The following is a 56,772-nucleotide window of genomic DNA, read 5'->3' on the forward strand; positions in this document are numbered from 1 at the left end:
GGCGTTGCTCGCAGGCCATGCCGAAGATGATCTCGGGGTCGAACGGGCAGTTGAGCCAGGCGTTGTCGGCCAGTTCCGCTTCCAGCTGCCCGGCTTCCCAGCCGGCGTAGCCCAGGGTGATCAGGCTCTGCGCCGGGCCCACGCCGTCGGCGATGGCGAACAGCACGTCCTGCGAGGTCGACAGGGCCAGCCCGTCGAGCTGGACGGTGGCCTGGAAGGTCTTGTCGTTGGTGTGCAGCACAAAACCGCGGTCGGTCTGTACCGGGCCGCCGATATGGATAGGCACGTGGATGCAGCGTGCCGGCGGCTCGGTGTCCGGGCGCAGCTGCTCGAGGATATCGGCCAGGTTCAGCTCCTGCGGGCGATTGACCACCAGCCCCATGGCACCGTTGGCATTGTGCTCGACGATGTAGGTCAGGGTGTGGGCAAAGTTCGGGTCGGCCATGTGCGGCATGGCAATCAGGAACTGATGCTTGAGGTAACTCGGGCTGAGGTTTTTCATGGGGGTTAGTGTGGCGGCGAGCGGCCACGCTGACAAGGTGCGTGTCGAGCCTGCGGGCCGATTATGCCTGTTTCTTGGCGGTGCTAATCGGCACGGGCTGCTGTGTGAGGCGCTAGTTATGTGACCCTGCGGTTGCTGATGTCGCGGCACTGCGCTGCTTTTTGAAGCGGGTACATTTTTTTCGCGGCGACCTACAACTGGTAACTGTGTCAGGTGACAGGTGGTCTGGATCAACTCATAGTCTCACCGCAAACCGAGCATTTGGCTTATCTAAAGGAGAAGTGCAATGATCACTCGGATGTCTATCAACGAAGCAATCGGAAATTCCTTTACTAGTGAGGTAACGCTTACAGGACGCGGTGACCCCGATCGCGCTTATCTGGTCTGTGTCAGTGGGACCGGAGAATACTGCGGCAAGGGTACGACGTACGAGAATGGGTGTTTCACAATTACCTTCAAGCCACCTGGCCCAAACCCTCACCATGGCTACCAATTTACGGTTAGGCATCTTGAAGACGATGGCACAGTAGGCAACAACCTGAACTGGTCTACTGCCGTCAACAACCCACTCGAAGGTTAATGATCTGACATGGCGAGTTGAAACTCTTCTCACTAGCTAGCAGTTGAGGCATGCCTCGCAGTTATTGTAAGTGCTGGTCCTGCTTCAATTGCGCGACAACATTTTTTGTTGGCCAGCTTCGGTAGTTTTGATTACGAACACTCGTACTTACAGGTGTTACTTGAGCCGCTTGACGACGTCAGGCGAGTACACCTTCGGCGATCAGTTGCTCGACAACCGATCCCCACGGGCGAAGCGCCACGTTCGAACAATTTCCAGCCGATCGATATCCGACAGGTCCCCGGTGAACGGCGCAAACGGCGCCGCCAGCCTCACGATGCGCTGCGCCGCCTGGTCCAGCAGCGGCTGCCCGGAAGATTCGAGCACCAGCACCTCGTACAGCGAACCGTCATGGTTGATCGACACCAACAGGCGCAAACTGCCGTAGATCTGCTGGCGGCGGGCCTCGTCCGGGTAGTTGAGGTTGCCGATGCGCTCGACCTTCTTGCGCCATTCATCCTTGTACCAGGCGCCCTTGTCGCGCATGGTCGAGGCCGCGCTCAGGCGGTGGATGCGCGGGCGCTTGGCGTACAGCTGCTGTTCGTTGGCCAGCTCCGCCTCGAGGCTGGCGATCTGGCTGGACAGGTCGGCGCTGTCGAACGTCGGCGTGGCCGCCTTGGGTTGCATCTTGGGCTGCTGCTCCTTGGGGCGGGTCTCGACCTTCTGCGGCTTGGGCCTTGTGGTGGCCACCACTGCCTTGGGCGGGGCCGGCTGGGGCGCCACTTCGGGCTTCGCGGCCGGGGGCGGCGTCACCTTGTTGATCTTGCTGTCCTGGAACGGGGCAATCTCGGTGGTTTTGGGCACCGCCTTCTTGTCCAGCGTGCCGCTGCCCTGCTGGTTGTCCTGCGCCAGGTAATCGGCCTTCTTCGGCGGTGCCTCGCTCTTGAAGGTGGCCAGGGTGATTTCCATGGTGCGGCGGATTTCTTCAGGCTTGGCGAAGGTAAACCCCAGGCCCAGGATCAGCGCCAGGTGCAGCAGCGCCGCCAGGAACAGGGTAAAGCCCAGCCGGTCCGCCGCGCGGACACGGGGCGGGGCAAAATCGGCAGGAAGGTCGGCAGGAAGCGTCATCGATTATCCAGCAGCCGGGGCAGGGCCGGCGCAGCGGGGTGCCAGTCGAGAATGGACCGGCATGATACCCCACAACGCGGGCCCGCCACTTGTCGGCGGTCAGCGTGCCTTGAGCTTGCGATCAATGGCGTCCATCAACTGCGCGCCGATCTGCGTGCCGTAGGCGTTGTCGATTTCGCGGATGCAGGTGGGGCTGGTCACGTTGATTTCGGTCAGGTGCTCGCCGATCACGTCCAGGCCGACGAACAGCAGGCCCTTCTCGCGCAGGGTCGGGCCCACCTGGGCGGCGATCCAGCGGTCTTGCTCGGTCAGCTCGCGGGCCTCGCCACGACCGCCGGCGGCCAGGTTGCCGCGGGTTTCGCCGCTGGCCGGGATGCGCGCCAGGCAGTACGGCACCGGCTCGCCGTCGATCATCAGGATGCGCTTGTCGCCGTCCTTGATCGCCGGCAGGTAGGCCTGGGCCATGATCTGCTGGGTGCCCAGGGCGGTCAGGGTCTCGAGGATCACCGACAGGTTGGGGTCGCCCACGCGGTGGCGGAAGATCGAGGTGCCGCCCATGCCGTCCAGCGGCTTGAGGATCACGTCGCCGTGCTTGGCGGCGAATTCGCGGATGATGTCCGGGCGCCGGCTCACCAGGGTTGGCGGCGTGCACTGCGGGAACAGCGTGGCGAACAGCTTCTCGTTGCAGTCGCGCAGGCTCTGCGGACGGTTGACCACCAGCACCCCGGCGGCCTCGGCCTGCTCCAGCAGGTAGGTGCTGTAGACGAACTCCATGTCGAAGGGCGGGTCCTTGCGCATCAGGATCACGTCCAGCTCGCTCAGCGCGGCGTCGGTCTCGGCCTCCAGCTCGAACCAGTGCTCGGGGTCGGCGAACACCTTGAGCGGGCGCATGCGGGCACGGGCCACGCCTTCGCTCTGGTACAGGTCGTGCTGCTCCATGTAGAACAGCGACCAGCCACGGGCCTGGGCGGCCAGCAACATGGCCAGCGAGCTGTCCTTCTTGTAGGAGATCTGCGCGATGGGGTCCATGACAATCCCGAGGCGAACGCTCATGGGGTATTTCCTCTCGGCGGCGTGCTGCCGCAGTGGCTCGAATTGAAGTGCGTCAGGGTGGCGCCCGGCGGGCTGGCGGTCAAGGGGAAACGTCAGCCGGCAGGCATCGGCGCAGGGCGCGGCGAGGCTCGATGGAATGCACCCCCAGAGTGTGCTAAAAAGGCCTGGCACGTGGCCTGCAAGGCCCTTCCAGGCGATGGTAGAGCAATTATGGTACAGCCCGACACGGCGTTGAAGGTGATGGTGATCGATGACTCCAAGACGATTCGCAGCACTGCCGAAAAGCTGCTGGGCGAAGCCGGTTGCGAAGTCGTCACCGCAGTCGACGGTTTCGACGCCCTGGGCAAGATCGTCGACCACACCCCGGGGATCATCTTCGTCGATGTGCTGATGCCGCGCCTCGATGGCTACCAGACCTGCCTGCTGATCAAGCAGAACAGCGCGTTCAAGGACATCCCGGTGATCATGCTGTCGTCGCGTGACGGACTGTTCGACAAGGCGCTCAGCCGCCAGGTGGGCTCTGATCAATTTCTGACCAAACCTTTCAGCAAGGAAGAACTGCTGGATGCGATCCGCGCCCATGTGCCGGGTTTCGCCGCAGAAGAACAACCCGCACCCTGACGCCGCCGCCCTCCTGGCCGCGGCGTCATGCCTTTATTGGGGAACAGCATGGCCCGAGTTCTGATCGTCGACGATTCGCCGACCGAAATGTACAAACTGACCGGAATGCTCGAAAAGCACGGGCACCAGGTGCTCAAGGCCGAGAACGGCGCCGATGGCGTGGCCCTGGCCCGCCAGGAAAAGCCCGATGCGGTGCTGATGGACATCGTGATGCCCGGCATGAACGGCTTCCAGGCGACCCGTCAGTTGAGCAAGGACGACGTCACCAAGGGCATCCCGGTGATCATCGTCACCACCAAGGACCAGGAAACCGACAAGGTCTGGGGCCAGCGCCAGGGCGCCAGCGACTACCTGACCAAACCGGTGGATGAAGACACCCTGATCCAGGTCCTGAACAAAGTTCTCAAGGCTTGACCACGCGGCGCATGGGCGAATCGCTGACCGCCTTCGAGCTGTTGCTCGAAATCGACCGGCGCTGTCGCCTGCTGGCGGCCGACCTGCCATTGCAGGAAACACGCCTGCAGACCTGGAGCGGCATCGGCTTTCGCATGGCCGAGCACTGGTTCGTGGCGCCCATGGGCGAGGTCGCCGAAGTGCTGCAGGAACCCCGGCTCAGCCGCATTCCCGGGGTCAAGCCGTGGGTGGCGGGGGTGGCCAACCTGCGCGGGCGGCTGTTGCCGGTGATGGACCTGTGCGGTTTTCTCGGCCTGGGCCTGTCGGTGGTGCGCAAGCAGCGGCGGGTGCTGGTGCTGGACCACGAGGAGCTGTTCGCCGGGCTGCTGGTGGACGAAGTGGTGGGCCTGCAGCACTTTGCCCTGCACGGCCTGGAGCTGTCGCCGCCGGCGCCGCTGCTGCCGGCAGCGGCCCCCTTCGTGCAGGGGCACTTTCAGCGCGAGCACTGCTGGGGCATTTTCAGCCCCTTCGCCCTGGCCCAGGCGCCAGGCTTTCTCGATGTGGCGTTGTAAAGGGATGCCAGACCTGTGACCAAGTTCAAGACCCGCCCCTCGGTACAAGGCTCGCGCAGCAGCGCGCAGATCGCCGCACTCTTCATCGTGCTGATCCTGTCGATCATTCTGCTGTTCGCCAACTTCGCCTACCTCAATACCCAGGCCAACTACGACAAGCAGTACATCGGCCATGCCGGCGAGCTGCGCGTGCTGTCCCAGCGCATCGCCAAGAACGCCACCGAGGCCGCCGCCGGCAAGGCCGTGGCGTTCAAGCTGCTCAACGATGCGCGCAACGATTTCGAACAGCGCTGGGGTTACCTGAAAAAAGGCGACCCGGCCACCGGCCTGCCGTCGGCCCCGGTGGCGGTACGCGGCGAGATGGATGCGGTGCAACGCGACTGGGAGAGCCTGCGCAAGAGCACCGACGCGATCCTGGCCAGCGAGCAGACCGTGCTGTCGCTGCACCAGGTGGCCGCGACTCTGGCCGAGACCGTGCCGCAGTTGCAGGTCGAGTACGAAAAGGTGGTGGAGATCCTGCTGCAAAGTGGCGCCCCGGCCAGCCAGGTGGCGGTGGCCCAGCGCCAGTCGCTGCTGGCCGAGCGCATCCTGGGCTCGGTCAACACCGTGCTGGCCGGCGACGACACCGCGGTGCAGGCCGCCGATGCCTTCGGCCGCGATGCCAGCCGCTTCGGCCAGGTGCTCGACGGCATGCTCGGCGGCGCGCCCTCGATCCAGGTCACCCGCGTCCAGGACCCGGATGCCCGTGCGCGCCTGGCCGAGATCGCCGAGCTGTTCCAGTTTGTCGCAGGCTCCGTCGACGAGATTCTTGAAACCTCGCCCGAGCTGTTTCGCGTGCGCGAGGCGGCCGGTAGCATCTTCAGCCTGTCGCAGACATTGCTCGACGAAGCCTCGCACCTGGCCAACGGCTTCGAGAACCTGGCCTCCGGGCGCACCCTGGATACCGTCGGCGGCTACGTGCTGGGCCTGCTGGCGCTGGCCTCGATCATCCTGATCGGACTGGTGATGGTGCGCGAAACCAATCGCCAGCTCAGCGAAACCGCCGAAACCAACGAACGCAACCAGCAGGCGATCATGCGCCTGCTCAACGAGATCCAGGAACTGGCCGACGGCAACCTGACCGTCACCGCCTCGGTTACCGAGGACTTCACCGGGGCCATCGCCGACTCCATCAACTATTCCATCGACCAGTTGCGCGACCTGGTGGCGACCATCAACCTCAGCGCCGAGGAAGTCGCCAGCGCGGTGCAGGAGACCCAGACCACCGCACACCTGCTGGCCAAGGCCTCCGAGCACCAGGCCCAGCAGATCACCGATGCATCGATTGCGGTGGGCGACATGGCCGAGTCCATCGACCGGGTGTCGGGGCACGCCTACGAGTCGGCCAAGGTGGCCGAGCGCTCGGTGGCCATTGCCAACAAGGGCAACGAGGTGGTGCACAACACCATCAACGGCATGGACAACATCCGCGAGCAGATCCAGGACACTGCCAAGCGCATCAAGCGCCTGGGCGAGTCGTCCCAGGAAATCGGCGACATCGTCAGCCTGATCGACGACATTGCCGACCAGACCAACATCCTCGCCCTCAACGCGGCGATCCAGGCGTCGATGGCCGGCGAGGCCGGGCGCGGCTTTGCGGTGGTGGCCGACGAGGTGCAGCGCCTGGCCGAGCGCTCATCCTCGGCCACGCGCCAGATCGAGGCGCTGGTGCGCGCGATCCAGGCCGACACCAACGAGGCGGTCATCTCCATGGAGCAGACCACCGCCGAAGTGGTGCGCGGGGCGCGTCTGGCGCAGGATGCCGGGGTGGCGCTGGCCGAAATCGAAGGTGTATCGCAGACCCTGGCCGAACTGATCCACAGCATTTCCGATGCCGCGCAGTTGCAGACCTCGTCGGCCGGGCAGATCTCCCACACCATGGCGGTGATCCAGCAGATCACCTCGCAGACCTCGTCCGGCTCGACCGCCACCGCCGAGAGCATCGGCAACCTGGCGCGCATGGCCAGCGAGATGCGCCGTTCGGTGTCGGGCTTCACCTTGCCGCCAACCACGGAGCCGCGCTGACCGGCGCGTGGGACTTTATGGCTACTAAAGTGCGTATCGCCGAGCGCCACGACAAGGTGGCCCTGGCCTGGGTCAAGGGCCCCATCGACGACTGCCTGGCCCAGGCCCGCCAGGCGTTGGAGCAGTTTGCCGGCGACGCTGGCGACAGCCAGGTGCTGGAGCGTTTCGACGCGCCGCTGCGCCAGGTGCGCGGCTGCCTGCAGATGCTCGAGCTGGAAGGTGCGGCCTTGCTGACCCGTGAAATGCAGCAGCTGGCCCAGGCCCTGGGCGAAGGCCGCGTGGCCTCTCGCGGTGACGCGCTGGGCGCGTTGTTCAGGGCGCTGGAGCAGTTGCCGCAGTACCTGCAACGCCTGCGCGGCGCCCGGCACGAGCTGCCGTTGCTGGTGCTGCCACTGCTCAACCCGTTGCGTGCCGCGCGTGGCGCGCCGGCGCTGGCCCAGGCCAGCCTGCCGGGCGAGCAGGCCGTCGCCGAGCCCGCTGCGGGGCTAGGCCTGAGCCTCGGCGCGCTGCGGGACCCGCTTGAGGCGGTGCCGGGGCGCGATGCGATGCGTTCGGTGGTGCTGGCAGTGCGCGAAGACCTGGTGCGCATCAAGGAGCAACTGGACCTGTTCGTGCGCAGCGACCGCCAGCAGGTCGAGGCGCTGGCCCCGCTGCTGGCGCCATTGCGCCAGATCGCCGATACCCTGGCGGTGCTCGGCTTCGGCCAGCCGCGCCGGGTGATCATCGACCAGGTGGCGGTGCTTCAGGCCCTGGCCCAGGGCCAGCGGGTGCCCGAGGACGCGCTGCTGATGGATGTTGCCGGGGCGCTGCTGTATGTCGAGGCGACCCTGGGCGGCATGGTGGGCTCGATCGAGTCGGTCAGCCAGGCCAGCGTACCCGGCACCGACCTGGACGACATTCGCCGACTGGTGCTGGACGAGGCCCACGGCGTGCTGCTGCAGGCCAAGGACCTGATCGCCGATTGCCTGGAGGCCGGCTGGGATCGCCTGCGCCTGCAACCGCTGCCGGGGCTGTTCACGCAGATCCGCGGGGCGCTGGCGATGCTCATGCTGCCCCGGGCGGCGGCGCTGGTGCGGCGCTGCCATGATTACGTCGAGACCCACCTGCTGTACGCCGAGCGGCTGCCGGACAACGCCGCGCTGGATCACCTGGCCGATGCCCTGTGCAGCCTGGAACTGTACCTGCAATGGCGCGCCATCGACCCCCAGGCCGACCTGGACGAATGGCTCGAGCGCACCCAGCTGGCCCTGGCCGCACTGGGGTTCCCGAGCCTGCCGCCGGCCCCGCCGGCACCCGCGCCTGCGCCCGAGATGCTTGAGGCGCCGCTGGACGACGAGCTGCGCGAGGTGTTCCTGGAGGAAGCCGAGGAGGTGCTGCAGCAGTTGCAACAGCACTGGGCGATATGGCGGGGCAACCCGGCGGCACGTGACGCGCTGGTGGAAATGCGCCGCGCCTTCCACACCCTCAAGGGCAGCGGCCGCATGGTGCGCGCCCAGGTGCTGGCCGAGCTTGCCTGGGCCGCCGAGCACCTGCTCAACCGCATGCTCGAAGGCCGGGTCGAAGCCAGCGGCGATGTGCTGGCCGGGCTCGAGCAGAGCATTGCGCTGCTGACGCCGTTGCTGGATGAATTCGCCCAGGCCCAGGCTCTGCCCCATGCCGAGGTCGAGCGCCTGGCCACGCGCCTGCATGCGCTGGCGATGAACGACCCGCTGGGCGTCACAGCCCCGGAGCCGGCCTTCGACCCGCGCCTGCTGGAGATCTTCCGCAACGAGGCGCAGACCCACCTGGCCAGTGTCGACGAGTTCCTGCAGGCCGCCGAGGCGCAGTTGCCGGTGCCGGTCAGCGACAGCCTGCAACGGGCGCTGCATACCCTCAAGGGCAGCGCCGCGATGGCCGGGGTGGTGCCGATCGCCGAGCTGGCCAGCGCACTGGACCTGCTGGCCCGCGAATTCAAGGCCCACCAGCTGGGCCTGGACCTTGACGAGCTGTACCTGCTGCAGATGGCCGAACCGCTGCTGCGCCGCGGTCTGGCACAGCTCGACAGCACCCCGCTGGCACCCATCGGCGGTGCCCGGACCCTCATCGAACAGATCGACCAGGTGGTTGCTGCGCGCCTGCAGGCACTGCGCGATGCGCCGAGCCAGGGCCTGCGGGTCAAGCGCGACCCGCAACTGATCGCCAGCTTCCTGGCCCAGGGCATGGACATCCTGCTGGACGCCGAAACCCTGTTGCAACGCTGGCAGGAGCACCCCGGCGAGCGCCAGGAGCTGACTGCGCTGCTGGATGAACTGACCACCCTGGGGCAGAGCGCGCACCTGGCCGACCTGTGGCAGGTGGACGAACTGTGCGAGGCGCTGCTGGACCTGTACGGCGCGGTGGAGGAGAGCAGCCTGGCGGTCAGCGAGCGCTTCTTCGGCGAGGCGCAACGGGCCCATGAAGCCTTGATCGACATGCTCGACCAGATTGCCGCCGGCCAGGAAGTGGACCCGCAACCACAACGCCTGCACGCTTTGCGCGAGCTGCTCGAACAAGGCCTGGCGCCGGATGCCATGGGCCTGGTGCGCAGCCAGGGCGAGCAGCCCGGACAGATCGCCGAACTGGGCGATGCCACCCGCGCGCTGCAACGCCAGGCGCACGACAGCGAGGTGGTCGAGCTGTTTCTGGAAGAGGCCCGCGACATCCTCGAAGGGGCCGACCAGGCCCTGGCGCGCTGGGCCGGCGACCCCGACAACGGCTCGGCGCTGTCGTCGCTGCAGCGCGACCTGCAGACCCTCAAGGGTGGCGCACAGCTGGCGCAGGTGGGGGCGGTCGAGGTGCTGGCCCAGGAGCTGGAGTTGCTCTACGAAGGCCTGGTCGATCGCCGTTACCAGCCCGGCAACCTGTTGCCGGGCCTGCTGCGTGAAAGCCATGCGTTGCTCGGGCGTCTGCTCGAGCAGGTGCAGCAGGGACAGGCAACGGAGCTGGTGGTGGAACAGCTGGCAGCCCTGCGCGAGTTCCGTCACACCGCACCGGCGCCCGAGCCCCAAGGCAAGCCGGCGGAGCCCCAGCGTCACGAGGGCGACAAGGAACTGCTGGAGATCTTTCTCGAGGAAGGCTTCGACATCGCCGAAAGTGCCGGTGCCGCGCTGCTGCGCTGGCAGGCCGACCCGCGCAACGGGGTGGAGGTGGAGAACCTGCTGCGCGACCTGCACACCCTCAAGGGCGGTGCGCGCATGGTCGAGATCGCGCCCATCGGCGACCTGGCCCATGAACTCGAATTCCTCTATGAACACCTGGCGGCCGGGCAGCTGCAACCCAGCCCGGCGCTGTTCAGCCTGCTGCAGAACTGCCATGACCGCCTGGCGCACATGCTCGATGCGGTGCGCCTGCACCAGCCGCTGCACGCCGCCACGGCGCTGATCGACTATATCCGCAATTTCAGCAGTGCTGCCCTGAGCGACACCGCCGCCGCAACGCCCGGCGCCGAGGTGGCCCCGGTGGAAGTGGCGGCGCCGAGCCCGGAGCGTGCCCCGGCCGACATGGTCAAGGTGACGGCCGAGCTGCTCGACGACCTGGGCAACCTGGCGGGCGAGAACTCGATCATTCGCGGGCGCATCGAACAGCAGGTGAACGATGCGCAGGTGGCCCTGGGCGAGATGGAAACCACGCTCGAGCGCATGCGCGACCAGCTGCGCCGGCTCGATACCGAGACCCAGGGGCGCATCCTCAGCCGCCAGCAGAGCGAAGGCGAGGCGCTGGGCTATGACGACTTCGACCCGTTGGAAATGGACCGTCATTCACAGTTGCAGCAGCTGTCGCGGGCCCTGTTCGAGTCGGCCTCCGATCTGCTGGACCTGAAGGAAACCCTGGCCGTGCGTGCCCATGACGCCTACAGCCTGCTGCAACAGCAGGCGCGGGTGAACAGCGAGTTGCAGGAAGGCCTGACGCGCACCCGCATGGTGCCGTTCGAGCGCCTGGTGCCGCGCCTGCAGCGGGTGGTGCGCCAGGTTGCCAGCGAGCTGGGCAAGCAGGTCGAGCTGGTGGTGGGCAATGCCGAGGGCGAGCTGGACCGCAGCGTGCTCGAACGCATGGTGGCGCCGCTGGAACACATGCTGCGCAACGCCGTCGACCACGGCATGGAAAACCGTGCGGCGCGCCTGGCGGCGGGCAAGCCGGAGCAGGGCACCATCGCCCTCAACCTGCTGCACGAAGGCGCCGATATCGTCATCGAAATGACCGACGATGGCGCCGGCGTGCCGCTTGAGGCGGTGCGGCAAAAGGCGATCAAGCGCGGCCTGCTGGACCCGGCCACCGAACTGAGCGACCACGAGGTGATGCAGTTCATCCTGCGGCCCGGGTTCTCCACTGCCGAGAAGATCACCCAGATTTCCGGGCGTGGCCTGGGCATGGACGTGGTGCACGAAGAGGTCAAGCAACTGGGCGGCTCGATGGTGATCAACTCGGTGCCGGGCAAGGGTGCGCGTTTTCTGATTCGCCTGCCGTTCACTGTGTCGGTCAATCGCGCACTGATGGTGAACTACGGCGAAGAACAGTACGCGGTGCCGCTGAACACCATCGAGGGCGTGGTCCGTGTACCGCCGGCCGAGCTCGAGGCCTGCTACCAGCTGGACCCGCCGTGCTACCGCTACGCCGGCCACCGCTATGAACTGCGCTACCTCGGCGAACTGCTGCAGGGCGAGGTGCAGCCGCGCCTGCTGGGGCAGAGCCTGCCGCTGCCGGTACTGTTGGTGCAGGCCCACGACCAGCAGTTCGCCGTGCAGGTGGACAGCCTGGCGGCCAGCCGTGAAATCGTGGTCAAGAGCCTTGGCCCGCAGTTTGCCGCAGTGCACGGGCTGGCCGGGGCGACCCTGCTGGGCGATGGCCGCGTGGTACTGATTCTCGACCTGCTGGCGCAACTGCGTGCGCTGCACCTGCAGTTGTCCAAGGTGGCCCAGGGCGCCGCACGCCTGCGCCTGGAGCACCCTGGCAATGCCGCCGCACGTCCGTTGCTGGTGCTGGTGGTGGACGATTCGGTCACGGTGCGCAAGGTGACCGGGCGCCTGCTGGAGCGCCATGGCATGAACGTGCTGACGGCCAAGGATGGGGTCGATGCCATGAGTGTGCTGGCCGAACACCGTCCCGACATCCTGCTGCTGGACATCGAGATGCCACGCATGGACGGCTTCGAGGTGGCCACCCAGGTGCGCCAGGACCCGCACCTGAAGGACCTGCCGATCATCATGATCACCTCGCGTACCGGCCAGAAGCACCGCGACCGCGCCATGGCCATTGGCGTCAACGACTACCTGGGCAAGCCCTACCAGGAGTCGGTGCTGCTGCAGAGCATCGCCCGCTGGAGTACCCCGCATGCTTGAACAGACCCCTCGCAACAATCGGCGCAACACCCTCACCGGGCTGTTGCTGCCGTTGAGCGACCGCAGCCTGGTGCTGCCCAACGTGGCGGTGGCCGAGCTGATCGGCTACCAGCCGTGCACGCCCTTGCCGCATCAGCCGGCCTGGTTGCTGGGCTGGATCGACTGGCGCAGCCAGCGCCTGCCGCTGCTGAGCTTCGAGGCGGCCTGCGGTGGCCAGACCCAGGTTGGCGAGCGCGCGCGCATCGTGGTACTCAATGCCCTGGGCGATACGCCGCGGCGTTTCTTCGCCCTGCTGGTGCAGGGCATACCGCGCACGTGCAAGCTCGACAGCCAGCTCAACTACGTCGATGTGCCGCTGGCGCCGCTGGAGCTGGCGGCGGTGCAGGTGGGCGAGCAGGTGGCGCGGGTACCGGACCTGCCCGGGCTGGAACAGCTGTTGCAGACGGCCGGGGCCTAGTACCAACCGCGTAATGCACTTGATGCCGGGCTTGTGTAGGGTAGGGGAGCGAATCATTCTACGGAGGGCATCAATGCATGTACCACGGTGAACGTTTCAATGCCTGGACCCACCTGGTGGGCGCGGTTCTGGCCTGCATCGGCGCGATCTGGTTGCTGGTGGTGGCCGGGATGCAGGGCGACCCCTGGAAGATCGTCAGCCTGGCCATCTACGGCTTCACGCTGATGCTGCTGTACAGCACTTCGACCCTTTATCACAGCGTGCGCGGTCGGGCGAAGGTGATCATGCGCAAGCTCGATCACCTGTCGATCTACCTGCTGATTGCCGGCAGCTATACCCCGTTCTGCCTGGTGAGCCTGCGCGGTCCGTGGGGCTGGAGCCTGTTCGGGGTGGTGTGGGGGCTGGCGGTTATCGGCATGCTGCAGGAGATCAAGCCGCGCTCCGAGGCGCGCGTGCTGTCCATCGTGATCTACGCACTGATGGGCTGGATCGTGCTGGTGGCGGTCAAGCCGCTGCTGGCCAGCCTGGGTACGGCGGGGTTCGCCTGGCTGGCGGCGGGGGGCGCGCTGTACACCATCGGCATCATCTTCTTTGCCTATGACAGCCGCTTCCGCCATTGGCATGGCATCTGGCACCTGTTCGTGATTGCCGGCAGCCTGCTGCACTTTATCGCGATATTTTTCTACGTGCTTTAGGGCCCCTTCGCCGGCAAGGCCGGCTCCTGCAGTAGGAGCCGGCCTTGCCGGCGAACGCCGCGACGCGATCTAGAAATCGCCCCACAGCTGCTGCGCCACTGCCAGCGCCACCACTGGCGCGGTTTCGGTACGCAGCACCCGCGGGCCCAGGCGCGCGGCATGGAACCCCGCCGCCTTGGCCTGCTCCACTTCTACCTCCGACAAGCCGCCTTCCGGCCCGATCAGAAACGCCAGGCTCGCGGGCCTGGCATGGCTGGTCAAGGGTTCGGCCACCGGGTGCAGCACCAGTTTCAGCGCCTCGTCTCGCGCCTTGAGCCAGTCTGCCAGCAGCACCGGCGAATGGATTGTCGGCACTGTCGAGCGCCCGCATTGTTCGCAGGCACTGATCGCCACCTGGCGCCAGTGGGCCAGGCGCTTGTCGGCACGTTCGTCCTTCAGACGCACCTCGCAGCGTTCGCTGACGATCGGGGTGATCACGCTGGCGCCCAGTTCGGTGGCCTTCTGGATCGCCCAGTCCATGCGCTCGCCACGGGACAGGCCCTGGCCCAGGTGCACGTGCAGGGGGGATTCGGCCTGGCCGGGGAGGGCCTGGGCGAGCGTGACGCGCACGCTCTTCTTGCCGACCTCGAGCAGTTCGCCCAGGTATTCCTGGCCGCTGCCGTCGAACAGTTGCACCGCATCGCCCGGCGCCATGCGCAGCACGCGGCCGATGTAGTGGGCCTGGGCCTCGGGCAGGTCGTGCTCGCCCAGGCTCAGGGGGGCGTCGATGAAGAAGCGGGACAGTCTCATGGTTCTGCTCTGAATAAGATGGAGGCAGTTCGGGCGCCATCGCGGGTCAAGCCTGCTCCTGCAGGGTTACAGGTGATCCCTGTGGGAGCTGGGACCCGCGATGCTGTTTAGCCCGGATCGCGGAAATCAGGATGGAAATCGGTCGGCACCGCCACGCTCACGCTGCTGCGCGTGGCGATATCGATGCCCTCGCTGGCCACCTCGGCCAGGAAGTCGATCTGTTCGGGGGTGATCACGTACGGCGGCAGAAAGTACACCACGCTGCCCAGCGGGCGCAGCAGCGCACCACGGGTCAGGGCATGCTCGAACACCTTCAGGCCACGCCGCTCCTGCCACGGGTAGGCGGTCTTGCTGGCCTTGTCCTGCACCATCTCGATGGCCAGGGCCATGCCGGTCTGGCGCACTTCGGCCACATGCGGGTGGTCGACCAGGTGCGCGGTGGCCGTGGCCATGCGTGTGGCCAGGGCCTTGTTGGCCTCGATCACGTTGTCCTGCTCGAAGATGTCCAGGGTCGCCAGCGCCGCGGCACAGGCCAGCGGGTTGCCGGTGTAGCTGTGCGAGTGCAGGAACGCGCGCAGGGTCGGGTAATCGTCGTAGAACGCGCTGTACACCTCGTCGGTGGTCAGGCACGCGGCCAGCGGCAGGTAGCCGCCGGTGAGGGCCTTGGACAGGCACAGGAAGTCGGGGCGGATGCCGGCCTGCTCGCAGGCGAACATCGTGCCGGTGCGCCCGAAGCCTACGGCGATCTCGTCGTGGATCAGGTGCACGCCGTAGCGGTCGCACGCCTCGCGCAGCAGCCTGAGGTACACCGGGTGGTACATGCGCATGCCGCCGGCGCCCTGGATCAGCGGTTCGACGATCACGGCGGCGATGCTCTGATGGTGCTCGGCCAGGGTCTGTTCCATGGCGGCGAACATCGTGCGCGAATGGTCTTCCCAGCTCACGCCCTCGGGGCGCAGGTAGCAGTCGGGGCTGGGCACCTTGAGGGTGTCGAGCAGCAGCGCCTTGTAGGTCTCGGTGAACAGCGGCACGTCGCCCACCGACATCGCCGCGATGGTCTCGCCGTGGTAGCTGTTGCTCAGGGTGACGAAGCGCTTCTTGTCCGGCTGGCCCTTGTTGAGCCAGTAATGGAAGCTCATCTTCAGCGCCACTTCGATGCACGATGAGCCATTGTCGGCGTAGAAGCAGCGGTTCAGGCCCTCGGGGGTGAGCTTGACCAGGCGCTCGGACAGCTCGATCACCGGCTGGTGGCTGAAGCCTGCGAGGATCACGTGTTCGAGCTGGTCGACCTGGTCCTTGATGCGCTGGTTGATCTTCGGGTTGGCGTGGCCGAACACGTTGACCCACCAGGAACTCACCGCGTCGAGGTAGCGCTTGCCTTCGAAGTCTTCGAGCCATACGCCATCGCCACGCTTGATCGGGATCAGCGGCAGGTGCTCGTGGTCTTTCATCTGGGTGCAGGGATGCCACAGGACCTTGAGGTCACGTTCCATCCACTGTTGATTCAGGCCCATGGGCTCTCTCCTGGCGACGCGGGTTCGGGTAACCGCGCAAGCCTATGCAAAGCGCCGGGGCAGGACAACCCATAAGGCGCAAACGGTGCGGGCATTAGTGGCAGGCCCGGGCGGCCTGACGTATCCTTCACCGACGTTTTTCCCGGGGGTTTCACCCCGCATTTTCCGCCTTTGATCCGGAGTTCGCCGAATGTCTGCTGGTTGGCTGCGCGCCTGCGCGCTGGTAATGATAGGGCTGTTCAGCGCGGGCGCCCTCGCGGCTGCCAAGCAGCCGACGGCCATCGTGGTCGGTGGCGGCCTGGCAGGCCTCACCGCCGCCTACGAACTGCAAAACAAGGGCTGGCAGGTGACCCTGCTGGAAGCCAAGCCGGGCATGGGCGGGCGTTCGGGCCTGGCCACCAGCGAGTGGATCGGCAACAGCAAGGCCCAGCCGACCCTCAACCGCTACCTTGACACCTTCAAGCTGGCCACCCTGCCGGCGCCGGAGTTCGTGCGCGTACCGAGCTACCTGATCGATGGCGAGTACTTCAGCGCCGCAGACCTGGCCACCAAGCAGCCGGCCACCGCCGAGGCACTCAAGCGCTACGAGAAGACCCTCGACGACCTGGCGCGCTCGATCAGCGACCCTGAAAACCCGGCGGCCAACAGCACCCTGTTCGCCCTCGACCAGCTCAACGTTTCCGGCTGGCTGGACAAGCTGCAACTGCCACCGACCGCGCGCCAGCTGGTCAACCAGCAGATCCGTACCCGCTACGACGAGCCTTCGCGCCTGTCGTTGCTGTATTTCGCGCAGCAGACCCGCGTGTACCGCGATGTGAGCGATCGCGACCTGCGCGCCGCCCGTCTGCCCGGCGGCAGCCCGGTGCTGGCGCAGGCTTTCGTCAAGCAACTGAAGACCATCAAGACCAGCGCACCGGTCAGCGCGATCATCCAGGACAAGGACGGCGTCACGGTCAAGGTCGGCGCGGTGGGCTACAGCGCCGACTACGTGGTGCTGGCGGTACCGTTGCGCGCCCTGGCCAAGATCCAGATGACCCCGGGCCTGGACAACCAGCACCTGGCGGCGCTCAAGGGCACCAACTACGGCTGGCGCGACCAGCTGCTGCTCAAGTTCAAGACCCCGGTCTGGGAAAGCCGTGCGCGCATGTCGGGCGAAATCTACAGTAACACCGGCCTGGGCATGCTGTGGATCGAACCGGCGCTCAAGGGTGGCGCCAACGTGGTGATCAACCTGTCCGGTGACAACGCGCGCCTGCTGCAGGCGTTCGGCGACAAGCAGATGGTCGACCAGGTGCTGATTCGCCTGCATGCGTTCTACCCGCAGGCGCGTGGCGCGTTCACCGGCTATGAAGTGCGTCGCTACAGCACCGATGCCGGCACGGGCGGTGCGTACCTCGCCTACGGGCCGGGGCAGATCAGCAAGTTCTGGCGCCTGTGGGAGCGTCCGGTGCAGCGCGTGGCGTTTGCCGGCGAACACACCGATGCGCTGTACCCCGGCACCCTGGAAGGCGCTCTGCGCAGCGGCCAGCGCGCGGCGGGCCAGGTGGTGGACATGTCCAATGGCAAGTCGTTCGACCCGGCCAAGCTGGCGCCGGTGGCGGCCGGGGCCGCAGCGGCAGCGGTGGCGGCCAAGGACAGCAAGCCTGGCTTCTTCTCGAGGTTGTTCGGTGGCGGTGACAAGCCGGTAGACAAAGCGCCGGCCAAGCCGGTTGATGCGGCGCCAGCTCCTGCGCCAGCCCCAGCCCCAGCCCTAGCCCCAGCCGCTGCACCTGCGCCGGCGCCAACGCCCGCTGCGGCTGCGCCAGTAGCCAGGCAGGCGCCGGCAAAGGCGGCGCCTGCTGCCAAGAAGGCCCCGGCGAAAGCTGCGCCAGCCAAGAAGCCTGCGGCCAAGGCCCAGCCGGTCAAAAAGCCTGCGGCCAAGCCGGTGGCGAAGAAGCCGGCGGCGGCTACCCAAGCCAAGACGCAGTAATGCAGTGACCGCATCGCGCGTCAAGCAGCACCAGAATTCCTTCCTGCCGAGTTAATGTTTCCTTAACCTGTTCGTCTCACACTAAAGATCATGTTTCTCGATCGTTCAAAGCAAAATTTTCCGCTTTAATTCGATAGATAACCGGTTAGTCTTGGGCACAGTTCTTACAGGGAAACACGGCAATGCAACTGCGCAATTCTCCTTCTCGCTATGGCGTGGTCAGTATCGTCCTGCACTGGGGCGTGGCCCTGGCGGTCTTCGGCCTGTTCGGCCTGGGGCTGTGGATGGTCGGCCTGGACTACTACAGTGCGTGGCGCAAAACGGCACCCGACCTGCACAAGAGTATCGGCCTGACCCTGCTGGCGATCATGCTCGGTCGCGTGCTGTGGCGCTTCATCAGCCCGCCACCACCGGCCCCGGCCAACCACGGCCCGCTAACCCGCTTCGCCGCCAAGGCCGGCCACGGCCTGCTGTACGTGGGCCTGTTCGGGGTGATGATCACCGGCTACCTGATCTCCACCGCCGACGGCGTGGGCATCCCGGTGTTCGGCTTGTTCGAGGTGCCGGCACTGGTCAGCGACCTGCCCAACCAGGCGGATGTCGCCGGGGAAATCCATTTCTACCTGGCCTGGGGGTTGGTGATCTTCGCCGGCCTGCATGGCCTGGCCGCCCTCAAGCACCACTTTATCGACCGTGACGCGACCCTCACCCGCATGCTGGGCCGCAAAGCTTGATGTTCAACCTCAACTCCAAAGGAATAGAAGTAATGTTGAAAAAGACTTTTGCCGCTCTGGCGCTCGGTACCGCCCTGTTCACCGCTGGCCAGGCCATGGCTGCCGACTACAAGATCGACAAGGAAGGCCAGCACGCCTTCATCGACTGGAAAGTCAGCCACCTGGGCTACAGCTTCATCCACGGCACCTTCAAGGACTGGGACGGTACCTTCAGCTGGGATTCCGCCAAGCCGCAGGACAGCAAGATCTCGGTAGACGTGAAGACCGCCAGCCTGTGGTCCAACCACGCCGAGCGTGACAAGCACATCGCCAGCAAGGACTTCCTGGACGTTTCGAAATTCGCCGACGCCAAGTTCGTCTCCACCGCCGTCAAGCCCACTGGCGACAAGACTGCCGACGTGACCGGCGACCTGACCTTCCACGGCGTGACCAAGCCAGTGACCTTCAAGGCCACCTTCAACGGTGAAGGCAAGGACCCATGGGGCGGCGAGCGCGCCGGTTTCAACGCCACCACCACGCTGGACCTGAAAGACTTCGGCATCAAGCTGCCTGGCGACGTGGCACAGACCGCCCAGCTGGACATCTCGCTGGAAGGCGTCAAGCAGAAGTAATTGCCTGGCCTGTAAACAAGAACGCCGCCCCTAGGGGCGGCGTTTTTGTGTGCGCAGTGGCGGGATCAGCGGTTGCGCGTCAGCAGCGCAGGCTTCTCGCCACGTGGGCGGCTTGGCAGCTGCTCGAGCTGTTCGGCGGTCGGGAACCGGTCGATCTTGGATTCCTTGTGCACGATCTTGGGCTGCGACTGGCCGTCACGCGGGTTGCGCACTGCCGGTTCCTGCGACGACTGATCGTCACGGGCCGGGCGGCGGTTGCGGTTGTTGCTGCCGTCACGGCGCGCCTGGCCATCGCGACCACCGCCACCGCTGCGTGCACCACCTCGCTTCTCGCCATTGCTGCCGGCGCCACCGCTACGTGCACCACCACCGGTGTTGCTGCGTGGCTGGCCACCGCGGGGTGCGCCGGTGCCGGTACCGGCGGCTGCCGGTGCGCCCGGGCGACGGTTGCGGCCCTGGCCGCCCTTGTTCTGGTACGGGCTGACGTAGTCGGCACGGTTGCCGAAGTTGTCCACTTCGTCGTCCAGGAAGGCTTCAGGGTCACGGTCGGCCGGGATTTTCGGAACTACTGCTGCCTGACCCGAGGGTGCCTGGCGGGTTTTGCTGTTGTCACGGGGCTTGCGCTCTTGGCGCCCGCCGGCGGCCTTCTCAGTGGCTCTGTCGCCTGCGGGCTTATCCTTTTCCTGGCCTTTGTCCTTGCCCTTGTCCTTGCGCCCGCCGGCATTGCTGCCGTCGGCACGCTGGCCACGGCCACCGCGCGGGTTCATCTGCGGACGTTCACGGGCTTCGGGTTTTTCGGCTTCGACCGTCGAGGCATCGAAGCCCATCAGGTCGCCGTCCTGGATTTTCTGGCGGGTGACGCGCTCGATGCTCTTGAGCAGCTTCTCTTCGTCCGGCGCCACCAGCGAGATGGCCTCGCCGGAACGGCCCGCACGGCCGGTACGGCCGATACGGTGCACGTAGTCTTCCTCGACGTTGGGCAGCTCGAAGTTGACCACGTGGGGCAACTGGTCGATGTCCAGGCCGCGGGCGGCGATGTCGGTGGCGACCATGATGCGCACGGTGCCGGCCTTGAAGTCGGCCAGGGCCTTGGTGCGCGCGTTCTGGCTCTTGTTGCCGTGAATCGCCGCGGCAGTCAGGCCGTGCTTCTCGAGGTATTCGGCCAGGCGGTTGGCGCCGTGCTTGGTACGTGTGAAGACCAGCACCTGCTCCCAGGCACCCTGGGTGATCAGGTGGGCCAGCAGGGCACGCTTGTGGCTGGCGGGCAGACGGTACACACGCTGCTCGATACGCTCGACCGTGGTGTTGGGCGGCGTGACCTCGATGCGCTCGGGGTTGTGCAGCAGCTTGTCGGCCAGGTTGGTGATGTCTTTGGAGAAGGTCGCCGAGAACAGCAGGTTCTGGCGCTTGGCAGGCAAGCGTGCGAGGACCTTCTTCACGTCATGGATGAAGCCCATGTCGAGCATGCGGTCGGCTTCGTCGAGCACCAGGATCTCAACGTGGCTCAGGTCGACGCTGCCCTGGCCGGCGAGGTCCAGCAGACGGCCGGGGCAGGCCACCAGCACGTCGACGCCGCGGGACATGGCCTGCACCTGCGGGTTCATGCCGACACCGCCGAAGATGCAGGCGCTGACGAACTTGAGGTCGCGGGCGTAGATCTTGAAGCTGTCGTGGACCTGGGCGGCGAGTTCGCGGGTGGGGGTCAGCACCAGTACCCGCGGCTGGCGTGGGCCATGGCGCTGGGACTTGTCGGGGTGGCCACCTGGAAACAGGCGTTCGAGAATCGGCAGTGCAAAGCCACCGGTTTTACCAGTACCTGTCTGCGCCGCGACCATCAGGTCGCGACCTTGCAACACGGCGGGAATGGCCCGCTGTTGCACCGGCGTAGGCTGGGTATAGCCCGCTGCCTCGATAGCGCGGACTAGAGCCTCGGAGAGACCGAGGGAAGCAAAGGACATGAGTAATCCTGTTCTAGTGGGGGCTAAGCCCTATGGGAAGTTCGTGCCTGGCGCGACGGGCATCAGGTGATGCTATCGCGTCCGGTCCTGCTGGGCCTTCAATGCGCATCCGGGGGGCGGCGGGCGGGCTCTGGGCGCGCTGTCCTGCCGATCGGGATGCCTTTTGCAAGGCCGAGCGTCCGGGCGTAAGCCTGGCGGGGTTGGCGGAGTATAACAGAGCAATCAGTGCGTGCTGCGTTCCTGCTGCTCAACGGTTTGCGGAATGTTCACCTCGGCGCCTGCGTAGCGTGCGTTCAGCTCGGCATAGGCCGGCTCCTGCTTGAAGCGGCGCAGCTCGGCGGCGAAGCGTTGCGCCAGCAGGTCCATGCCGGCATTGCGGCGTACTGCCAGGAACTGGGGCTGGCGGTCGATCACCAGCCCCAGTTCGCTGACCTGTTGCTCCAGGCCCAGGCTCTTGATCACATGCCGGCCAACCCGGCGATCGGTGACCAGCAGGTCTATGCGCCCCAGTTGCAGCTTGCCCAGGTTGGCTTCCAGGGTAGGTGCCGGCTCGCGCTTGAAGTCGGGTGAATCGGCAAACGCCGGGCCGTAGGTATAGCCGGGCGCGGTGCCCACGGTCAGCCCCTTGAGGTCTTCCAGGTGCCTGATGGCGTGGGGCCGGGCGTTGGCCTGGAACAGCACGAACTCCACGTGCGACAGCGGTTCGCTGGGGTAGAACAGCTGGGCGTCGCGCTGCTCGGTCTTGAAGATGTCGAGCACGCCATCGGCCAGCCCCTGTTCGACCATCGCCAGGCAGCGCTTCCATGGCAGGAACTGCCATTGCACCTCGATGCCCAGGCGCTTGAACACCTCGGCGGTGACCTCGTAGTCGATACCCTTGGCCTCTCCGTTTTCCTGGTACACATAGGGCGGCCAGGGGTCGGTGACGATGCGCAGCCTCTCGCCATGAGCCAGGGTACTCAGGCAGGCGAGGAACAGGGCGGCGAACAGTCGGTAAAGATCGGGCATGGCTGGAGAGTACGATGGCTGCTCGAGAATGGCCAGCCTGGCTCGGCCAGCAGCTCAGCCAGGTGCGAAGGCCTGGAGGCGGGCGTCGACAAAAAAGGGCCTTGGCGTGTGCCAGAGCCCTTGTCGTCGGTGCAGCAGTCAGCGTGGCAGCTTGAGGTTGTTCCACACTGCCAGGCTGGGTTCGGCCTGGTTCAGGGTATAGAAGTGCAGCCCCGGTGCGCCGCCTTGCAGCAGTTTTTCGCACATTTCGGTGATGACCTGTTCGCCGAAGGCCTGGATGCTTTGCACATCGTCGCCATAGGCTTCCAGCTGCTTGCGGACCCAGCGCGGGATCTCGGCGCCGCACGCATCGGAGAAGCGCGCCAGCTTGCTGTAGTTGGTGATCGGCATGATGCCGGGTACCACCGGGATGTCCACGCCCAGCTTCTGCACGCGCTCGACGAAGTGGAAGTAGCAGTCGGCGTTGAAGAAGTACTGGGTGATGGCGCTGTCGGCGCCGGCCTTGGCCTTGCGCACGAAATTGATCAGGTCGTCTTCGAAGTGACGGGCCTGGGGGTGCATTTCCGGGTAGGCGGCCACTTCGATGTGAAAGTGATCACCGCTTTCCTGGCGAATGAATTCGACCAGCTCGTTGGCGTAGCGCAGCTCGCCACTGGCCATGCCCATGCCCGACGGCAGGTCGCCGCGCAGGGCCACGATACGCTTGATGCCGGCGGCCTTGTACTGGGCCAGCAGGCTGCGCAGGTCGTCCTTGCTGTCGCCCACGCACGACAGGTGCGGCGCGGCCGGTACCTTCACTTCGCTTTCCAGCTGCAGCACGGTGTTGAGCGTGCGGTCGCGGGTCGAGCCACCGGCACCATAGGTGCAGGAGAAGAAGTCCGGGTTGTAGCTGGCCAGGGTGCGAGCCGTGGCGAGCAGTTTTTCATGTCCAGCGTCGGTCTTGGTCGGGAAGAACTCGAAGCTGTAACGGCGTTCCTGAGACATGGCGAAATCCTGGTAAACCGATCGTGCTGGCCAGCCGTGAGGCTGGCCACAGAAAAAAGCCGGTGACGCTGTGGCAGCGTTACCGGCTTTGGCCCATCAGTAGCGGTAGGCGTCTGGTTTGAACGGGCCTTCAACAGTCACGCCGATGTACTCGGCCTGCTGTTTGGTCAGTTGGGTTACCACGCCGCCGAAACCGCGGACCATTTCCAGGGCCACTTCTTCGTCGAGTTTTTTCGGCAGTACTTCAACGGTCAGGCGCTCGGCTTTCTGGGCCGGCGACAGGTCGGCGTACTTCTGGCCGAACAGGAAGATCTGTGCCAGTACCTGGTTGGCAAACGAACCGTCCATGATGCGGCTCGGGTGGCCAGTGGCGTTGCCCAGGTTCACCAGGCGGCCTTCGGCCAGCAGGATCAGGTAGTCGTCGTTCTGCGCGTCGAAATCGCCAGGGCCGGTACGGTGGATCTTGTGAACCTGTGGCTTGACCTCTTCCCATGCCCAGTTCTTGCGCATGAAGGCGGTGTCGATTTCGTTGTCGAAGTGACCGATGTTGCATACCACGGCGCGCTTTTTCAGGGCCTTGAGCATGTTGGCATCGCACACGTTGACGTTACCGGTGGTGGTCACGATCAGGTCGATCTTGCCCAGCAGGGCCTTGTTGACGCTGGCTTCGGTGCCGTTGTTGATACCGTCGATGAACGGCGAAACCAGCTCGAAGCCGTCCATGCAGGCTTGCATGGCGCAGATCGGGTCGACTTCCGAGACCTTGACGATCATGCCTTCCTGACGCAGCGACTGGGCCGAACCCTTGCCCACGTCACCGTAGCCGATCACCAGCGCCTGCTTGCCCGACAGCAGGTGGTCGGTGCCGCGCTTGATGGCGTCGTTGAGGCTGTGACGGCAGCCGTACTTGTTGTCGTTCTTGCTCTTGGTGACCGAGTCGTTGACGTTGATCGCCGGGATCTTCAGCTCGCCCTTGGCCAGCATGTCGAGCAGACGGTGCACACCGGTGGTGGTCTCTTCGGTCACGCCGTGAACGCGGTCCAGTACCTGCGGGTACTTCTTGTGCAGCAGCTCGGTGAGGTCGCCGCCGTCGTCGAGGATCATGTTGGCATCCCATGGCGCGCCATCCTTGAGGATGGTCTGCTCCAGGCACCACTCGTATTCCTGCTCGGTCTCGCCCTTCCAGGCGAACACCGGGATGCCGGCGGCGGCGATGGAGGCAGCGGCCTGATCCTGGGTGGAGAAGATGTTGCACGACGACCAGCGAACTTCGGCGCCCAGCGCGACCAGGGTTTCGATCAGCACGGCGGTCTGGATGGTCATGTGGATGCAGCCGAGGATTTTTGCACCCTTGAGCGGCTGTTCAGCGGCGTACTTGCGGCGCAGACCCATCAGGGCCGGCATTTCGGACTCGGCGATGATGGTTTCGCGGCGGCCCCAGGCAGCCAGGGACATGTCGGCGACTTTGTAGTCGGTAAAATCTGCAGGCGTGTTTACAGCGCTCATCAAGAGCCTCCATTCGTAGTGTGCGAATGGGCGCCGTTGTGCGTTTAGTGCCCGTGCGGGGAACCCCGTGCAGGCAACGCCCCATCCGAGCCTGACAGGAGAACCTGCTGCAGCGCCCCTCGGACAGGTGGCGGGAACGGCATCGAGTGGTGATGACCGTCTGTGAAGCGTTGGCGATTATAGCTGCGCCCGCGCATCGGCCCAAGGCTTTCTGTCAATTAATCGAGACGATAGTCGATGTTCAATGGAGGCCGCCGGCAGGCTCTGCCATCATTGTCGGCATCGATTGGCAAGACGGTCAGGAGTACGCATGAACTTTCACACCCGCAAATGGGTAAAACCCGAAGACCTCAACCCCAACGGCACCCTGTTCGGTGGCAGCCTGTTGCGCTGGATCGACGAAGAGGCGGCGATCTACGCGATCGTGCAACTGGGCAACCAGCGTGTGGTGACCAAGTACATCTCGGAGATCAACTTCGTCAGCGCCTCGCGCCAGGGCGACATCATCGAGCTGGGCATCACCGCCACGGAATTCGGCCGCACCTCCATCACCCTCAAATGCGAAGTGCGCAACAAGATCACCCGCAAGAGCATCCTCACCGTCGACAAGATGGTCTTCGTCAACCTGGGTGAGGACGGCTTGCCTGCACCCCATGGGCGTACCGAGATCAAGTTCATCAAGGATCAGTTCGATACCTCGGTGGAATGACGGCGGTAGCTGCACAGTTCAAGCTTCAAGCTTCAAGTCGGGGGCAGCGGGGCTGGCGGGGGCGGTTTGGCCAGGTGCCTTGAGCTGGCCCTCCCAGCGTGCGATCACCAGTGGCGCCAGTGCGTTACCCAGCACGTTGAGTGCAGTGACCGGCATGTCCATCAGCCGATACACCCCGGCGATGATCGCCACGCCCTCGACCGGCAGCCCTGCCGCGGTCAGCGTGGCGGTGAGGATGATGAACATGAAGCCCGGCACCCCCGCCGCACCCTTGGAGGTCAGCACCATGATCAGCACCAGCATCGCCTGGTCAGCCAGGCCCAGGTCGATGCCATAGGCCTGGGCGATGAACAGCGTGCCAAGCGCTGCGAACAGCGACGCGCCATCGAGGTTGAATGAATACCCCAACGGAATGACCATGCTGGTGATCGGGCGTGGCGCGCCGTAGCGCTCCATCTTCTCGATCAGTTGCGGCATCACCGTGGCCGAGGCGGCGCTGCTGTAGGCCAGCAGCAACTCGCTGCGTATCTCGCGCAACAGGTGGAAGAACCGCACCCCCGCCAGCCTGGCCACCGCCCCCAGCACGCACAGCGCAAACAGCAGCACCGCGACGTAGGTAATGCCGATCAGCTTGGCCAGTGGCAGCAGTGCGCTCAGGCCGAAGCTGGCAACGGTGACGCCGATCAGCCCGAAGATGCCGATGGGTGAGTAGTGCATCACCAGGTGGGTGACCTTGAACATGGTGTCCGATACGCCCTGCATCACGCTGATCAACGGTGCCTTCTGCTGCTGGGGCAGCATCGACAGGGCGCAGCCGAACAGGATGGCGAAGAACAGCACCGACAGCAGCTTGCCCTCGGCCATGGCCAGCACGATGTTGTCCGGCACGATGGCCACCAGGGTGCGCCCCAGGTTCTGCGTTTCGGTGCTGGATGCCAGCGTGGTGACCGGTGCCTGCAGCGTGCTGCTGAAGTCCGCGCCGGCGCCGGGCTGGAACACGTTGCCGACCACCAGCCCGAACAGGATCGCGATGCTGGTGATGGTGAAGAAGTACACGAACGTCTTCATCCCGACCCGGCCCAGGGCGCGCGTGCTGCCGGCGCCGGCGATGCCGACGGTCATGCAGGCGAACACCAGCGGTACCACGATCATCTTCATCAGCTTGATGAACAGGTCGCCGGCCGGCTGCAGCAGGTTGTCGATGAACCAGACCTTGTGCTCGGGGAACTGGTTGAGAAGGATGCCGACGATCACGCCGGCGACCAGGCCGATAATGATGCGCGTGACCAGGCTGGAAGGTGTGCGAATGCCCATGGGGTGCCCCTTGTTGTTGTGGTTGTGGGGAGTGCGAAGGGTGCGTTACTGCGCGAACAGGCCGGCGAAATCCTTGAAGCCCTTGACCTCGATCGGATTGCCGCTGGGGTCGAGGAAGAACATCGTGCGTTGTTCGCCCGGCTCGCCCACAAAGCGCACCACCGGTGGGATCTCGAATGCCAGGCCGCGCCGGGTGAGGCGCACGGCCAGGGTCATCCACTCGTCCAGTGGCAGTACCACGCCGATATGCGGCATCAGTACCTTGTGCTCGCCAACCTGCCCGGTACGGGTGGTGGCGAACGGCGTGCCCAGGTGCAACGAGAGCTGGTTGCCGAAGAAGTCGAAGTCGACCCAGGTCGCGGTGCTGCGCCCTTCGGTGCAGCCCAGAACATCTCGATAAAAAGTACGCGCCTGTTCCAGGTCGCAAACGTGGTATGCAGCGTGAAAGGGTCTGTTCATGGCGTATCCCCCGTGTGGTTGAGCGTTGAGGGTAAGTAGGCCGTGTGACGGGGTAAAACGGCTTTGCCTTGCTCTGAGCGAAAGAAAAACTTATGGATGTGCGCTTTCTGAAAAGCCTGGTGGCAGTGGTGGAAACCGGCTCGATTGCCGCGGCCGCGCGTCGCGAGAACCGCACGGCAGCGGCGATCAGCCAGCGCGTGCAGGCGCTGGAACGCACACTGGGCTGCACCTTGCTGCTGCGTACTGCGCATGCCATCCGCCCCTCGGACCAGTGCCTGCTGCTGTTGCCCAGAATCCAGGCGATCATCGAGCAGGCGCGTGAACTGCAGCACGACCTGAGCCAGGACGGATTGACGGGGGACGTCAGGGTGGGCGCGGTGTCGACGGCGTTGACCGGGGTATTGCCGGGGCTTATCGAGCGTCTGGCGCGATCGGCGCCGGGGCTCAAGCTGCAGATCACCCCGGGTGATTCGCGCAGCCTGTACGAGAAGGTGCTCGGCGGCGAACTGGATGCCGCGATTCTGGTGCGCCCGCCCTTCACGCTGCCCAAGGCACTGGCGCTGCAGGTGCTCAAGGTCGAGCCGCTGATTCTGATCGCGCCGGCTGCACAGGCCGCGCTGGCCCCCGATACATTGCTGCGCGAGCACCCGTTCATTCGCTATGACGCACAGTCGTGGGGCGGGCAGATCGCCCAGCGCTACCTGGATGAGCAACTGATCACGCCGCAGTTGCTGTGCGAGCTGGATGCGCTGGAAACCATCGTGATGCTGGTGGCCCAGGGCATGGGGGTATCGTTGGTGCCGCAATGGGCCGGCATGCCCCATGAGGGCATCTGTGCCTGGCCGCTGGGCGATGACCCGCGCCACGCGCGGGCACTGGTGGTGCTGCACGGCTCGACGCCGCGCCGGCCAGTGGCCATGCGGCATCTGCTGGGGCTGCTGGGCAGCCCCTCGCCGGTCAAGGCTGCTCGGTAACCCCGCGCACCACGCGACCGATGCTCAGGCCCTGCAGCAGGATCGACGACAGCACCACGATGTAGGTGATGCTCAGCAGCAGGTCACGTTCGGGGCCCGATGGCAGCGACAGCGCCAGGGCCACGGACACACCGCCGCGCAGGCCGCCCCAGGTGAGCACGCGGATGGTGCCGCGCGGCACCGTTCTCCAGCGGCGCAGCATGACGATCGCCGGCGCCACGGTCAGCAGACGCGACAGCAGGATCGCCACTGCCAGCACCCCGGCCGCAGCCAGGTGCATCCACGAGAACGGCAGCAGCAACAGCTCCAGGCCGATCAGCGCGAACAGCAGCGCGTTGAGCATGTCGTCGATCAGTTCCCAGAAGCCGTCCATGTAGCGCCGGGTCATGTCGTTCATAGCCAGGTTGCGACCCAGGTTGCCGATGATCAGGCCCGCTACCACCATCGCGATGGGCGCCGAGACGTGCAGTTCGTAGGCTGCGGCCGAGCCGCCGATCACCAGCGCCAGGGTCAGCATGACCTCCACCTGGTACTGCTCGATGCTCTTGATCATGCGGTAGGTGACGTAGCCGATCACCGCACCGAACAGCGCGCCGCCGATGGCCTCGCGGGCGAACAGGATCGCGGTGTCGCTCACGCTCGGGGTCTCGCCCAGTTGTGCGATGCCCAGCAGCACGGTGAACACCACGACCGCGGTGCCGTCGTTGAACAGCGACTCGCCGACGATGGTGGTCTTCAGCGGCTTGGACGCATTGGCGGTACGCAGGGCGCCGAGCACCGCAATCGGGTCGGTGGGCGAGATCAGTGCGCCGAACAGCAGGCAGTACAGCAGGTTCACGTGCCAGCCGAACAGGGCGAAGATCCAGTGTGCCAGGTAGCCGATCACCACGGTGGCGATCAGCACGCCGACGGTGGCCAGGAGGCCGATCGGCCAGCGGTAGTCGCGCAGGTCGGCCAGGTTAACGTGCAGCGCCCCGGCGAACAGCAGGAACGCCAGCATCCAGTGCATCAGCAGGTCGTTGAAGTCGATCTGGCTCATCAGGCCCTGCACCCGTTCTTCCAGGCCCGGGTAGCCGATGACGCTCAGGCCCTGGAGGATCAGGGAAAACAGCAGTGCAGTGACCATCACGCCAATGGTCGGCGGCAGGCCGATAAAGCGGTAGTTCACATAGGTGAGGAGGGTGGTGAGGCAAATAAACGCGGCAACTAGCTCAAGCATCCTAGGTCCTGTAATGGCTTCCAAGTCAGTGCCCGAATGGCTCGGGCAGGGCTTGGATGCGCCGGCGCGAGGTTCAGGACACACTTTTTCGATCAACGTTGACCGCAGGCTGGCTGTTTTGTTGCGCCTGGTTGAAACTGCGCAGCCGTGCACTACCCAGGAACTCAACCGTGCTCGCCACTTCGCTGGTGCTGATCGCCGCCCTGCTGCATGCCACCTGGAACACCCTGATCAAGTTCAGCGGCGAGCGTCTGCTGGTGATTGCCAGCATGGACGTGGTGGCGCTGCTGTTCGCCCTGGCGATGGTGGCGTTCGTGCAGGTACCGCCGCCCGAGATCTGGCCGTGGATGCTGGCCTCGGCGGCGTTCGAGCTGTTGTACCGCTACCTGCTGATCAAGGCCTACCGGGTCGGCGACCTGGGCCTGGTCTACCCCCTGATGCGCGGGTTGTCGCCGCTGGTGGTGCTGGCGCTGACCCTGACCTTTGCCGGCGAGACGCTGAGCACCCAGCAGATCTTCGGCATTCTGCTGATCCCGTGCGGCATGGCCTGCCTGCTGTGGCAGGGCGGTGGCGGCGAACGTCTGCCCTGGTCGATGCTGCCGGTGGTGGCGCTGATCGGCCTGTGCATCGGCTGCTACACCTGGCTCGACGGCAGCGCGATCCGGCTGTGGTCGCAGCCGCTGGACTACCTGGTGTGGCTGACGCTGATCAGCGCCTGGCCGTTCCCGTTGCTGGCGACGGTGGCCCGGCGCGCGCCGTTTGTGCAGTTCTGGCGCAGCCAGTGGAAGCTGGGCCTGGCCGTGGGGTTGTGCGTGCTGTCCAGCTACGCGCTGGTACTGTGGGCCATGCAACTGGGCTCGGTGGCCGAGGCTGCGGCGCTGCGCGAGGTGAGCGTGATCCTGGTGGTGCTGATGGGCATGCGCTACCTCAAAGAACCTTTCGGCGGGCCGAGGCTCTTAGCTTGTGCACTGGTACTGATCGGCATGCTGATCATGAAACTCTGACCCCAACAACAAGGACCCCTGCCATGACCGTCGCTTTCTGGTGTGTATTGATCGCGTTGCTGCTGCCGTTCGTGTGCACCAGCATCGCCAAGTTCGGCAGTGGTCGCTTCAGCCTGCGACAGAACCATGACCCGCGCGGTTTTCTGGACAAGCTCGAAGGCCTGCCGCGCCGCGCCCATGCGGCGCAGCTCAACAGTTTCGAGTCGATTCCGGCGTTCGTCGCGGCGGTGGTGATCGCCGACATCGTCGGCAATGCCGAGCAGGTCACCCAGGACGTGCTGGCGGTGCTCTACATCACCAGCCGCCTGCTCTACATCATCTGCTACCTGGCCGACTGGGCCGCGCTGCGCTCGGTGGTGTGGTTCGCGGGCATCGGCCTGATCGTCAGCTTCTTCGTGGTCTCGGCCTGAGCTACTTGCCTTCCACCTGCGGCACCACCGGCAGTGCCGCGCCCTTGGGCCACAGCAGCCAGATCTGACCCTGCTGCTTCATGTCCCCGGCCAGAGCGCCGGCCTCGCTGCCGGTACCCCAGAACAGATCGGCGCGCACTTCGCCGGTGATGGCCCCGCCGGTGTCCTGCGCGGCCACCGGGCGTACCACCGGCGCGCCGTCCGGGCGGGTGGTCGACAGCCACAGCAGGCTGCCCAGCGGGATCACCTTGCGGTCGATAGCCACGCTGTAGCCGGCGGTCAGCGGCACGTTCAGCGAACCGCGCGGGCCTTCGTTGCTGTCCGGGCGAGTACTGAAGAACACGTAGCTGGGGTTGCTGGCCAGCAGCTCGGGCACGCGGCTCGGGTTGGCCTGGGCCCAGGCGTGGATGCTGCCCATGGTCACGTCTTCCTTCTTGAGCTGGCCCTGCTCGACCAGCCAGCGGCCCACCGGGCGATACGGGTGGCCGTTCTGGTCGGCATAGCCCACGCGCAGCTGCTGCCCACTTTCGAGCTGGATGCGCCCGGAGCCCTGGATCTGCAGAAACTGCAGGTCCATCGGGTCGGTCAGCCAGGCCAGCACCGGCGCCTTGACGCCTTGCTGCTGGATCACCCCGGCGGTGTCGTAGGGCTTGAGCACGCGCCCGTCCAGGCGACCGCGCAGGCGCTTGCCCTTGAGTTCGGGGTAGATGCTGTCGAGCGCCACCACCACCAGGTCATCGGGGATGCCATACACCGGCACGTTGGCCGTGGCGGTACGGGTCATGCTGCCGGGGTACACCGGTTCGTAGTAGCCGGTGATCAGGCCGTTGGCGTTGTTTTCGGCCGAGCGCAGGCCGTACACCTCGAGCTGCGTCTGCAAAAAGCCACGCACCTGGGTGGCGTCGTCGGGCACCTGCACCGCAGCAGCGCAGGGGGTGGCCCAGACCGGATCGTTCTTGAGGCGCTCGCACGCGCTGCGCCAGGCATTGAAGCCGGCCAGCAGGTCGCTGTCGGAGACCTTGGGCAGGTCTTTCCAGGTGGCTGGGCTGTAGGTGGCGAGCGGGTGCGGTGCGGATTTATCCGGGGCGCTGCCGTTGCAGCCGACCAGCAGGGCCAGCAACGCGGCGGTCAGGCCAAGGCGGCTCAGGGCGGTTTTCATGCGGGGTAGTCCTCTACGGTGTGCCTGGCGTTCAGGGCGGCCAGGCAACCCTTGTTTTTGGTAGGGGTATTGGTGTTTGCCGGCAAGGCGGGGATACTGGCCGCCTTTTTCCGTGTGCCGAGCCAAGCATGATGTTCAAGCGAATGACTGTGATCCTGGTGGCCTGCCTGGCCCTGAGCGCCTGTGGCGGTGTCGACCCCAACTCGCCGTTGGGCCAGCGCAAGGCGATTTTCAAGCAGATGCTCAAGACCAGCGAAGACCTCGGCGGCATGCTGCGTGGCCGGCTGGCGTTCGACGGGCAGAAATTTGCCGATGGTGCGGTGAAGCTCGACGCGTTGTCGCACCAGCCGTGGCAGCATTTCCCGCAGGTGCGCGAGGAGGACAGCAGCGCCACGCCCGATGTGTGGCAAAAGCAGGCGCGCTTCCAGGAGCTGGCGCGGCAGATGGAGCAGGTGACCGGCGAGCTGGTCGCCCAGACCCGTACTCAGCCATTGGAGCCTGCGGCGGTCGTGGCCCCGATGGGCAAGGTGGAAGCGGCGTGCAAGGCCTGTCATACCGAGTTTCGCAATCATTGATGGGGTGAGCTGGCCGGCCTTTTCGCCGCAGGGCCGGCTCCTACAGGTGGCGCGCTGTACGTAGGAGCCGGCCTTGCCGGCGAAGGGTTCAACGCGGACTACTTCTCCAGCTCATCCAGCGCCTGTTGCAGTTCCTTCTTCGACTCGGCCAGTTTGTCCTTGCGCTTGTTGATCTTGTCGGCGTCGCCTTTCTTCATGGCCTTGTCCAGGTCCTTGGTGCGCTGCGTCACTTCATGACGGGCATCCAGCACCTTCTGTTCACGCTGTTTCTTCAGGCCGGCATCGGTGCAGTGCTCGGTCACTTCGCTCAGGGCCTTCTCGAGGCCGGCCTGCTGGGCGCTGTTGCCGTGGGCGCGAGCCTGTTCGATCTGTTCGCTGATCGCCTGCTTCTTGGCAGCGCAGCCGGTCAGGCCGGGTTGTTCCTCGGCAGCCATCAGCGAAGTGGCGAGCAGCGAGCAGGCGGCGAACAGGGCAAGCGGGGAAAGCAGTTTCATAGTGGCTCCGTGGTCGCGGGCTTGGCAGAAACCCATGATGCTGCCCTGATCCGACAAATTTAGAAACCCTCGATTGTATGTTCACGTAACCGCGCCGCCAGGGCCTGCACCTGCGGGTGAGCGAAAAAGGCCAGCAACTGGCCGGCACGGTGGGCACCCACGCCGGGCTCGGCCTGCCATTGCGCCGCATCGCGGGCAGCCAGTGCGGCCCAGGTGTCCCCCGCTGCCAACGCACGCGGGGCCGGCATACCCAGGGCTCGCGCCCAGGTGGCAAAGGGTCGCTGACGGGCCTGTTCGAGGGCGGGGTACAACGGATGTTCGGCGGGCAGTTCCAGCACATCGGCCAGTGTGCGCAACTGGCCGGCGTCGACCAGGCGCTCCCAGCTGGCCGGCCCGGCACCTGGGAGTGCCAGGCCCTGCTTGCCGCCCAGCCACTGCAACCTGGCCAGGAACTGCTGACGACACCCGGCGCTCAGCTCCCAGCAGCTCAACGGATGAAACGCATCGGCTGCCGGTACCTCCATCTCGCGCCGTTCGAGGGCGCGGTGCACCACGCCGTCCAGACGGGGAATGGTCAGGCCTGCCAGGCTGATCGCCACCTGATCGCCCGGGCGAATGTCCAGTTGCTGCCAGCGTCTTAGCGAGCCCACGCTGACCTGGCGCACCGTGCGGTCATCCAACTGCACCGGTGCCAGTTGCAGCACCGGGGTGATGCGACCGGTGCGCCCCACGTTGAACTGCACGCGTCGCACCTCGGCCAGTACCTGGGCGAAGGGGTATTTCCATGCCGCTATCCAGTACGGCGCCCGGGCCTGCCAGCGCTCGCCGGGCGGACGCCGGCCCTGGCGCAGCACCACGCCGTCGCTGGCGAATGGCAGTGGCGTGCGGTACCAGTGCTGGCGCCAGTGGGCGGCCTGGTCGAAGGTCTGCACCGGCTGGCTGAACGCCTCGCTGTAGGCAAAGCCCAGGGCGCTCAGGCGTGCCAGGCGCTCGCGCTGGTCCAGGGGGCCCTGCGGCCAGGCCCAGGCGAACAGCTCGACCACCGCGCCCTGCGCGGGGGTGAGCTGCTTGCGCGCCAGCAACCCGGCGACGTTGCCGCGGGCATTCCGGCTGCCCGCTGCGGCCTGCACATGCCCGTCCAGGCGCCAGAACAGCTCGCCTTGCAGTATCAGGTCCAGAGGTTCGGGCAACGTGTGGGGGAGGGCGCCCAGTGCCGGCAGGTGGCGGCTCCAGTCATGCCCGTAGGCGCCGTCGCCGCGGCTGATCAGGCGCACCAGCCGGCCCTTTGCATAGACCAGCGTGGCGGCCACGCCATCCACCTTGGGTTGTACCCAGAGGTCCTGCTTGCCGTGCATCCAGGCGCGCACGGCGGCTTCGTCGGGCAACTTGTTCAGGCCGGTGTGGGGGATGGGGTGGCGCAACGGGCCGGTGGCGGTTCCGAGCGGGTCTGCCGGGGGTGCACCGGTGCCGGGGAAGCAGGCTTGCAAGTGTTGCAGGCGCGCCCGGCTCTGGTCGTAGAGCTCGTCGCTGATCAACGCCACGCCCAGGCGATGGTAATGATCGTCCCAGTCGGCCAGGCGCTCGCCCAGCTGCTTGAGTTCGCTTTGCGCCACTGCCGGTGGCCAGTCGGGGCAGGGCCGGGCGAGGGCGGTGGTTGGGGTACAGGCGAGCGTGCTGGCGAACAGCAGGCCGGACAACAGCTTGAAGGGCATGGCGAGCGTCCTTGCTCGGCGGGTGGAACTTCAAGCCTAGGCAAGAAAAAGCCCCTGCCAGTCGCCTGGCAGGGGCTCTTGTTTACCGGGTGTTGCTTGTACCGGGTGTTGCTTACAGCCCGGCGGCCGCGCGCAGCGCGTCGACACGGTCGGTGCGTTCCCAGGTGAACGTGGTGAAGGTGTCGTCGCCCACGGTCTTGACCTGCGGGGTGCGGCCGAAGTGACCGTAGGCCGCGGTTTCCTGGTACATCGGGTGCAGCAGGTCGAGCATGGTGGTGATCGCATACGGACGCAGGTCGAAACACTCGCGCACGATCTGGATGATCTTCTCGTCGGCAACCTTGCCGGTGCCGAAGGTGTTCAGCGAGATCGAGGTCGGCTGGGCCACGCCGATGGCGTACGACACCTGGATTTCGCAGCGCTCGGCCAGGCCAGCGGCAACGATGTTCTTGGCCACGTAGCGACCGGCGTAGGCGGCCGAACGGTCAACCTTGGACGGGTCCTTGCCGGAGAAAGCGCCCCCCCCGTGACGGGCCATGCCGCCGTAGGTGTCGACGATGATCTTGCGGCCGGTCAGGCCGCAGTCGCCCACCGGGCCACCGATGATGAAGTTGCCGGTGGGGTTGATGTGGAACTGGGTGTCCTTGTGCAGCAGCTCGGCCGGCAGCACGTGCTTGACGATCAGCTCCATCACGCCTTCGCGCAGGTCGGCGTAGGACACGTCCGGGTTGTGCTGGGTGGACAGCACGATGGCGTCGATGCCCACCACCTTGCCGCCTTCGTAGCGGCAGGTGACCTGGGACTTGGCGTCCGGGCGCAGCCACGGCAACAGGCCGGACTTGCGCGCTTCGGCCTGACGCTGCACCAGCTGGTGCGAGAAGCTGATCGGGGCTGGCATCAGCTCCGGGGTTTCGTTGCTGGCGTAGCCGAACATCAGGCCCTGGTCGCCCGCGCCCTGGTCTTCAGGCTTGCTGCGGTCAACGCCCTGGGCGATGTCTACCGACTGCTTGCCGATGATGTTCATCACCGCACAGGTGGCGCCGTCGAAACCGACGTCGGAGCTGTTGTAGCCGATGTCGACGATCACGTTGCGCACGATTTCTTCGAGGTCGACCCAGGCCGAAGTGGTCACTTCGCCGGCGATGATGGCCACACCGGTTTTCACCAGGGTCTCGCACGCCACGCGGGCGAACTTGTCTTCGGCGATGATGGCGTCGAGCACCGCATCCGAAATCTGGTCGGCGATTTTATCCGGATGCCCTTCAGACACGGACTCGGAGGTGAAAAGGGAGTATTCGCTCATCTCGACGGGTTCCTAAAATTTACCGATGGTGAGTGTCGCCAGGTGGTCGCTGAAAGTGGCGAACCTGAATCTGGAAACCATTACGTAAGCCCACATAGAGGCTGTCCTCGGGAACCAGCCCCGCGGCGCTGGCCCAACGGGCCAAATCATCCTGTTCAAAGCCCAGCCAGAGATCGCCGCACGCCTGGCGCGCCCAGCTCTGGTCGTGGCTGCACAGTTCTGTTACCAACAGGCTTCCGCCTGGTCTGACACGCTTGGCCAGGTGCCCGAGGGCCTGGGCAGGCTCGCTGAAATGGTGCAGCACCATGTTCAGCACCACGCAGTCGGCCTGTACATCCGTTGCATGCAGGGCATCGGCCAACAGCAGGGTTACGTTAGCCAGGCGCTCGCGCTGGCACACCTGGCGCGCCAGCTCGAGCATGGTCGGGCTGTTGTCCAGGGCGGTGACGTGGGTGAAGCGCCGCGCCAGTTCGGGCAGAAACTCGCCATCGCCGGGGCCGACCTCCAGGGCGCTGGCCAGCGGGTCGAAGCTGAGCTTGTCGAGCAGCGCCAGCAGGCTTTCGCGGTACTGCGCCAGGCCGGCGATCAGGTCCTGCTGGGCGCGGAACTTCTCTTCCACACGCAGGAAGAAATCCTGGCTGGTGGCGGCCCGGCGCACCTGCACCTGGCCGATGCGCGCCTGCACCTCGGCCGGCAGTTCCAGCGCGTCGACCTCCTCCAGCAGCGCCCCGTGCAGCTTGCCGCCCAGGCGCTGGCTGTCGGGCAGTGCGCGGCGATAGAAGATCGCGTTGCCTTCGCGCCGGGTGGCCACCAGGTCGGCCTGGGCCAGTACCTTGAGATGGTGGCTCATGCCCGACTGGCCGATGGCGAAGATCTGCGCCAGCTCCAGCACCCCGAACGAATCGCTGGCCAGCGCGCGCAGCACGTTCAGCCGCAGCGGGTCGCCGCCGGCCTTGCACAGGGCAGCCAGCGCGTCGCTTTGCTCGGGGTCGATGGAGGGGGCGTGAAGGTTCATGGGCGGCAGTCTAGTCAGCGTGCAGCGGCCTCGCAAGTTCTATATCAAAAAGTTTTGATATTGCTCGATGGGCGGGCCCGGCCCGGCATGGCGGGCGACAATTTCTGCCGTTTTGTCGGCGCAACACGGGATTAGTCGCTCAATCGCACTAAAAACGTCCCTCATCGACCATCCGTGATTGCCCCCGGGCACGTGCCTGGGCGAAAATGGCCGCCTTTTTCCGTTCGTTAATATTCAAGCCCCCCAGGAGACAAGCGATGCCCAGCCGTCGTGAGCGTGCCAACGCCATTCGTGCCCTCAGCATGGATGCCGTGCAAAAAGCCAACAGCGGCCATCCCGGTGCCCCGATGGGCATGGCGGATATCGCCGAGGTTCTTTGGCGTGACTTCTTGAAGCACAACCCGAGCAACCCGCACTTCGCCGACCGTGACCGCTTCGTGCTGTCCAACGGCCACGGCTCGATGCTGATCTACTCGCTGCTGCACCTGACCGGCTACGACCTGTCGATCGACGACCTCAAGGCGTTCCGTCAACTGCACAGCCGCACCCCGGGCCACCCGGAATTCGGCTACACCCCAGGCGTCGAGACCACCACCGGCCCGCTGGGCCAGGGTCTGGCCAACGCCGTGGGCTTTGCCCTGGCCGAAAAAGTGCTGGGCGCCCAGTTCAACCGTCCAGGCCACGACGTCGTCGACCACCACACCTATGTGTTCCTGGGTGATGGCTGCATGATGGAAGGCATTTCCCACGAAGTTGCTGCACTGGCCGGTACCCTGGGCCTGGGCAAGCTGATCGCCTTCTACGACGACAACGGCATCTCCATCGACGGCGAAGTCGAAGGCTGGTTCACCGACGACACGCCGAAGCGTTTCGAAGCCTACCACTGGCAGGTGATCCGCAATGTCGACGGTCACGACCCAGAAGAGATCAAGACCGCCATCGAGACCGCGCGCAAGAGCGCGCAGCCGACCCTGATCTGCTGCAAGACCACCATCGGCTTCGGTTCGCCGAACAAGGGCGGCAAGGAAGACTGCCACGGCGCGCCACTGGGCGATGCCGAAATCGCCCTGACCCGCCAGGCCCTGAACTGGAACCACGGCCCGTTCGAAATCCCGGCCGACATCTATGCCGAGTGGGATGCCAAGCAGGCCGGCGCCGCCGCCGAAGCCGCCTGGGACCAGCGCTTTGCTGCTTACGCCGCAGCCTTCCCTGAGCTGGCCAGCGAACTCAAGCGTCGCCTGAGCGGCGAACTGCCAGCCGACTTCGCCGAGAAGGCTGCCGCCTATATCGCCGAAGTGGACGCCAAGGGCGAAAGCATCGCCAGCCGCAAGGCCAGCCAGAACACCCTGAACGCCTTCGGCCCGCTGCTGCCGGAGTTCCTCGGTGGCTCGGCGGACCTCGCCGGCTCCAACCTGACCCTGTGGAAAGGTTGCAAGGGCGTCAGCGCCGAAGATGCCAGCGGCAACTACATGTACTACGGCGTGCGCGAGTTCGGCATGACCGCCATCATGAACGGCGTTGCCCTGCACGGCGGCCTGGTGCCTTACGGCGCGACCTTCCTGATGTTCATGGAATACGCCCGCAATGCCGTGCGCATGTCGGCCCTGATGAAACAGCGCGTGATCCACGTCTACACCCACGACTCCATCGGCCTGGGCGAAGACGGCCCGACTCACCAGCCGATCGAGCAGCTGACCAGCCTGCGTACCACGCCGAACCTGGACACCTGGCGTCCGGCCGACGCGGTCGAATCGGCCGTGAGCTGGAAGCACGCCCTGGAGCGCAAGGACGGCCCTTCGGCGCTGATCTTCTCGCGTCAGAACCTGCAGCACCAAACCCGCGACGCCGGCCAGATCGCCGACATCAGCCGTGGTGGCTACGTGCTCAAGGACTGCGCAGGCGAGCCTGAGCTGATCCTGATCGCCACCGGTTCCGAAGTGGGCCTGGCGGTGCAGGCGTTCGACAAGCTGACCGAGCAGGGCCGCAAGGTGCGCGTGGTATCGATGCCATGCACCAGCGTGTTCGATGCCCAGGACGCCAGCTACAAGCAGTCGGTTCTGCCACTGCAGGTGGGCGCGCGGATTGCCATCGAAGCTGCCCACGCCGACTTCTGGTACAAGTACGTGGGCCTGGAAGGCCGCGTCATCGGCATGACCACCTACGGTGAGTCGGCGCCGGCTTCGGCACTGTTCGAAGAGTTCGGCTTCACCCTGGAAAACATCCTGGGTACGGCTGAAGAGCTGCTGGAAGACTGATAAAACCAGTTGGAGCGGCGTTGAACCCATCGCGGGTCAAGCCCGCTCCCACAGGGATCACGAGTGTCCTTGTGGGAGCGGGCTTGACCCGCGATTGCCGCGACTCGGTTCCTGCAGGTTGCAGATAACATTCTGTTCCGTGAGCATCCCATGCCCCAACCGCGTCCCTACAAAGTTGCACTCAACGGCTACGGCCGCATCGGTCGTTGCGTCCTGCGCGCACTCTTTGAGCGGGGGGCCAGCGCGGGCTTCGAGATCGTTGCACTGAATGACCTGGCCGATCAGGCCAGCCTCGAATACCTGACACGCTTCGACTCCACCCACGGGCGCTTTCCCGGTGAGGTCAGGGTCGACGGCGATTGTCTGCATATCAATGGCGACTGCGTCAAAGTACTGCGCAGCGCCACCCCCGAAGGCATCGACTGGGCCGCGCTCGACGTCGACCTGGTGCTCGAATGCTCCGGGGCCTACAACACCCGCGCCGACGGCCAGCGTTTCCTCGACGCCGGCGCACCACGGGTGCTGTTTTCCCAGCCGATGGCCAGCGAGGCGGATGTCGACGCCACCGTTGTCTACGGCATCAACCAGGATTGCCTTGAAGGCGGCGAACGGCTGGTATCCAACGCCTCCTGCACCACCAACTGCGGCGTGCCGCTGCTGCGTGTGCTCGACCAGGCCTTCGGCATCGAGTACGTGCAGATCACCACCATCCACTCGGCAATGAACGACCAGCCGGTGATCGATGCCTACCACCATGAAGACCTGCGCCGCACCCGTTCGGCGTTCCAGTCGGTGATTCCGGTGTCTACCGGGCTCGCGCGGGGTATCGAACGCCTGCTGCCGGAACTTGCCGGGCGAATCCAGGCCAAAGCGGTACGCGTGCCGACGGTGAACGTGTCGTGCCTGGACATCACCCTGCAGACCGCCCGCGATACCACCGCGGCCGAAGTCAACCAGGTGCTGCGTGAAGCGGCCCTGAGTGGCCCGCTCAAGGGGTTGCTGGCCTACACCGAACTGCCCCACGCCAGCTGTGATTTCAACCATGACCCACATTCGGCCATCGTCGATGCCAGCCAGACCCGCGTTTGCGGCCCCCGCCTGGTGAACCTGCTGGCCTGGTTCGACAACGAATGGGGGTTCGCCAACCGCATGCTCGACGTCGCCGAACATTTTCTGCGCGTCGTGGACTCAACCAGCACCACTCGCAAACAGCCCTGAAGGACTGCATTCATGACCGTTTTGAAGATGACCGACCTCGATCTGCAAGGTAAGCGCGTACTGATCCGCGAAGACCTCAACGTGCCTGTGAAGGACGGTGTGGTCAGCAGCGACGCGCGCATCCTGGCCTCGCTGCCGACCATCAAGCTGGCCCTGGAGAAGGGCGCGGCCGTGATGGTCTGCTCGCACCTGGGGCGCCCGACCGAAGGCGAGTTCTCGGCCGAGAACAGCCTCAAGCCGGTGGCCGACTACCTGAGCAAGGCGCTGGGCCGTGAGGTGCCGCTGGTGGCCGACTACCTGGGCGGCGTGGACGTGAAGGCCGGCGACATCGTGCTGTTCGAGAACGTGCGCTTCAACAAGGGCGAGAAAAAGAACGCCGACGAACTGGCCCAGCAATACGCCGCCCTGTGCGACGTGTTCGTGATGGACGCCTTCGGTACCGCCCACCGTGCCGAGGGCTCGACCCACGGCGTGGCCAAGTTCGCCAAGGTCGCCGCTGCCGGTCCGCTGCTGGCCGCCGAGCTGGATGCACTGGGCAAGGCCCTGAAGGCCCCGGCCAAGCCGATGGCCGCCATCGTCGCCGGTTCCAAGGTATCGACCAAGCTGGACGTGCTCAACAGCCTGAGCCAGGTGTGCGACCTGCTGATCGTCGGTGGCGGCATCGCCAACACCTTCCTGGCCGCTGCCGGCCACCCGGTTGGCAAGTCGCTGTACGAAGCCGACCTGATCGACACCGCCAAGGCCATCGCGGCCAAGGTCAACGTGCCGCTGCCGGTGGACGTGGTGGTGGCCAAGGAATTTGCCGAAAGCGCCACGGCTACCGTCAAGCTGGTGGGCGAGGTGGCCGAGGACGACATGATCCTGGACATCGGCCCGCAGACCGCCGAACAGTTCGCCGAGCTGCTGAAGTCGTCCAAGACCATCCTGTGGAACGGCCCGGTGGGCGTGTTCGAGTTCGACCAGTTCGGCAACGGCACCAGGACCCTGGCCAAGGCCATCGCCGACAGCGCCGCGTTCTCGATTGCCGGCGGTGGCGACACCCTGGCGGCCATCGACAAATATGGCGTGGCCAGCCAGATCTCCTACATTTCTACCGGTGGCGGTGCATTCCTCGAGTTCGTCGAGGGCAAGGTGCTGCCGGCGGTGGACGTGCTGGAACAACGGGCCAAGGCCTGACTCGCTCAGCCTGGCAAAGGGAGTGTGGCCTGATGGTCAAGCGGTTGCCTGTGTTTATCCTGGCCGGTCTGCTCAGCGCCTGCGCTGGCAGCCCGGAGCCTGCGGCGGATGCCCCCGGCAAGCCGAAGGGCGGTTGCTACCAGTCGCAGTGGCAGGCAGAGACCGTGCCGGTGATCAGCAAGAGGCTCGGCCCGGACGGGCTGGAGAAGTATGACGAGGAACACCAGCGCCAGGCCCCGGGTTGCCCTTGATCGGTTCGAGGCAACCTGTTGGCCGGTTCGTGGTCTTCTAGAGGATATTCGATGAAAAGCGTTGTAGCCCTGATGGCCCTGGTTCTGATGGCAGGTTGCGCAAGCCTCAAGCCAACCCCGGCCCCGACCGACAACTGGACCCGCTGGGTCTGTGACAGTCAGGCCGAGGTGCTGTGGCGGTTTGCCGATGCCAGCCAGGAAGAGGTGGATGTACGCCTTGGTGGCGGCGATCAGGTCTACCGGCTCAAGCCGGAGCCCGGTGCGTCGGGTGCGCTGTACAGTGATGGCGTGCTGGCCCTGCACACCAAGGGCGATGAAGGCCTGGTGTACTGGGTAGCGACCAACGATTTGATAGGGCGGGGCTGCAAGGCACCGTGACTGGCCGGGCCGACCGCTGTCGGCCCACACTACTTGAATAGCAACCGCCGCTGCGGCAGGCTTGCACGAAAAACGACGCTTGTCGGGAGAGAGATACACAATGGCACTCATTAGCATGCGCCAGATGCTGGACCACGCCGCCGAGTTCGGCTACGGCGTTCCGGCTTTCAACGTCAACAACCTCGAGCAAATGCGCGCCATCATGGAAGCCGCCGACAAGACCGACTCCCCGGTGATTGTCCAGGCCTCGGCCGGTGCCCGCAAATACGCCGGTGCGCCGTTCCTGCGCCACCTGATCCTGGCGGCGATCGAAGAATTCCCGCACATCCCGGTGTGCATGCACCAGGACCACGGCACCAGCCCTGACGTGTGCCAGCGTTCGATCCAGCTGGGCTTCAGCTCGGTGATGATGGACGGCTCGCTGGGCGAAGACGGCAAGACCCCGACCGACTACGACTACAACGTGCGTGTCACCCAGCAGACCGTGGCCATGGCCCACGCCTGCGGCGTTTCGGTAGAGGGCGAGCTGGGCTGCCTGGGTTCGCTGGAAACCGGCATGGCCGGTGAAGAAGACGGCATCGGCGCCGAAGGCGTGCTGGATCACAGCCAGATGCTGACCGACCCTGAAGAAGCTGCCGATTTCGTCAAGCGTACCCAGGTCGATGCCCTGGCCATCGCCATCGGCACCAGCCACGGCGCCTACAAGTTCACCAAGCCGCCTACCGGCGACGTGCTGGCGATCGACCGCATCAAGGAGATCCACAAGCGCATCCCCAACACTCACCTGGTGATGCACGGTTCGTCTTCGGTGCCGCAGGAGTGGCTGGCGATCATCAACCAGTACGGTGGCGACATCAAGGAAACCTACGGCGTACCGGTTGAAGAAATCGTCGAAGGCATCAAGTACGGCGTGCGCAAGGTCAACATCGACACCGACCTGCGTCTGGCGTCCACCGGTGCCATGCGCCGCCTGATGGCCACCAACCCGAGCGAGTTCGACCCGCGCAAGTTCTTCGGTGAAACCGTCAAGGCCATGCGCGACGTGTGCATCGCTCGCTACGAAGCCTTCGGCACCGCCGGCAACGCCTCGAAGATCAAGCCGATCTCCCTCGAAGCGATGTTCCAGCGCTATGCCAAGGGCGAGCTGGCCGCCAAGGTCAACTAAGCCTGGTTGGTTGTACGAAAAACCCGCAGCGATGCGGGTTTTTTTATGCCCGTGCTGCCTGCTTCACCGGCCGGAACCGGGGGTTTTTGGCTGCGGGGCCGCCACGGACACCGGATCTGGCCCAACGCGACAGACCGTTAGTCGGGCAACACTTTGTTTATACCGATGATGCCAATGTGCTGACTTCAGATTTGTTTCAGCCAGGTCTAGAGTAAAGCCTCAAGTTCCATCCGGAATCTGGCGTCGTTACACAAGAGAAGCAGCATGGATTGCGCGCACCCTCACACTCACGACAGCGGTTCGGTTTTACTGATCGTCGATGACTACCCGGAAAACCTGATCAGCCTGCAAGCCTTGCTTGCACGTGAGGACTGGCGTGTGCTGACCGCAAGCTCCGGTACCGAAGCCCTGAGCACGCTGCTCGAGCATGAGGTGGACCTGGTGCTGCTGGATGTGCAGATGCCCGGTATGGACGGCTTCGAAGTCGCGCGCCTGATGCGCGGCAGCCAGCGCACCTGCCTGACCCCGATCATCTTCCTGACCGCCAACGAACAGTCCCAGGCGGCCGTGCTCAAGGGCTATGCCAGTGGCGCGGTGGACTACCTGTTCAAGCCATTCGACCCGCACATTCTCAAGCCCAAGGTCCAGGCCCTGCTCGACCAGCAGCGCAACCGGCGTGCCTTGCAGCGCCTGAGCCGCGACCTGGAGGCCGAGCGCGCATTCAACGCCTCGGTGCTGGACAACGCCGCCGAAGGCATCCTGGTGGTGGCCGAGGACGGTCGCATCCGCTTTGCCAACCCGGCCATCTCGCGCCTGCTCCAGGCCCCGGTGGAGCAATTGCAGGGCGCAGACCTGCTGGGCTTCGTGCAGTCGCCCGTGCCAACCCGGTGGCGCGACTCGGCGTTCTACCAGGCCTACCAGGAGCGCGATATCTACCGCCTGCACGACGCCGTGCTGCTCACCGCCTCCGGGTTGCCGCTGCCGGTGGCGCTGTCGTGCGCGGCGCTGCCCGGCGAGCAGCGGGCGATGGTGGTGACGGTGCTGGACATGTCGGTGGTGCGCAACCTGCACCAGCAGCTGGAGTTCCAGGCTGTTACCGACCCGCTGACCGGGCTGCTCAACCGTCGCGGGTTCTGCCAGGCCGCCGAAGCTGCGCTGCTGCGCAGCGAGCATTCCGACAAGGCCCAGGCCCTGATGTACATGGACCTTGACGGTTTCAAACGGATCAACGACTCGCTCGGCCATGCGGCCGGCGACCGCGTGCTGCACTGGGTGGGCGAACAGCTCAAGGAATGCCTGGGTGCCTACGCGATCCTCGGGCGTATGGGCGGCGACGAGTTCACGGCCTTGCTCGATACCCTGGAATACCCGGAGCAGGCGGCGCGCTTTGCCGAAAAGCTGATCGAGCGCATGTCCATCTGCCAGCAGATCGACGGCCTGGAGGTGACGCTTGGCGTGAGCATCGGCATCGCCACCTACTCCGATTGCGGGCCGCACCTGGACGGCCTGCTGCGTGCGGCGGACGCGGCCATGTATGCCGCCAAGCAGGCCGGCCGCCAGCAGTACCGCTACTACGACCAGGAGCTCAACGGTCGTGCTCGCTCGCGCCTGATGCTCGAAGACAGTGTGCGCGATGCGATCGAGCGGCACGACTTCAGCCTGGTGTATCAGCCGCAGGTGGCGTTTGCCGATGGTCGCCTGCGCGGGTTCGAGGCGTTGTTGCGCTGGCAGCACCCCAGTGTCGGCGATGTGCCGCCGGGGTTGTTCCTGCCGTTGCTTGAGGAGGCCAGGCTGGTCTCGCGGCTGGCCAGCTGGATCTACACCCAGGGTGCGGCGCAGCGGCGCGCCTGGGCGGCGCGGTTCGAGCCGGACCTGGTGCTGAGCATCAGCCTCAGCCGCGTGCAGTTCGCCATGCCCAACCTGGTCGAGGAACTGGGGCGGGTGATCGCCAGCCATGGCCTGCGCCCGGCCCAGCTTGAGGTGGAGGTGGCGGAAACCTCGCTGGCCGCCAACCTCGACATCGCGCTGCGTCAGTTGCGCAGGTTGCGCGAGCTGGGCGTGCGAGTGGCGCTGGACGATTTCGGCGCCGGAGAGTGCTCGCTGCGCCTGCTGCGCGACCTGCCCATCGACACGCTCAAGCTCGACCGGCACCTGGTGGCGCGCCTGCCCGGTTCGGCGGCGGACGCGGCGCTGGTCCGCAGTGTCATCGGCCTGTGCCGCGACTATGGCGTGTGTGTGGTGGCCGAGGGCGTCGAGACGCGGGAGCAGGCGCAGTGGCTGCAGGCAAACGGTTGCGCCTATGCCCAGGGCTTCCTGGTGGCACGGCCCCTGACGGCGCAGCGCGCCGGTGATTTCCCGGCTTTTTTCGACTGGCGCAACGAGGCGGCCGGGGAATTGAGTACACTGACGCCTTTGCCTGCAATGCCCCGTGCCCATGACCGTACTCAAGTACCTGCAAGCCTATCCGCCTGCCCTGCAAGACCAGGTGCGCCAGATGATTGCCCAGAACCGTCTGGGTGACTACCTGCGCCAACGCTACCCCGAGCGCCATGCGGTACAGAACGACAAGGCGCTGTATGCCTATGCCCAGGCCCTGAAGCAGGAGCACCTGCGCAATGCGCCGAACCTGGACAAGGTGTTGTTCGACAATCGCCTCGATCTCACCCACCGTGCGCTGGGCCTGCACACTGCGGTATCGCGCGTGCAGGGCGGCAAGCTCAAGGCCAAGAAGGAAATCCGCATCGCCTCGCTGTTCAAGGACGCGGCGCCGCAGTTTCTGAAGATGATCGTGGTGCACGAACTGGCGCACCTCAAGGAGAGCGACCACAACAAGGCGTTCTACCAACTCTGCGAATACATGCAGCCGGGCTACCATCAACTGGAGTTCGACCTGCGCATCTACCTGACCTGGCGCGACCTGTCCGGTGCCCAGTGAGCGAAAGGGAATTGCCAATGGAAGTGAGCAAGACCAAGACCAGTTTCTATCGTCGCCTGTACGTGGCGTGGCTGATCGACAGCCGTACCGCCAGCAGCGTGCCGGCGCTGATGGAGGCCACCGGCATGCCGCGGCGCACGGCGCAGGACACCATCGCGGCGCTGGCCGACCTGGACATCGTGTGCGAGTTCGAGCAGCAGGAAGGTGCGCGCAACCATGCCGGGCATTACCGGATACGTGACTGGGGCGCGATCGACAAGCAGTGGATCACCCAGCATCTGCGCAGTATCCGCCAGGTGCTGGGCTACCCCTGAAGCCCCTCCGCCGGCTAGCCCGGCCCCTGCACCAACCCCTGTAGGAGCCGGCCTTGCCGGCGAAGCGTCTAGCCCCGGCGCATACCGATGTGCGGGATGCCATCCTCCAGATACGCCTCCCCGGCCACCTCGAACCCGTGCCGCGCATAGTAGGCCTGCAGGTGCGCCTGTGCGGACAGGTACACCGGCACCCCTGGCCAGTGCTTCTCGGCCTGTGCCAGCCCCTGCACCATCAGTGCATGCCCCAGCCCCTCGCCCCGCGCCGACGGCGCAATCACCACCCGCCCGATCACCACGTCGCCGCCCTGTGACTCGGGGTCCAGCAGGCGCAGGTACGCCACCAGCTCGCCATCGCGCCAGGCCATCAGGTGGCAGGTGTCGCCCTCCAGGTCCTGGCCATCGGTTTCCAGGTACGGGCATTTCTGCTCCACCACGAACACCTCGATGCGCAGCGTCAGCAGCGCGTACAGCTGTTGCTTGCCAAGGTCGGTGTGATGCTTGCAGATCCAGTCGATGCTCATCGCGTTTCTCTCCTGTGTAATGCCCCGATCATAACCACGCCGAGCACCTCAGGGCGAAGGTCGCGAATTGCCATGGATCAAGTCGGCGCGGAATCGGCAAAAATAGAGGCAATTAGCTATCACCCGGCACTGCCCGATACCGGAATCTTTGTGTAATCTGGCCGTGCAGCCTAGCTTTGCGCCAACAGAAATCTCATGCCATTCAACAAGAACGCGGACCTGATCCGCTAAGGGATTTGAGCATGCGGCCACTGCTTCGAGCCTTGGGTTTGCTTGGATTGCTGCTCTGTGCCCAGTCGGCCCAGGCCGAAAAACTGCGGCTGGTGGCCGATGCCTGGCCCCCCTTCACCGACGCCCGCCTACCCAGGGGCGGGCTGGCCACCGCCCTTGTCACCACCGCCCTGGAGCGTGCCGGGTTTGCCAGCGAGTTCGAGCAGGCGCCGTGGGCGCGCGCGCTGCGGGGCATCGGCGAGGGCCGCTACGATGTGCTGATCAACGCCTGGCAGAGCGATGCGCGTACCCGCATCGGGGCCTTCTCCCAGGGCTACCTGAGCAACCGCGTGCGGCTGCTCAAGCGCAAGGGCGACGTGCTGCGTTTCGATACCCTGAGCGATCTCTACCCGCACGCCATCGCGGTGGTGCGCGACTATGCCTATGCGGCCGAATTCGACAATGACGGGCGTCTGCAGAAGGTGCCGGTGCGCGACTTTTCGGTGGCGGTGGGCATGCTGGCTGCCGGGCGGGTGCGCCTGACCCTGGAGGACGAATACGTGGCGCGCTACTACCTGCAGCGTGAAAGCGCGGACGTGCGCAACCGCGTGCAGTTCTTCGGCAAGCCGGTGAGCGAGAACAGCCTGCACATCCTGGTCAGCCTCAGGCATCCGCAGCATGCCCAGATCGTGGCCGGCTTCGACAAGGCCATCGCCGCCATGAAGGCCGATGGCAGCTATGCCCGGTTGCTCAAGGACTACGGCCTGTAGTCAGGCCGGGGTGTCCTTGATCAGGTGCGCGGCCAGGGTGCGCAGCGGGCCCAGTTGGCGGCAGATCAGTGCCAGCTGGGTCTGCACCAGGCGCTGGTTCTCGTCCATTTCCTCGGGCATCTGCTCAAGGCTCGCCGCCAGGGCTTCCTCGGCGTCGCTGTGGATCGCCACCGGGGTCTTGCTGGCAAGGCCAGTGGCGATTTCGTCGAGGCTGGCGGCCAGGCTGGCACCCGCGCCGTCGATCAACTGCTCGTGGGCCTCGGGTGCCAGTGCGCTGTCACGGTGTGCACCCAGCCCGGAGAGGTAGCTGAGCAGGGTGTGCGAGAGCACCAGGAAGCGAAAGCCCACGTCGGCCTCTTTGCGAAAATGCCCCGGCTCCATGAGCATGTTGGCCAGCGTGGTCGACAGCGCCGCGTCGGCGTTGTGCGCGTTGCGCCGGGCCAGGCGGTAGGCCAGGTCGTCGCTCTTGCCCTGGGCGTACTGCTGCATGATCTGGCGCAGGTAGGTGCTGTTGCAGCTCAGGGTGTTGGCCAGCACCTTGTTCAACCGACGGCCCTGCCAGTCGGGCAGGAACAGGAACACCGCCAGGATCGCGATCAGGCTGCCCACCAGGGTGTCGAACAGGCGCGGCAGGAACAGGCCGTAGCCGTCGCCGATCTGGTTGAAGCAGAACAGCACCATCAGCGTGATCGCCGCCGTGGCCAGGGTGTAGCGGGTGGTGCGGTTGACGAAGAACACCACCCCGGCGGCCACCGCGAACAGCGACTGGATGATCGCGCTGGGGAACAGGTCGAACAGCGCCCAGCCCACGGTCAGGCCGATGGCGGTGCCGATGATCCGCTGCACCAGCTTGCGCCGGGTGGCGCCATAGCTGGGCTGGCACACGAACAACGTGGTGAGGATGATCCAGTAGCCCTGGGTGGGGTGGATCAGGTGCACCATGCCGTAGCCGATCGACAGCGCCAGTGGCAGGCGCAGGGCGTGGCGAAAGATCAGCGAGGTCGGCGTGAGGTGCTGGCGCAGGCGGCTCCACACATCCTTGAGGCTGCGCGGCGAGCGGTCGAGCAGGCTCGAGTCGCTGTTGTCGGCCAGGTTGTCGGGGTTGCTGGCATCGCCGAGCAGGCGGTCGAGGGTTGCCAGGTTCGCCGCCAGCGCCCGCAGCGAGCGCAGCAGGCCACGCCAGGCCGGGTTGCTCTGGATGCGCAGGTGCTCGAGCGAGGCGTGCAGGTCTTCCAGTGCGGCGGCGAAGCTGGTGTCGTAGACGAACGGCTGGCGCAGCTGGATCGACTCGGACAACTGCACGCACGCCTTGCCCTGCTGGCGCAGCAGGCGTTGGCAGCGAAACAGCACGTCGCTGTGGAAGAACGCCTCGGTGAGAGCGTTGTAGGGGTAGTGCGAGGAACTGGCGCGCTCGTGGATGTCCTGGGCCAGAAAGTACAGCTTCAGGTAGCGGCTCACCTTGGAGCCGGGGCGGCCATTGCCCACGCGGTGCAGGATGATTTCCTTGGCGGCGTTGAGGGCGGCCACCACCTTGCCGTTCTGCTGGGCCAGTTCCAGGCGGCGGGCCTCCACGTCCAGCTGGCGGATGGGCTCGAACAGGGTGGCCTTGAGCTTGAGGTAGCGGCCCAGTTCGCGAAACAGCCGCGCCAGGCTCTGCTGCACCGGCTGGTTGGAGAACAGCGCCTGCCACAGCACCGACAGCAATCCGTACCAGGCGGCGCCTGCCACCAGCAGCAAGGGCTCGTGCCAGAAGTCGGTGACCTGGCCGCCGCGCTGGTCCACGCCGATCATGGTGTACACCGACAGGATCAGTGTGGCCGAGGCGATGGCGCCGTAGCGCTCGCCCAGCGCGCCGAGCATGGTCAGCGCGAACGCCGCCAGCGCCAGGGCGCAGCCGAAGAGGATCGGGTAGGGGAACAGCAGCTCCACCGACAGCGCAGCGACGGTGAAGCACACCAGGGTCACGGCCAGGGCGTTGAGCCGGCCCTGCCAGCTGTCGTCGGTCTCGGCCAGGGCGCTGGCGATGATGCCCAGGAACAGCGGGATCAGCAGCCCCATCTCGTCCTGGTACCAGCACAGCGCCATGCTGCCGGTCAGCGCGATCAATACCCGGATGCTGTAGCTGAACTTGTCCAGGGCCCACAAACGACGCAGCGAGTGACGCAAGGAAGACGATGACATGATAGGGCGGCAGGCCTGCTTGGCGATGATCGAAATTGAGCCGGTCACGGTGGCAGCGAACTGTCACCGTGGTCACGTACCAGCAAAATTTGTTCCGTGATGCGCGATTCTAACGCGAAGGTTAGACGAACTGCGCGGCCGCGTAGGCCGATGCCCAGGCCCACTGGAAATTGAACCCGCCCAGGTGCCCGCTGACGTCCAGCACTTCGCCCACGAAATACAGGCCGGGGCTTTTCAGCGACTCCAGGGTCTTGGACGACACTTCGCGGGTGTCGACCCCGCCCAGGGTGACTTCGGCGGTGCGATAGCCCTCGGTGCCGGCCGGCACCACCTGCCAGGCCGCCAGTTTGTCGGCGACCTCGGCCAGTTCGGCCGGGGTGTACTGCTTCATCGGCCGGGACACGAACCAGTGCTCGGCCAGCAGGTTGGCCATCTTCTTGGTGAAGACCTCGCCAAGCAGGGTCTTGAGTTCGCTGTTGGGGCGTTCGGCCTGTTGCTGTTGCAGCCAGGCGAGGGCGTCATGCTCGGGCAGCAGGTTGATCTCGACGCTGTCGCCGCTGTGCCAGAACGACGACACCTGCAGGATCGCCGGGCCGCTGAGGCCACGGTGGGTGAACAGCAGGTTCTCGCGAAAGCTGGTGCCGTTGCAGCTGGCCACGCAGTCCACCGAGGTGCCCGACAGCTCGGTGCACATGGCCTTGAGCTGCGGCTCGGTGATGGTGAAGGGCACCAGCCCGGCGCGGGTCGGCAGCAGGGTGTGGCCGAACTGGCGGGCCACCTGGTAGCCGAAACCGGTGGCACCCAAAGTCGGGATCGACAGGCCGCCGGTGGCGATCACCAGCGACTGGCATTGCAGCGTGCCCATGCTGGTTTCGAGCAGGTAGCCATGCTCGAGCTTTTCGATCTGCTCGATGCGCGTGTCCATGCGCAGCTCGGCGCCGGCGCTCTGGAGCTCGCTGAGCAGCATGTCGAGGATGTCGCTGGACTTGTTGTCGCAGAACAGCTGGCCGAGTTTTTTCTCGTGATAGGGCACGGCGTGCTTGCCGACCATCTCGATGAAGTCCCACTGGGTGTAGCGGGCCAGGGCCGACTTGCAGAAGTGCGGGTTGTGCGAGAGGAAGTTGGCCGGCTCGGTGTACAGGTTGGTGAAGTTGCAGCGCCCGCCACCGGACATCAGGATCTTCTTGCCGGGCTTGTTGGCATGGTCCAGCAGCAGCACCTGGCGGCCGCGGTTGGCGGCGTGGATGGCGCACATCAGGCCGGCGGCGCCAGCGCCGATGATGATCACTTCGGTGGAACGCACTGCAAAATCCTCAAATAGGTGTTGAAGCTATCGCGGGTCAAGCCCGCTCCCACAGGAGGTATGCAAGTCCTTGTGGGAGCGGGCTTGACCCGCGATGAGGCCCTGATAGGCGATAAACGACTCAGACGATGCGAACCCGCAGCGAGCGCCCCTTGATCTTGCCGCTGTTGAGCCGCTGCAGCGCCTGCTTGGCCACGCCGCGTTCCACCGCCACGAAGGCCTGGAAATCGAAGATCGCGATCTTGCCCACCTGGGTGCCCGGGATGCCGGCATCACCGGTCAGCGCACCCAGGATGTCGCCCGGCCGCAGCTTGTCCTTGCGCCCGGCACCGATGCACAGCGTGCTCATGGTCGGCACCAGCGGGCCGCCGGCCTGGGGTTTGAGGCTGTCGATCTGCTCCCAGCGCAGGGGCGCCTTCTGCAGCTGCTCGATGGCCTGGGCGCGGTGCGCTTCGGACGGGGCCACCAGGCTCGCCGCCAGGCCCTTCTCGCCGGCACGCCCGGTGCGGCCCACGCGGTGCACGTGAATTTCCGAGTCCCGCGCCAGCTCCACGTTGATGACCATGTCCAGCGCGTCGATATCCAGCCCGCGCGCGGCCACGTCGGTGGCCACCAGCACCGAGGTGCTGCGGTTGGCGAACAGGGTCAGCACCTGGTCACGGTCGCGCTGCTCCAGGTCGCCATGCAGCGACTCGGCGGCGATGCCCTTGGCCTTGAGGTGATCGACCACTTCCTGGCACTGCTGCTTGGTGAAGCAGAACGCCACGCACGACTGCGGACGAAAGTGCGCCAGCAGGGTAGTCACCGCGTCCATGCGCTGCTCGGGCGAGATCTCGTAGAAGCGCTGCTCGATCTGCGTGTCGGCATGCAGCGACTCGGCCTTGACCTGCTGCGGGTTGCGCATGAATGCGGCCGACAGCTGCTTGATGCCGGCCGGGTAGGTGGCCGAGAACAGCAGGGTCTGGCGACGCTCCGGGGTTTGCCCGAGGATGTCGGCGATGGCGTCGTAGAAGCCCATGTCGAGCATGCGGTCGGCTTCGTCGAGCACCAGGGTGTTGAGCCCGTCGAGCACCAGGGTGCCCTTGCGCAGGTGCTGCTGCACGCGGCCCGGGGTGCCCACGATGATGTGCGCGCCGTGCTCCAGCGAGGCGATCTGCGGGCCCAGGGACACGCCGCCGCACAGGGTCAGGATCTTGATGTTGTCTTCGGAGCGGGCCAGACGGCGCAGCTCCTTGGCCACCTGGTCGGCCAGCTCGCGGGTGGGGCACAGCACCAGGGCCTGGCAGCCGAAGTAGCGCGGGTTGATCGGGTTGAGCAGGCCGATGCCGAACGCGGCGGTCTTGCCGCTGCCGGTCTTGGCCTGGGCGATCAGGTCCATGCCCTTGAGGATCACCGGCAGGCTCTGGGCCTGGATCGGGGTCATCTGGGCGTAGCCGAGGGCGTCCAGGTTGGCCAGCATGGCGGCGGACAGCGGCAAGGTGGCGAATTCGGTGGCAATGGTGGTCACGAGGCGGGCCTGCAAAACAAAATGTCGCGCAGTGTACCAGCCTCGTGGCCATTAGCCCTAAGCCTCGATCTCCGGTTCCGGACGACGGGCACGCCTTCCGTCCGCCCTGGACAGCTGCATGAAGATCGCCGCCGCCAGCATCGACATCAGGCCGATGGTCAGGAAGGTCAGCTGGAACGCGCCCAGCGTGGTCTCCACCCCATCGCCGCTGCCGGCGCCGGTAAAGCCGCCCAGCAGTGCGCCGGCGCAGGCCACACCCAGGCTCAGCGAGAGCTGCGCCACCACCGACAGCAGGCTGTTGCCGCTGCTGGCGCTCGCGTCGTCCAGGTCGATCAGGGTCACGGTGTTCATCGCCGTGAACTGCAGCGAGTTCACCGCCCCCAGCAGCCCCAGTTGCACCAGCAGCAGGGCATACGGGGTGTGTTCGTTGACCAGCCCCAGGCTGCACAGCAGCACGCCCAGCAGCAGGGTGTTGCCGGTGAGGATGGTGCGGTAGCCCAGGCGCTCGATCAGCGGCCGGGCGATGGACTTGGCGACCATCGCCGAGGCGGCCAGCGGGATCATGCTCATGCCGGCCTGGGACGGCGAATAGCCCAGCGCCACCTGCAGCAGCAACGGCACCAGAAACGGCAGTGCGCCGCTGCCCAGGCGGGCGAACAGGTTGCCGAGGATGCCCACCGAGAAGGTACGGGTGCGAAACAGCCGGGGCGAGAACAGCGGGTTGTCGATGCTGCCGGCGCGCAGCCAGTAGGCGGCCAGGCACGCCATGCCGGCGAACAGCAGCAGCATCACGCGCAGGTGCGGCAGGTGCAGCTCGCCCAGGCCCTCCATGGCGATGGTGATCAGCACCATCGCGGCGCCGAACAGCACAAAGCCCACGCCGTCGAAGCGTGTGCGCTCGGAGCCGCGCAGGTCGGGGATGAACTTCCACACCGCGTAGCAGCCCAGCGCGCCGACCGGCAGGTTGAGCAGGAAGATCCAGTGCCAGCTCAGGTACTCCACCAGCCAGCCGCCCATGGTCGGGCCCAGCAGCGGGCCGAGCAGGCCGGGGATGGTGATGAAGCTCATGATGCGCACCAGTTCGGTGCGCGGGTAGGCGCGCAGCACCACCAGGCGCCCCACCGGCAGCATCAGCGCGCCGCCCAGGCCCTGGATCACGCGGGCGCCGACCAGCATGCCGAGGCTGTTGGACAGTGCACACAGCAGCGAGCCGATGCTGAACAGCAGGATCGCGCTGAAGAAGATGCGCTTGGTGCCGAAGCGGTCGGCGATCCAGCCAGAGGCCGGGATCAGCAGGGCCACGGTGAGCATGTAGGCGATGATCACCGACTGCATGCGCAGCGGGTTTTCCGCCAGGTCGCGGGCCATGGCCGGCAGCGCGGTGTTGAGGATGGTGCCGTCCAGCGACTGCATGAAGAAGGCGATGGCCACTACCCAGGGAATCCAGCGGGCTGTGACGGGGTCCAGCGGGGTGCGGTTGGGCATGCTCTATGTCCTTGAGGGCCCCTTCGCGGGCAAGTCGAAGCGTCGAACCGCAGCTCCCACAGGGGCGGCGGTGATCCCTGTGGGAGCGGGCTTGACCCGCGATGGTGGCATCACAATGTCAGCGTCAGGCGTTTGACCAGCGCCCCCGGCAAATGACTCGAACTGGTCTGGCGCTGTCCGTAGGTGCTGGTCGACAGGATCAGCTCGCGCTCGGTCGTGAGCGCCTCCAGCTGCGAGCCGAGCAGGCTGTACACGCTGTCGTCGAAGCGCATGGTGCTGACCGGCGCCTGGATCTGACCGTCCTCGACCCAGAATGTCGCAAAGCGCGTCAGCCCGGTCATGCGCGCCGCCGGCAGGTCGGAGTAGTTCAGGTACCACAGGTTGCTGATGTACAACCCCGTACCCAGCCTGGCGAGCACCTCATCCAGCGCCAGCTCGCCGGCGGCCAGGCTCAAGGCGCTCGGCCACTCGTGGGCCTCGGCGCCATTGGCGACCTGCTCGAACTCGGCGGCGCTGCGCGCATTGGTCAGCTGTTCGCGCGCCTGCCCTGCGTCCACCAGCTGCACGTCGCTGCGTGGGTAGCCTTCGCCGGAGAACGCCGGGCTCAGCGAGCCGCTGACCTGTTCGGTGATGTTCACCAGCGGGCTCAATGCCGCATCGCCGGCATACAGGCGTTGCAGCGGGCTGTCCTTGCTGGCGATGGCCTGCGCCGAAAAACCGCCCCAGCACAGCATGCCCATGATCTCGTCCATCGCTGCCGGTGCAAGGTAGGCGCGGTACTGGCCGGGGGCGAGGGTCTTGAGTGGGCGACCCAGGTACTCCAGCTGCTCGCGGGCCTGGGCCAGGCGCCGGGCGAACGCGGCGTTGTCCCACACCTGCCCGGCGTAGTTGGCCTTCACCGCCTGGCCATTGGCGTGGAACAGGCTGAAGTCGAAATTGAAGCTGTTGGCCTGATGCCAGCCAGAGGCGCCGAACGAACTGGCAAAGCCGCGACTGATCGGCCCGGCGGCATAGATGCCCACCAGGTCCAGCGCGCCGGCGCCGTGTTCGATCTGCTCGAGCACCCGTGCGGTATCCGGCAGCGGGCCGTCCTGTACCTGATGGCTGTGCCAGGCACTGTCGTTGAGCAACAGGTACGGGTCGGCAGGGATCAGCGGCAGGATCTGGCGCAGCTCGGCCAGTGCCTGGTGCAGGCGCTCGCGGTCCAGCGCCGGCTCGCCGCTGAGGGTCAGGTGCAGGTCGGCCTGGCGACCGTCGGCAATCAGCTTCAGGCTCGCGCCGGCCTGTTGCACGTCGCCGGCCTGGCGCACCCTGGCATGGTTGAAACGGATGAATTGCGACTGCTCGGCGCTGTAGCTCAGGGTGAACTGTTCGGGGGCGCGCACGTTGTCGCGCAGCCATGCGACCAGGTCCTGGAAGTTGTGCAAAGGGCTGGCGGCCATCAGGCGTCTCCTCCGAATACGTCGATCTGGCTGAACACGCAGGCCGGCGAGGCATGGCCCACGCGCACCACCTGGTTGGGTTCGCCCTTGCCGCAGTTGGGCGTGCCGAGCACCTGGAAGGTACTGGCGTCGCCCACGGCGCTGAGGTTGCGCCAGAAACCGGCGGAAATACCGCGGTAGTTGGGGTTCTTGACCACGCCCTTGAGTTCGCCGTGCTCGATCAACTGGCCCCATTCGCAGCCGAACTGGAACTTGTTGCGCGCATCGTCGATGGACCACGAGCGGTTGGTGCGCATCAGGATGCCGTGCTCGATGCCGCCGATCAGTTGCGCCAGGGACTTGTCGCCCGGCTCGATATTGAGGTTGGCCATACGGTCGATCGGTGCGCGGTTCCAGCCGCAGGCGCGGCTGTTGGCCACGCCGTCCAGGCCCGAGCGGAACTGTGACAGCGCACCTCCCAGCGGGCGCACCAGTACACCCTCGCGAATCAGGAACTGCTTGTGGGCCGGGGTGCCGTCGTCATCGTGCGCGTAGCTGGCCAGCTCTTCGGGGATGGCCGGGTCGAAGGTCACGTTGAGCAGTGCCGAGCCGTACTGCAGGTGGCCGAAGTCCTGGGCCTTGATGAAACTGGTGCCGGCGTAGTTGCGCTCGTCGCCCAGGATGCGGTCCATCTCCAGCGGGTGGCCGATGGACTCGTGGATCTGCAGCATCATCTGGTCGGGCATCAGCAGCAGGTCGCGTACCCCGCTCGGGGTATTGGGCGCCAGCAGCAGTTGCAGGGCCTGGTCGGCCACCTGGGCCCCGGCACCGAGCAGGCCGCAGCGCTCGATCACATCCACGCCG

General features: G+C 65.8%; 48 protein-coding genes, 1 pseudogene and 1 riboswitch (2 of these 50 running past the window's edge). Of the genes and pseudogenes, 25 read left to right on the plus strand and 24 right to left on the minus strand.

Going from position 1 to position 56,772, the window contains the following annotated elements:
- The 3 genes from B4I46_RS03440 to gshB all read right to left on the minus strand — a co-directional run.
- Positions 1 to 502, minus strand: the 5' portion of a protein-coding gene (locus B4I46_RS03440) for a YqgE/AlgH family protein (RefSeq protein WP_043862144.1). 68 nt of this gene lie to the left of the window's left edge; 502 of the gene's 570 nt are visible here — the first part of the coding sequence; its start codon is at positions 500 to 502; its stop codon lies off the left edge, out of view.
- A 781-nt stretch (positions 503 to 1,283) separates the two neighbouring features.
- Positions 1,284 to 2,189: an energy transducer TonB gene (locus tag B4I46_RS03445; protein ID WP_116052526.1), complete on the minus strand. Its 906-nt coding sequence runs from the start codon at positions 2,187 to 2,189 to the stop codon at positions 1,284 to 1,286.
- A 99-nt stretch (positions 2,190 to 2,288) separates the two neighbouring features.
- Positions 2,289 to 3,242 (minus strand): glutathione synthase, encoded by a 954-nt coding sequence (gene gshB, locus B4I46_RS03450; protein WP_286898650.1) that lies wholly within the window; start codon positions 3,240 to 3,242, stop codon positions 2,289 to 2,291.
- Positions 3,243 to 3,452: 210 nt separating this feature from the next.
- Here gshB and pilG point away from each other — a divergent pair, with 210 nt between their 5' ends.
- The 7 genes from pilG (at position 3,453) to trhA (ending at position 13,398) form a co-directional block, all read left to right on the plus strand.
- Positions 3,453 to 3,863: a twitching motility response regulator PilG gene (gene pilG, locus B4I46_RS03455; RefSeq protein ID WP_043862141.1), complete on the plus strand. Its 411-nt coding sequence runs from the start codon at positions 3,453 to 3,455 to the stop codon at positions 3,861 to 3,863.
- A 48-nt stretch (positions 3,864 to 3,911) separates the two neighbouring features.
- Positions 3,912 to 4,277, plus strand: a complete 366-nt coding sequence (gene pilH / locus B4I46_RS03460; RefSeq protein ID WP_043862140.1) for a twitching motility response regulator PilH — start codon at positions 3,912 to 3,914, stop codon at positions 4,275 to 4,277.
- Positions 4,274 to 4,828, plus strand: a complete 555-nt coding sequence (locus B4I46_RS03465) for a chemotaxis protein CheW (RefSeq protein WP_078479846.1) — start codon at positions 4,274 to 4,276, stop codon at positions 4,826 to 4,828. Before pilH ends, B4I46_RS03465 begins: the two co-directional genes overlap by 4 nt.
- Before the next feature lie 15 nt (positions 4,829 to 4,843).
- Positions 4,844 to 6,892, plus strand: a complete 2,049-nt coding sequence (locus tag B4I46_RS03470; RefSeq protein WP_043862138.1) for a methyl-accepting chemotaxis protein — start codon at positions 4,844 to 4,846, stop codon at positions 6,890 to 6,892.
- Positions 6,893 to 6,909: 17 nt separating this feature from the next.
- Positions 6,910 to 12,246: an Hpt domain-containing protein gene (locus B4I46_RS03475; RefSeq protein ID WP_376787163.1), complete on the plus strand. Its 5,337-nt coding sequence runs from the start codon at positions 6,910 to 6,912 to the stop codon at positions 12,244 to 12,246.
- A complete protein-coding gene (locus B4I46_RS03480; RefSeq protein WP_043862137.1) occupies positions 12,239 to 12,703 on the plus strand; it encodes a chemotaxis protein CheW in 465 nt (154 codons plus the stop codon). The genes B4I46_RS03475 and B4I46_RS03480 overlap by 8 nt, the downstream gene beginning before the upstream one ends.
- A gap of 77 nt (positions 12,704 to 12,780) precedes the next feature.
- A complete protein-coding gene (gene trhA / locus B4I46_RS03485) occupies positions 12,781 to 13,398 on the plus strand; it encodes a PAQR family membrane homeostasis protein TrhA (RefSeq protein ID WP_043862136.1) in 618 nt (205 codons plus the stop codon).
- Between the two features lie 69 nt (positions 13,399 to 13,467).
- On the opposite strand, the gene B4I46_RS03490 is transcribed toward trhA, so the two are convergent.
- On the minus strand, positions 13,468 to 14,187 hold the full coding sequence (locus tag B4I46_RS03490; RefSeq protein WP_043859631.1) for a 16S rRNA (uracil(1498)-N(3))-methyltransferase: 720 nt from the start codon (positions 14,185 to 14,187) through the stop codon (positions 13,468 to 13,470).
- A gap of 107 nt (positions 14,188 to 14,294) precedes the next feature.
- Entirely contained in the window at positions 14,295 to 15,701 is a 1,407-nt protein-coding gene (locus B4I46_RS03495) for an adenosylmethionine--8-amino-7-oxononanoate transaminase (protein ID WP_286898654.1), read from the minus strand.
- A 190-nt stretch (positions 15,702 to 15,891) separates the two neighbouring features.
- Here B4I46_RS03495 and B4I46_RS03500 point away from each other — a divergent pair, with 190 nt between their 5' ends.
- From B4I46_RS03500 to B4I46_RS03510, 3 genes are all read left to right on the plus strand, one after another.
- Positions 15,892 to 17,670, plus strand: coding sequence for a flavin monoamine oxidase family protein (locus B4I46_RS03500; protein ID WP_286898655.1), 1,779 nt, complete (start codon positions 15,892 to 15,894; stop codon positions 17,668 to 17,670).
- A 182-nt stretch (positions 17,671 to 17,852) separates the two neighbouring features.
- Positions 17,853 to 18,404, plus strand: coding sequence for a cytochrome b (locus tag B4I46_RS03505; RefSeq protein WP_043863618.1), 552 nt, complete (start codon positions 17,853 to 17,855; stop codon positions 18,402 to 18,404).
- A 32-nt stretch (positions 18,405 to 18,436) separates the two neighbouring features.
- Positions 18,437 to 19,015: a YceI family protein gene (locus tag B4I46_RS03510; RefSeq protein ID WP_043863617.1), complete on the plus strand. Its 579-nt coding sequence runs from the start codon at positions 18,437 to 18,439 to the stop codon at positions 19,013 to 19,015.
- 65 nt (positions 19,016 to 19,080) lie between these two features.
- Here B4I46_RS03510 and B4I46_RS03515 read toward each other — a convergent pair whose 3' ends face one another.
- The 4 genes from B4I46_RS03515 to ahcY all read right to left on the minus strand — a co-directional run bounded on the left by B4I46_RS03515 (position 19,081) and on the right by ahcY (position 24,471).
- Entirely contained in the window at positions 19,081 to 20,973 is a 1,893-nt protein-coding gene (locus tag B4I46_RS03515) for a DEAD/DEAH box helicase (RefSeq protein ID WP_043863616.1), read from the minus strand.
- 222 nt (positions 20,974 to 21,195) lie between these two features.
- Positions 21,196 to 21,981 (minus strand): substrate-binding periplasmic protein, encoded by a 786-nt coding sequence (locus B4I46_RS03520; protein ID WP_043863615.1) that lies wholly within the window; start codon positions 21,979 to 21,981, stop codon positions 21,196 to 21,198.
- A 138-nt stretch (positions 21,982 to 22,119) separates the two neighbouring features.
- Positions 22,120 to 22,965 (minus strand): methylenetetrahydrofolate reductase [NAD(P)H], encoded by an 846-nt coding sequence (metF, locus tag B4I46_RS03525; RefSeq protein ID WP_043863614.1) that lies wholly within the window; start codon positions 22,963 to 22,965, stop codon positions 22,120 to 22,122.
- 96 nt (positions 22,966 to 23,061) lie between these two features.
- The gene (ahcY, locus tag B4I46_RS03530) at positions 23,062 to 24,471 is read right to left on the minus strand and encodes an adenosylhomocysteinase (RefSeq protein WP_286898662.1); all 1,410 of its coding nucleotides are present in this window, start codon (positions 24,469 to 24,471) and stop codon (positions 23,062 to 23,064) included.
- A 21-nt stretch (positions 24,472 to 24,492) separates the two neighbouring features.
- A riboswitch (S-adenosyl-L-homocysteine riboswitch) is annotated at positions 24,493 to 24,598 on the minus strand.
- A gap of 183 nt (positions 24,599 to 24,781) precedes the next feature.
- Between ahcY and B4I46_RS03535 the strand changes: the two genes are divergently transcribed.
- A complete protein-coding gene (locus tag B4I46_RS03535; protein WP_043863612.1) occupies positions 24,782 to 25,180 on the plus strand; it encodes an acyl-CoA thioesterase in 399 nt (132 codons plus the stop codon).
- Positions 25,181 to 25,198: 18 nt separating this feature from the next.
- On the opposite strand, the gene B4I46_RS03540 is transcribed toward B4I46_RS03535, so the two are convergent.
- Together B4I46_RS03540 and B4I46_RS03545 are read right to left on the minus strand one after the other, a co-directional pair.
- The gene (locus B4I46_RS03540; protein ID WP_178083059.1) at positions 25,199 to 26,494 is read right to left on the minus strand and encodes a cation:dicarboxylate symporter family transporter; all 1,296 of its coding nucleotides are present in this window, start codon (positions 26,492 to 26,494) and stop codon (positions 25,199 to 25,201) included.
- A 45-nt stretch (positions 26,495 to 26,539) separates the two neighbouring features.
- On the minus strand, positions 26,540 to 26,953 hold the full coding sequence (locus B4I46_RS03545) for a VOC family protein (RefSeq protein ID WP_116052532.1): 414 nt from the start codon (positions 26,951 to 26,953) through the stop codon (positions 26,540 to 26,542).
- A 92-nt stretch (positions 26,954 to 27,045) separates the two neighbouring features.
- Between B4I46_RS03545 and B4I46_RS03550 the strand changes: the two genes are divergently transcribed.
- A complete protein-coding gene (locus tag B4I46_RS03550; RefSeq protein ID WP_054915762.1) occupies positions 27,046 to 27,927 on the plus strand; it encodes a LysR family transcriptional regulator in 882 nt (293 codons plus the stop codon).
- Here B4I46_RS03550 and B4I46_RS03555 read toward each other — a convergent pair.
- The gene (locus tag B4I46_RS03555) at positions 27,911 to 29,146 is read right to left on the minus strand and encodes a cation:proton antiporter (RefSeq protein WP_043863609.1); all 1,236 of its coding nucleotides are present in this window, start codon (positions 29,144 to 29,146) and stop codon (positions 27,911 to 27,913) included. The two genes, B4I46_RS03550 and B4I46_RS03555, sit on opposite strands and share 17 nt — an antisense overlap.
- Before the next feature lie 170 nt (positions 29,147 to 29,316).
- On the opposite strand from B4I46_RS03555, the gene B4I46_RS03560 reads away from it, so the two are divergent.
- Positions 29,317 to 30,150, plus strand: a complete 834-nt coding sequence (locus tag B4I46_RS03560; protein WP_104573011.1) for a DMT family transporter — start codon at positions 29,317 to 29,319, stop codon at positions 30,148 to 30,150.
- A gap of 23 nt (positions 30,151 to 30,173) precedes the next feature.
- Positions 30,174 to 30,560, plus strand: a complete 387-nt coding sequence (locus tag B4I46_RS03565) for an MAPEG family protein (protein ID WP_054915760.1) — start codon at positions 30,174 to 30,176, stop codon at positions 30,558 to 30,560.
- Position 30,561: 1 nt separating this feature from the next.
- On the opposite strand, the gene B4I46_RS03570 is transcribed toward B4I46_RS03565, so the two are convergent.
- The gene (locus B4I46_RS03570; RefSeq protein WP_054915759.1) at positions 30,562 to 31,719 is read right to left on the minus strand and encodes a murein transglycosylase A; all 1,158 of its coding nucleotides are present in this window, start codon (positions 31,717 to 31,719) and stop codon (positions 30,562 to 30,564) included.
- 128 nt (positions 31,720 to 31,847) lie between these two features.
- On the opposite strand from B4I46_RS03570, the gene B4I46_RS03575 reads away from it, so the two are divergent.
- Positions 31,848 to 32,294 (plus strand): c-type cytochrome, encoded by a 447-nt coding sequence (locus B4I46_RS03575; RefSeq protein WP_286898671.1) that lies wholly within the window; start codon positions 31,848 to 31,850, stop codon positions 32,292 to 32,294.
- A gap of 98 nt (positions 32,295 to 32,392) precedes the next feature.
- Here the strand turns inward: B4I46_RS03575 and B4I46_RS03580 are convergent, their stop codons facing one another.
- From B4I46_RS03580 to B4I46_RS03595, 4 genes are all read right to left on the minus strand, one after another.
- Positions 32,393 to 32,788 carry a DUF1090 domain-containing protein gene (locus B4I46_RS03580; protein ID WP_043863604.1) on the minus strand — a complete coding sequence of 132 codons (396 nt, stop codon included), beginning with the start codon at positions 32,786 to 32,788 and terminating at the stop codon, positions 32,393 to 32,395.
- Between the two features lie 59 nt (positions 32,789 to 32,847).
- Positions 32,848 to 34,500, minus strand: coding sequence for an NAD-dependent DNA ligase LigB (gene ligB / locus B4I46_RS03585; protein ID WP_100632921.1), 1,653 nt, complete (start codon positions 34,498 to 34,500; stop codon positions 32,848 to 32,850).
- 112 nt (positions 34,501 to 34,612) lie between these two features.
- Complete coding sequence (metK, locus tag B4I46_RS03590) at positions 34,613 to 35,803, minus strand: methionine adenosyltransferase (RefSeq protein WP_286898673.1); 1,191 nt, start codon at positions 35,801 to 35,803, stop codon at positions 34,613 to 34,615.
- 19 nt (positions 35,804 to 35,822) lie between these two features.
- Positions 35,823 to 36,818: an ArsR/SmtB family transcription factor gene (locus tag B4I46_RS03595; protein ID WP_043863601.1), complete on the minus strand. Its 996-nt coding sequence runs from the start codon at positions 36,816 to 36,818 to the stop codon at positions 35,823 to 35,825.
- A 257-nt stretch (positions 36,819 to 37,075) separates the two neighbouring features.
- On the opposite strand from B4I46_RS03595, the gene tkt reads away from it, so the two are divergent.
- The 9 genes and pseudogenes from tkt (at position 37,076) to B4I46_RS03640 (ending at position 46,510) form a co-directional block, all read left to right on the plus strand.
- Positions 37,076 to 39,073 (plus strand): transketolase, encoded by a 1,998-nt coding sequence (tkt, locus tag B4I46_RS03600; RefSeq protein ID WP_043863600.1) that lies wholly within the window; start codon positions 37,076 to 37,078, stop codon positions 39,071 to 39,073.
- A gap of 150 nt (positions 39,074 to 39,223) precedes the next feature.
- Positions 39,224 to 40,291, plus strand: coding sequence for an erythrose-4-phosphate dehydrogenase (gene epd, locus B4I46_RS03605; RefSeq protein WP_043863599.1), 1,068 nt, complete (start codon positions 39,224 to 39,226; stop codon positions 40,289 to 40,291).
- A 12-nt stretch (positions 40,292 to 40,303) separates the two neighbouring features.
- Complete coding sequence (locus B4I46_RS03610; RefSeq protein WP_043863598.1) at positions 40,304 to 41,467, plus strand: phosphoglycerate kinase; 1,164 nt, start codon at positions 40,304 to 40,306, stop codon at positions 41,465 to 41,467.
- Positions 41,468 to 41,499: 32 nt separating this feature from the next.
- Complete coding sequence (locus B4I46_RS03615) at positions 41,500 to 41,718, plus strand: hypothetical protein (RefSeq protein WP_286898677.1); 219 nt, start codon at positions 41,500 to 41,502, stop codon at positions 41,716 to 41,718.
- A gap of 51 nt (positions 41,719 to 41,769) precedes the next feature.
- Positions 41,770 to 42,096: an MliC family protein gene (locus B4I46_RS03620; protein ID WP_043863596.1), complete on the plus strand. Its 327-nt coding sequence runs from the start codon at positions 41,770 to 41,772 to the stop codon at positions 42,094 to 42,096.
- Between the two features lie 100 nt (positions 42,097 to 42,196).
- The gene (gene fba / locus B4I46_RS03625) at positions 42,197 to 43,261 is read left to right on the plus strand and encodes a class II fructose-bisphosphate aldolase (protein ID WP_043863595.1); all 1,065 of its coding nucleotides are present in this window, start codon (positions 42,197 to 42,199) and stop codon (positions 43,259 to 43,261) included.
- A gap of 264 nt (positions 43,262 to 43,525) precedes the next feature.
- Positions 43,526 to 45,634 (plus strand): annotated as a pseudogene (locus B4I46_RS03630) (putative bifunctional diguanylate cyclase/phosphodiesterase); the annotation flags it as partial.
- A 61-nt stretch (positions 45,635 to 45,695) separates the two neighbouring features.
- Entirely contained in the window at positions 45,696 to 46,196 is a 501-nt protein-coding gene (locus B4I46_RS03635; RefSeq protein ID WP_286898680.1) for a YgjP-like metallopeptidase domain-containing protein, read from the plus strand.
- A gap of 17 nt (positions 46,197 to 46,213) precedes the next feature.
- Positions 46,214 to 46,510 carry a winged helix-turn-helix domain-containing protein gene (locus B4I46_RS03640; protein WP_043863593.1) on the plus strand — a complete coding sequence of 99 codons (297 nt, stop codon included), beginning with the start codon at positions 46,214 to 46,216 and terminating at the stop codon, positions 46,508 to 46,510.
- A gap of 68 nt (positions 46,511 to 46,578) precedes the next feature.
- Here B4I46_RS03640 and B4I46_RS03645 read toward each other — a convergent pair whose 3' ends face one another.
- A complete protein-coding gene (locus B4I46_RS03645) occupies positions 46,579 to 47,031 on the minus strand; it encodes a GNAT family N-acetyltransferase (RefSeq protein ID WP_054915757.1) in 453 nt (150 codons plus the stop codon).
- A gap of 242 nt (positions 47,032 to 47,273) precedes the next feature.
- Here B4I46_RS03645 and B4I46_RS03650 point away from each other — a divergent pair, with 242 nt between their 5' ends.
- Positions 47,274 to 48,011 carry a substrate-binding periplasmic protein gene (locus tag B4I46_RS03650; RefSeq protein WP_213606800.1) on the plus strand — a complete coding sequence of 246 codons (738 nt, stop codon included), beginning with the start codon at positions 47,274 to 47,276 and terminating at the stop codon, positions 48,009 to 48,011.
- On the opposite strand, the gene yccS is transcribed toward B4I46_RS03650, so the two are convergent.
- From yccS to B4I46_RS03680, 6 genes are all read right to left on the minus strand, one after another.
- A complete protein-coding gene (gene yccS, locus B4I46_RS03655) occupies positions 48,012 to 50,192 on the minus strand; it encodes a YccS family putative transporter (RefSeq protein WP_043863622.1) in 2,181 nt (726 codons plus the stop codon).
- 121 nt (positions 50,193 to 50,313) lie between these two features.
- Positions 50,314 to 51,495, minus strand: coding sequence for an NAD(P)/FAD-dependent oxidoreductase (locus tag B4I46_RS03660; protein ID WP_043863590.1), 1,182 nt, complete (start codon positions 51,493 to 51,495; stop codon positions 50,314 to 50,316).
- A 121-nt stretch (positions 51,496 to 51,616) separates the two neighbouring features.
- The gene (gene dbpA / locus B4I46_RS03665) at positions 51,617 to 52,954 is read right to left on the minus strand and encodes an ATP-dependent RNA helicase DbpA (protein ID WP_229589801.1); all 1,338 of its coding nucleotides are present in this window, start codon (positions 52,952 to 52,954) and stop codon (positions 51,617 to 51,619) included.
- Between the two features lie 105 nt (positions 52,955 to 53,059).
- Entirely contained in the window at positions 53,060 to 54,487 is a 1,428-nt protein-coding gene (gene mdtD / locus B4I46_RS03670; RefSeq protein WP_043863589.1) for a multidrug transporter subunit MdtD, read from the minus strand.
- A gap of 110 nt (positions 54,488 to 54,597) precedes the next feature.
- Positions 54,598 to 55,929, minus strand: coding sequence for a TldD/PmbA family protein (locus B4I46_RS03675; protein WP_054915755.1), 1,332 nt, complete (start codon positions 55,927 to 55,929; stop codon positions 54,598 to 54,600).
- A protein-coding gene (locus tag B4I46_RS03680; RefSeq protein ID WP_286898683.1) for a TldD/PmbA family protein crosses the window boundary here: on the minus strand, positions 55,929 to 56,772 show its 3' portion. It continues 599 nt past the right edge of the window; the window shows 844 of its 1,443 coding nt (coding positions 600-1,443); the start codon falls outside the window, past its right edge; its stop codon occupies positions 55,929 to 55,931. The genes B4I46_RS03675 and B4I46_RS03680 overlap by 1 nt, the downstream gene beginning before the upstream one ends.

It is taken from the genome of Pseudomonas sp. UBA7500 (assembly GCF_002478435.1).
In the GTDB taxonomy this organism is placed as follows: Bacteria; Pseudomonadota; Gammaproteobacteria; order Pseudomonadales; family Pseudomonadaceae; genus Aquipseudomonas; species Aquipseudomonas palmensis.

Bases quoted from the DNA above. Each gene is read 5' to 3' on its own strand.
- B4I46_RS03445 (WP_116052526.1), bottom strand. From the start codon at position 2,189: ATGACGCTTCCTGCCGACCTTCCTGCCGATTTTGCCCCGCCCCGTGTC.
- gshB (WP_286898650.1), bottom strand. From the start codon at position 3,242: ATGAGCGTTCGCCTCGGGATTGTCATGGACCCCATCGCGCAGATCTCC.
- pilG (WP_043862141.1), top strand. From the start codon at position 3,453: ATGGTACAGCCCGACACGGCGTTGAAGGTGATGGTGATCGATGACTCC.
- pilH (WP_043862140.1), top strand. From the start codon at position 3,912: ATGGCCCGAGTTCTGATCGTCGACGATTCGCCGACCGAAATGTACAAA.
- B4I46_RS03475 (WP_376787163.1), top strand. From the start codon at position 6,910: ATGGCTACTAAAGTGCGTATCGCCGAGCGCCACGACAAGGTGGCCCTG.
- B4I46_RS03480 (WP_043862137.1), top strand. From the start codon at position 12,239: ATGCTTGAACAGACCCCTCGCAACAATCGGCGCAACACCCTCACCGGG.
- trhA (WP_043862136.1), top strand. From the start codon at position 12,781: ATGTACCACGGTGAACGTTTCAATGCCTGGACCCACCTGGTGGGCGCG.
- B4I46_RS03490 (WP_043859631.1), bottom strand. From the start codon at position 14,187: ATGAGACTGTCCCGCTTCTTCATCGACGCCCCCCTGAGCCTGGGCGAG.
- B4I46_RS03495 (WP_286898654.1), bottom strand. From the start codon at position 15,701: ATGGGCCTGAATCAACAGTGGATGGAACGTGACCTCAAGGTCCTGTGG.
- B4I46_RS03500 (WP_286898655.1), top strand. From the start codon at position 15,892: ATGTCTGCTGGTTGGCTGCGCGCCTGCGCGCTGGTAATGATAGGGCTG.
- B4I46_RS03505 (WP_043863618.1), top strand. From the start codon at position 17,853: ATGCAACTGCGCAATTCTCCTTCTCGCTATGGCGTGGTCAGTATCGTC.
- B4I46_RS03510 (WP_043863617.1), top strand. From the start codon at position 18,437: ATGTTGAAAAAGACTTTTGCCGCTCTGGCGCTCGGTACCGCCCTGTTC.
- B4I46_RS03515 (WP_043863616.1), bottom strand. From the start codon at position 20,973: ATGTCCTTTGCTTCCCTCGGTCTCTCCGAGGCTCTAGTCCGCGCTATC.
- B4I46_RS03520 (WP_043863615.1), bottom strand. From the start codon at position 21,981: ATGCCCGATCTTTACCGACTGTTCGCCGCCCTGTTCCTCGCCTGCCTG.
- metF (WP_043863614.1), bottom strand. From the start codon at position 22,965: ATGTCTCAGGAACGCCGTTACAGCTTCGAGTTCTTCCCGACCAAGACC.
- ahcY (WP_286898662.1), bottom strand. From the start codon at position 24,471: ATGAGCGCTGTAAACACGCCTGCAGATTTTACCGACTACAAAGTCGCC.
- B4I46_RS03535 (WP_043863612.1), top strand. From the start codon at position 24,782: ATGAACTTTCACACCCGCAAATGGGTAAAACCCGAAGACCTCAACCCC.
- B4I46_RS03540 (WP_178083059.1), bottom strand. From the start codon at position 26,494: ATGGGCATTCGCACACCTTCCAGCCTGGTCACGCGCATCATTATCGGC.
- B4I46_RS03545 (WP_116052532.1), bottom strand. From the start codon at position 26,953: ATGAACAGACCCTTTCACGCTGCATACCACGTTTGCGACCTGGAACAG.
- B4I46_RS03550 (WP_054915762.1), top strand. From the start codon at position 27,046: ATGGATGTGCGCTTTCTGAAAAGCCTGGTGGCAGTGGTGGAAACCGGC.
- B4I46_RS03555 (WP_043863609.1), bottom strand. From the start codon at position 29,146: ATGCTTGAGCTAGTTGCCGCGTTTATTTGCCTCACCACCCTCCTCACC.
- B4I46_RS03565 (WP_054915760.1), top strand. From the start codon at position 30,174: ATGACCGTCGCTTTCTGGTGTGTATTGATCGCGTTGCTGCTGCCGTTC.
- B4I46_RS03570 (WP_054915759.1), bottom strand. From the start codon at position 31,719: ATGAAAACCGCCCTGAGCCGCCTTGGCCTGACCGCCGCGTTGCTGGCC.
- B4I46_RS03575 (WP_286898671.1), top strand. From the start codon at position 31,848: ATGATGTTCAAGCGAATGACTGTGATCCTGGTGGCCTGCCTGGCCCTG.
- B4I46_RS03580 (WP_043863604.1), bottom strand. From the start codon at position 32,788: ATGAAACTGCTTTCCCCGCTTGCCCTGTTCGCCGCCTGCTCGCTGCTC.
- ligB (WP_100632921.1), bottom strand. From the start codon at position 34,500: ATGCCCTTCAAGCTGTTGTCCGGCCTGCTGTTCGCCAGCACGCTCGCC.
- metK (WP_286898673.1), bottom strand. From the start codon at position 35,803: ATGAGCGAATACTCCCTTTTCACCTCCGAGTCCGTGTCTGAAGGGCAT.
- B4I46_RS03595 (WP_043863601.1), bottom strand. From the start codon at position 36,818: ATGAACCTTCACGCCCCCTCCATCGACCCCGAGCAAAGCGACGCGCTG.
- tkt (WP_043863600.1), top strand. From the start codon at position 37,076: ATGCCCAGCCGTCGTGAGCGTGCCAACGCCATTCGTGCCCTCAGCATG.
- epd (WP_043863599.1), top strand. From the start codon at position 39,224: ATGCCCCAACCGCGTCCCTACAAAGTTGCACTCAACGGCTACGGCCGC.
- B4I46_RS03610 (WP_043863598.1), top strand. From the start codon at position 40,304: ATGACCGTTTTGAAGATGACCGACCTCGATCTGCAAGGTAAGCGCGTA.
- B4I46_RS03615 (WP_286898677.1), top strand. From the start codon at position 41,500: ATGGTCAAGCGGTTGCCTGTGTTTATCCTGGCCGGTCTGCTCAGCGCC.
- B4I46_RS03620 (WP_043863596.1), top strand. From the start codon at position 41,770: ATGAAAAGCGTTGTAGCCCTGATGGCCCTGGTTCTGATGGCAGGTTGC.
- fba (WP_043863595.1), top strand. From the start codon at position 42,197: ATGGCACTCATTAGCATGCGCCAGATGCTGGACCACGCCGCCGAGTTC.
- B4I46_RS03635 (WP_286898680.1), top strand. From the start codon at position 45,696: ATGACCGTACTCAAGTACCTGCAAGCCTATCCGCCTGCCCTGCAAGAC.
- B4I46_RS03640 (WP_043863593.1), top strand. From the start codon at position 46,214: ATGGAAGTGAGCAAGACCAAGACCAGTTTCTATCGTCGCCTGTACGTG.
- B4I46_RS03645 (WP_054915757.1), bottom strand. From the start codon at position 47,031: ATGAGCATCGACTGGATCTGCAAGCATCACACCGACCTTGGCAAGCAA.
- B4I46_RS03650 (WP_213606800.1), top strand. From the start codon at position 47,274: ATGCGGCCACTGCTTCGAGCCTTGGGTTTGCTTGGATTGCTGCTCTGT.
- yccS (WP_043863622.1), bottom strand. From the start codon at position 50,192: ATGTCATCGTCTTCCTTGCGTCACTCGCTGCGTCGTTTGTGGGCCCTG.
- dbpA (WP_229589801.1), bottom strand. From the start codon at position 52,954: ATGCTGGCCAACCTGGACGCCCTCGGCTACGCCCAGATGACCCCGATC.
- mdtD (WP_043863589.1), bottom strand. From the start codon at position 54,487: ATGCCCAACCGCACCCCGCTGGACCCCGTCACAGCCCGCTGGATTCCC.
- B4I46_RS03675 (WP_054915755.1), bottom strand. From the start codon at position 55,929: ATGGCCGCCAGCCCTTTGCACAACTTCCAGGACCTGGTCGCATGGCTG.